At 56.6% G+C, this 55690-nt stretch carries 57 protein-coding genes (2 of these 57 running past the window's edge); 31 read left to right on the top strand and 26 right to left on the bottom strand.

All coding sequences use genetic code 11. The annotated features are described in order from the left end of the window. A protein-coding gene (locus tag FOY96_RS10890; RefSeq protein WP_143347030.1) for a hypothetical protein crosses the window boundary here: on the top strand, positions 1 to 287 show its 3' portion. Its footprint begins 145 nt before the window's first position; only the last 287 of its 432 coding nucleotides appear in the window; the start codon falls outside the window, past its left edge; its stop codon occupies positions 285 to 287. Between the two features lie 403 nt (positions 288 to 690). On the opposite strand, the gene FOY96_RS10885 is transcribed toward FOY96_RS10890, so the two are convergent. Continuing rightward, on the bottom strand, positions 691 to 1314 hold the full coding sequence (locus FOY96_RS10885) for a phospholipase D family nuclease (RefSeq protein ID WP_269473782.1): 624 nt from the start codon (positions 1312 to 1314) through the stop codon (positions 691 to 693). A 229-nt stretch (positions 1315 to 1543) separates the two neighbouring features. Between FOY96_RS10885 and FOY96_RS10880 the strand changes: the two genes are divergently transcribed. The 3 genes from FOY96_RS10880 to FOY96_RS10870 all read left to right on the top strand — a co-directional run bounded on the left by FOY96_RS10880 (position 1544) and on the right by FOY96_RS10870 (position 4821). Beyond that, positions 1544 to 1819 (top strand): metal/formaldehyde-sensitive transcriptional repressor, encoded by a 276-nt coding sequence (locus tag FOY96_RS10880; protein WP_003857256.1) that lies wholly within the window; start codon positions 1544 to 1546, stop codon positions 1817 to 1819. 31 nt (positions 1820 to 1850) lie between these two features. Continuing rightward, the gene (locus FOY96_RS10875) at positions 1851 to 2969 is read left to right on the top strand and encodes an S-(hydroxymethyl)glutathione dehydrogenase/class III alcohol dehydrogenase (RefSeq protein WP_033146534.1); all 1119 of its coding nucleotides are present in this window, start codon (positions 1851 to 1853) and stop codon (positions 2967 to 2969) included. Positions 2970 to 3129: 160 nt separating this feature from the next. After that, a complete protein-coding gene (locus tag FOY96_RS10870; RefSeq protein WP_047647760.1) occupies positions 3130 to 4821 on the top strand; it encodes a methyl-accepting chemotaxis protein in 1692 nt (563 codons plus the stop codon). Between the two features lie 48 nt (positions 4822 to 4869). Here FOY96_RS10870 and FOY96_RS10865 read toward each other — a convergent pair whose 3' ends face one another. From FOY96_RS10865 to FOY96_RS10850, 4 genes are all read right to left on the bottom strand, one after another. Beyond that, entirely contained in the window at positions 4870 to 7251 is a 2382-nt protein-coding gene (locus FOY96_RS10865) for a glucose/quinate/shikimate family membrane-bound PQQ-dependent dehydrogenase (RefSeq protein ID WP_143347029.1), read from the bottom strand. A 712-nt stretch (positions 7252 to 7963) separates the two neighbouring features. Then, the gene (locus FOY96_RS10860; RefSeq protein WP_033145495.1) at positions 7964 to 8887 is read right to left on the bottom strand and encodes a LysR substrate-binding domain-containing protein; all 924 of its coding nucleotides are present in this window, start codon (positions 8885 to 8887) and stop codon (positions 7964 to 7966) included. Positions 8888 to 9068: 181 nt separating this feature from the next. After that, positions 9069 to 9953 (bottom strand): SDR family oxidoreductase, encoded by an 885-nt coding sequence (locus FOY96_RS10855; RefSeq protein WP_033145496.1) that lies wholly within the window; start codon positions 9951 to 9953, stop codon positions 9069 to 9071. Positions 9954 to 10017: 64 nt separating this feature from the next. Continuing rightward, entirely contained in the window at positions 10018 to 10407 is a 390-nt protein-coding gene (locus FOY96_RS10850) for a YdeI family stress tolerance OB fold protein (protein WP_143347028.1), read from the bottom strand. A 138-nt stretch (positions 10408 to 10545) separates the two neighbouring features. On the opposite strand from FOY96_RS10850, the gene FOY96_RS10845 reads away from it, so the two are divergent. Genes FOY96_RS10845 through FOY96_RS10830 form a run of 4 tightly spaced genes read left to right on the top strand, consistent with a single transcriptional unit; the run spans position 10546 to position 13039 of the window. Next, positions 10546 to 11049, top strand: a complete 504-nt coding sequence (locus tag FOY96_RS10845; protein WP_143347027.1) for a hypothetical protein — start codon at positions 10546 to 10548, stop codon at positions 11047 to 11049. Positions 11050 to 11058: 9 nt separating this feature from the next. Next, positions 11059 to 11505, top strand: coding sequence for a DUF421 domain-containing protein (locus tag FOY96_RS10840; protein ID WP_023311671.1), 447 nt, complete (start codon positions 11059 to 11061; stop codon positions 11503 to 11505). A gap of 11 nt (positions 11506 to 11516) precedes the next feature. After that, the gene (locus FOY96_RS10835; RefSeq protein ID WP_032657136.1) at positions 11517 to 12035 is read left to right on the top strand and encodes a 2-oxo-tetronate isomerase; all 519 of its coding nucleotides are present in this window, start codon (positions 11517 to 11519) and stop codon (positions 12033 to 12035) included. A gap of 17 nt (positions 12036 to 12052) precedes the next feature. After that, entirely contained in the window at positions 12053 to 13039 is a 987-nt protein-coding gene (locus FOY96_RS10830) for an SDR family oxidoreductase (RefSeq protein ID WP_048974696.1), read from the top strand. Here FOY96_RS10830 and FOY96_RS10825 read toward each other — a convergent pair whose 3' ends face one another. From FOY96_RS10825 to FOY96_RS10790, 8 genes are all read right to left on the bottom strand, one after another. Further along, on the bottom strand, positions 13040 to 14665 hold the full coding sequence (locus FOY96_RS10825; RefSeq protein ID WP_143347026.1) for an alpha-amylase family protein: 1626 nt from the start codon (positions 14663 to 14665) through the stop codon (positions 13040 to 13042). An 8-nt stretch (positions 14666 to 14673) separates the two neighbouring features. Beyond that, complete coding sequence (gene cydB / locus FOY96_RS10820; protein WP_033145499.1) at positions 14674 to 15684, bottom strand: cytochrome d ubiquinol oxidase subunit II; 1011 nt, start codon at positions 15682 to 15684, stop codon at positions 14674 to 14676. Beyond that, positions 15684 to 17087: a cytochrome ubiquinol oxidase subunit I gene (locus tag FOY96_RS10815; protein WP_033145500.1), complete on the bottom strand. Its 1404-nt coding sequence runs from the start codon at positions 17085 to 17087 to the stop codon at positions 15684 to 15686. The genes cydB and FOY96_RS10815 overlap by 1 nt, the downstream gene beginning before the upstream one ends. A 68-nt stretch (positions 17088 to 17155) precedes the next feature. Next, positions 17156 to 18028, bottom strand: a complete 873-nt coding sequence (locus tag FOY96_RS10810; RefSeq protein WP_064672479.1) for a manganese catalase family protein — start codon at positions 18026 to 18028, stop codon at positions 17156 to 17158. 15 nt (positions 18029 to 18043) lie between these two features. Then, a complete protein-coding gene (locus tag FOY96_RS10805) occupies positions 18044 to 18550 on the bottom strand; it encodes a ferritin-like domain-containing protein (protein WP_014831871.1) in 507 nt (168 codons plus the stop codon). A 25-nt stretch (positions 18551 to 18575) separates the two neighbouring features. Beyond that, positions 18576 to 18779, bottom strand: a complete 204-nt coding sequence (locus tag FOY96_RS10800) for a hypothetical protein (protein WP_008502273.1) — start codon at positions 18777 to 18779, stop codon at positions 18576 to 18578. A 23-nt stretch (positions 18780 to 18802) separates the two neighbouring features. After that, entirely contained in the window at positions 18803 to 19297 is a 495-nt protein-coding gene (locus FOY96_RS10795; RefSeq protein ID WP_008502272.1) for a YciE/YciF ferroxidase family protein, read from the bottom strand. Between the two features lie 94 nt (positions 19298 to 19391). Further along, complete coding sequence (locus FOY96_RS10790; protein WP_143347025.1) at positions 19392 to 19577, bottom strand: con-10 family general stress protein; 186 nt, start codon at positions 19575 to 19577, stop codon at positions 19392 to 19394. 529 nt (positions 19578 to 20106) lie between these two features. Here FOY96_RS10790 and hglS point away from each other — a divergent pair. Together hglS and FOY96_RS10780 are read left to right on the top strand one after the other, a co-directional pair. After that, complete coding sequence (gene hglS, locus FOY96_RS10785) at positions 20107 to 21450, top strand: 2-oxoadipate dioxygenase/decarboxylase HglS (RefSeq protein WP_143347024.1); 1344 nt, start codon at positions 20107 to 20109, stop codon at positions 21448 to 21450. A 43-nt stretch (positions 21451 to 21493) separates the two neighbouring features. After that, positions 21494 to 22999: a carboxylesterase/lipase family protein gene (locus FOY96_RS10780; RefSeq protein ID WP_143347023.1), complete on the top strand. Its 1506-nt coding sequence runs from the start codon at positions 21494 to 21496 to the stop codon at positions 22997 to 22999. Here FOY96_RS10780 and FOY96_RS10775 read toward each other — a convergent pair. After that, positions 22986 to 23828 (bottom strand): LysR family transcriptional regulator, encoded by an 843-nt coding sequence (locus FOY96_RS10775; protein ID WP_039262517.1) that lies wholly within the window; start codon positions 23826 to 23828, stop codon positions 22986 to 22988. The genes FOY96_RS10780 and FOY96_RS10775 overlap by 14 nt on opposite strands. A 115-nt stretch (positions 23829 to 23943) precedes the next feature. On the opposite strand from FOY96_RS10775, the gene FOY96_RS10770 reads away from it, so the two are divergent. From FOY96_RS10770 to rimL, 4 genes are all read left to right on the top strand, one after another. Further along, the gene (locus tag FOY96_RS10770; RefSeq protein WP_143347022.1) at positions 23944 to 25113 is read left to right on the top strand and encodes a pyridoxal phosphate-dependent aminotransferase; all 1170 of its coding nucleotides are present in this window, start codon (positions 23944 to 23946) and stop codon (positions 25111 to 25113) included. 10 nt (positions 25114 to 25123) lie between these two features. Then, a complete protein-coding gene (locus tag FOY96_RS10765; protein ID WP_025756391.1) occupies positions 25124 to 25897 on the top strand; it encodes a transporter substrate-binding domain-containing protein in 774 nt (257 codons plus the stop codon). A 356-nt stretch (positions 25898 to 26253) separates the two neighbouring features. Beyond that, the gene (locus FOY96_RS10760) at positions 26254 to 27909 is read left to right on the top strand and encodes a glucan biosynthesis protein D (protein WP_033145508.1); all 1656 of its coding nucleotides are present in this window, start codon (positions 26254 to 26256) and stop codon (positions 27907 to 27909) included. Positions 27910 to 27954: 45 nt separating this feature from the next. Further along, positions 27955 to 28503 carry a 50S ribosomal protein L7/L12-serine acetyltransferase gene (gene rimL / locus FOY96_RS10755; RefSeq protein ID WP_045888396.1) on the top strand — a complete coding sequence of 183 codons (549 nt, stop codon included), beginning with the start codon at positions 27955 to 27957 and terminating at the stop codon, positions 28501 to 28503. On the opposite strand, the gene ydcK is transcribed toward rimL, so the two are convergent. Beyond that, positions 28498 to 29478, bottom strand: a complete 981-nt coding sequence (gene ydcK, locus FOY96_RS10750; protein ID WP_143347021.1) for a YdcK family protein — start codon at positions 29476 to 29478, stop codon at positions 28498 to 28500. The two genes, rimL and ydcK, sit on opposite strands and share 6 nt — an antisense overlap. 114 nt (positions 29479 to 29592) lie before the next feature. Between ydcK and tehB the strand changes: the two genes are divergently transcribed. Next, positions 29593 to 30207, top strand: a complete 615-nt coding sequence (gene tehB, locus FOY96_RS10745; RefSeq protein WP_269473785.1) for a tellurite resistance methyltransferase TehB — start codon at positions 29593 to 29595, stop codon at positions 30205 to 30207. Here tehB and pepT read toward each other — a convergent pair. Continuing rightward, complete coding sequence (pepT, locus tag FOY96_RS10740; RefSeq protein ID WP_143347019.1) at positions 30204 to 31433, bottom strand: peptidase T; 1230 nt, start codon at positions 31431 to 31433, stop codon at positions 30204 to 30206. The two genes, tehB and pepT, sit on opposite strands and share 4 nt — an antisense overlap. Positions 31434 to 31544: 111 nt before the next feature. Between pepT and FOY96_RS10735 the strand changes: the two genes are divergently transcribed. Next, positions 31545 to 33140: an ABC transporter substrate-binding protein gene (locus FOY96_RS10735; RefSeq protein WP_143347771.1), complete on the top strand. Its 1596-nt coding sequence runs from the start codon at positions 31545 to 31547 to the stop codon at positions 33138 to 33140. A gap of 135 nt (positions 33141 to 33275) precedes the next feature. Continuing rightward, positions 33276 to 33950, top strand: coding sequence for a DUF3313 domain-containing protein (locus tag FOY96_RS10730; protein WP_033145514.1), 675 nt, complete (start codon positions 33276 to 33278; stop codon positions 33948 to 33950). Positions 33951 to 33984: 34 nt separating this feature from the next. Here the strand turns inward: FOY96_RS10730 and FOY96_RS10725 are convergent, their stop codons facing one another. After that, positions 33985 to 34881, bottom strand: coding sequence for a DMT family transporter (locus FOY96_RS10725; RefSeq protein ID WP_143347018.1), 897 nt, complete (start codon positions 34879 to 34881; stop codon positions 33985 to 33987). Between the two features lie 173 nt (positions 34882 to 35054). Between FOY96_RS10725 and FOY96_RS10720 the strand changes: the two genes are divergently transcribed. Next, on the top strand, positions 35055 to 35927 hold the full coding sequence (locus tag FOY96_RS10720) for a helix-turn-helix transcriptional regulator (RefSeq protein ID WP_032657103.1): 873 nt from the start codon (positions 35055 to 35057) through the stop codon (positions 35925 to 35927). Here FOY96_RS10720 and FOY96_RS10715 read toward each other — a convergent pair. Further along, complete coding sequence (locus FOY96_RS10715; protein ID WP_094935476.1) at positions 35907 to 37073, bottom strand: benzoate/H(+) symporter BenE family transporter; 1167 nt, start codon at positions 37071 to 37073, stop codon at positions 35907 to 35909. The genes FOY96_RS10720 and FOY96_RS10715 overlap by 21 nt on opposite strands. A gap of 92 nt (positions 37074 to 37165) precedes the next feature. On the opposite strand from FOY96_RS10715, the gene FOY96_RS10710 reads away from it, so the two are divergent. Together FOY96_RS10710 and FOY96_RS10705 are read left to right on the top strand one after the other, a co-directional pair. Beyond that, positions 37166 to 37693, top strand: a complete 528-nt coding sequence (locus tag FOY96_RS10710) for a helix-turn-helix domain-containing protein (RefSeq protein WP_143347017.1) — start codon at positions 37166 to 37168, stop codon at positions 37691 to 37693. Between the two features lie 80 nt (positions 37694 to 37773). Further along, entirely contained in the window at positions 37774 to 39738 is a 1965-nt protein-coding gene (locus FOY96_RS10705; protein ID WP_039262504.1) for a peptidase U32 family protein, read from the top strand. Here FOY96_RS10705 and FOY96_RS10700 read toward each other — a convergent pair whose 3' ends face one another. Continuing rightward, positions 39739 to 39969 carry a DUF2554 family protein gene (locus tag FOY96_RS10700; RefSeq protein ID WP_039262502.1) on the bottom strand — a complete coding sequence of 77 codons (231 nt, stop codon included), beginning with the start codon at positions 39967 to 39969 and terminating at the stop codon, positions 39739 to 39741. 245 nt (positions 39970 to 40214) lie between these two features. Between FOY96_RS10700 and FOY96_RS10695 the strand changes: the two genes are divergently transcribed. Beyond that, entirely contained in the window at positions 40215 to 40577 is a 363-nt protein-coding gene (locus FOY96_RS10695; RefSeq protein ID WP_039262500.1) for a hypothetical protein, read from the top strand. A gap of 164 nt (positions 40578 to 40741) precedes the next feature. Here the strand turns inward: FOY96_RS10695 and FOY96_RS10690 are convergent, their stop codons facing one another. Next, positions 40742 to 41278: a dihydrofolate reductase family protein gene (locus FOY96_RS10690; RefSeq protein WP_143347016.1), complete on the bottom strand. Its 537-nt coding sequence runs from the start codon at positions 41276 to 41278 to the stop codon at positions 40742 to 40744. A 478-nt stretch (positions 41279 to 41756) separates the two neighbouring features. Beyond that, positions 41757 to 42764, bottom strand: a complete 1008-nt coding sequence (ftrA, locus tag FOY96_RS10685) for a transcriptional regulator FtrA (protein ID WP_143347015.1) — start codon at positions 42762 to 42764, stop codon at positions 41757 to 41759. 73 nt (positions 42765 to 42837) lie between these two features. Between ftrA and FOY96_RS10680 the strand changes: the two genes are divergently transcribed. From FOY96_RS10680 to zinT, 8 genes are all read left to right on the top strand, one after another. Next, positions 42838 to 43251, top strand: a complete 414-nt coding sequence (locus tag FOY96_RS10680) for a rhodanese-like domain-containing protein (RefSeq protein WP_047060853.1) — start codon at positions 42838 to 42840, stop codon at positions 43249 to 43251. A gap of 156 nt (positions 43252 to 43407) precedes the next feature. Further along, positions 43408 to 44511 carry a cobalamin-independent methionine synthase II family protein gene (locus FOY96_RS10675; protein WP_064672492.1) on the top strand — a complete coding sequence of 368 codons (1104 nt, stop codon included), beginning with the start codon at positions 43408 to 43410 and terminating at the stop codon, positions 44509 to 44511. Positions 44512 to 44714: 203 nt separating this feature from the next. Then, complete coding sequence (urtA, locus tag FOY96_RS10670; RefSeq protein ID WP_033145526.1) at positions 44715 to 45986, top strand: urea ABC transporter substrate-binding protein; 1272 nt, start codon at positions 44715 to 44717, stop codon at positions 45984 to 45986. A gap of 22 nt (positions 45987 to 46008) precedes the next feature. After that, entirely contained in the window at positions 46009 to 47583 is a 1575-nt protein-coding gene (gene urtB, locus FOY96_RS10665) for an urea ABC transporter permease subunit UrtB (RefSeq protein WP_096151311.1), read from the top strand. Continuing rightward, complete coding sequence (gene urtC, locus FOY96_RS10660; RefSeq protein ID WP_143347014.1) at positions 47583 to 48656, top strand: urea ABC transporter permease subunit UrtC; 1074 nt, start codon at positions 47583 to 47585, stop codon at positions 48654 to 48656. Before urtB ends, urtC begins: the two co-directional genes overlap by 1 nt. Then, positions 48656 to 49453, top strand: coding sequence for an urea ABC transporter ATP-binding protein UrtD (gene urtD, locus FOY96_RS10655; protein ID WP_143347013.1), 798 nt, complete (start codon positions 48656 to 48658; stop codon positions 49451 to 49453). Before urtC ends, urtD begins: the two co-directional genes overlap by 1 nt. Before the next feature lie 9 nt (positions 49454 to 49462). Further along, positions 49463 to 50161 carry an urea ABC transporter ATP-binding subunit UrtE gene (gene urtE, locus FOY96_RS10650; RefSeq protein ID WP_048981366.1) on the top strand — a complete coding sequence of 233 codons (699 nt, stop codon included), beginning with the start codon at positions 49463 to 49465 and terminating at the stop codon, positions 50159 to 50161. 52 nt (positions 50162 to 50213) lie between these two features. Continuing rightward, a complete protein-coding gene (zinT, locus tag FOY96_RS10645) occupies positions 50214 to 50855 on the top strand; it encodes a metal-binding protein ZinT (RefSeq protein ID WP_087822860.1) in 642 nt (213 codons plus the stop codon). A 46-nt stretch (positions 50856 to 50901) separates the two neighbouring features. On the opposite strand, the gene ydeE is transcribed toward zinT, so the two are convergent. Next, positions 50902 to 52095 (bottom strand): efflux MFS transporter YdeE, encoded by a 1194-nt coding sequence (gene ydeE / locus FOY96_RS10640; protein WP_143347012.1) that lies wholly within the window; start codon positions 52093 to 52095, stop codon positions 50902 to 50904. Between the two features lie 194 nt (positions 52096 to 52289). On the opposite strand from ydeE, the gene eamA reads away from it, so the two are divergent. Then, the gene (gene eamA, locus FOY96_RS10635) at positions 52290 to 53195 is read left to right on the top strand and encodes an O-acetylserine/cysteine exporter (protein WP_033145532.1); all 906 of its coding nucleotides are present in this window, start codon (positions 52290 to 52292) and stop codon (positions 53193 to 53195) included. 32 nt (positions 53196 to 53227) lie between these two features. Here eamA and marB read toward each other — a convergent pair whose 3' ends face one another. From marB to marR, 3 genes are read right to left on the bottom strand one after another with little or no spacing between them, the layout of a single operon-like run. Next, on the bottom strand, positions 53228 to 53446 hold the full coding sequence (marB, locus tag FOY96_RS10630) for a multiple antibiotic resistance protein MarB (RefSeq protein WP_143347011.1): 219 nt from the start codon (positions 53444 to 53446) through the stop codon (positions 53228 to 53230). Between the two features lie 33 nt (positions 53447 to 53479). Beyond that, positions 53480 to 53860: an MDR efflux pump AcrAB transcriptional activator MarA gene (gene marA, locus FOY96_RS10625; RefSeq protein WP_008502237.1), complete on the bottom strand. Its 381-nt coding sequence runs from the start codon at positions 53858 to 53860 to the stop codon at positions 53480 to 53482. A gap of 20 nt (positions 53861 to 53880) precedes the next feature. Further along, positions 53881 to 54315 (bottom strand): multiple antibiotic resistance transcriptional regulator MarR, encoded by a 435-nt coding sequence (marR, locus tag FOY96_RS10620; protein ID WP_008502236.1) that lies wholly within the window; start codon positions 54313 to 54315, stop codon positions 53881 to 53883. A gap of 255 nt (positions 54316 to 54570) precedes the next feature. Between marR and FOY96_RS10615 the strand changes: the two genes are divergently transcribed. Then, positions 54571 to 55236 (top strand): MarC family NAAT transporter, encoded by a 666-nt coding sequence (locus tag FOY96_RS10615; protein WP_143347010.1) that lies wholly within the window; start codon positions 54571 to 54573, stop codon positions 55234 to 55236. Between the two features lie 43 nt (positions 55237 to 55279). Here FOY96_RS10615 and FOY96_RS10610 read toward each other — a convergent pair whose 3' ends face one another. Beyond that, positions 55280 to 55690: the final stretch of a sugar transporter gene (locus FOY96_RS10610; protein ID WP_143347009.1), read on the bottom strand. The gene runs 786 nt beyond the window's last position; 411 of the gene's 1197 nt are visible here — the last part of the coding sequence; the start codon falls outside the window, past its right edge — the gene reads right to left on this strand; the stop codon is at positions 55280 to 55282.

Below are 55690 nucleotides of genomic sequence, written 5' to 3'. Positions count from 1 at the left end.
ATATCGAAAATAACCGCTGCCATCGCCTGGCATACCGTGAGGCTGTCGAGGAGCTTTGTCAGGAGGTAGCAAACCAGATCACTCGCTGCATGCACTCACGCGATACAGGGATGACGTTACGCGATCTGCGCGAACTGGCTGCGGAAACACTGGAAACCATCATTGTGACGGCATCGGAGGAGGGGATTACACGCCAGAATTACAGTGGCCACACTGCCGCTGAAGTGATCGAAATCCTGAAAGGATTGCACCGGCAGGGGATAAAAGCCTGGCTGGAAGTCGGATAAAAAAAAGCCCCGTCCGGAGACGGGGCTTTCAGTAATGTGTTTGTCAATGAGTTACCATAACTATGGTCCATCCAAAAAATGAAATAATGGATAAGGCATATATTGCTAATGTTATGTTTATATTGATTTTATAGGTAACTAATCCAGCTATCCAGATTATCAAATAGATTAATGAAACTATGTAAATGTTAAATCCTGACAGCATTGCCATATAAACACAGGCAATGTGAAAGATTGCTAGCGGAAAGCCAATTTTTGCTATCTGCTTTTTACTGTTAAAATAATATATTGTGCCAATGGTTATTATAATAATGTAAAATACATATCGAATTTCCATTAAAAATCCTTTTTTATATAGACATGAAATTATGCGTCTGAATACTATCACCTTAGTGATAACTGGTTAAGGTTTTATAATATTTTCAGATTCGTTCCAGAGCCTGTTAAATTCCTCCTGGTACGTTGCAGCCAGATCCGGAACCTCCTTGATCAGCAGAATGTTTTCGGCGTTGCGGCTTACGGCGCTGGCCGTGTAGTTAAATGATCCGGTTTGCACCGTGTTGCCATCCACAACCATAAATTTATTGTGCATGATTGCGTACCGGCCATTAAGCCGCACCGGCACGCCCTGGTTTGCAAGGAACGTAACGGCGGTGTATTTGCCGGTGTTACTCTTTTCATCAGCAACTACCCGCACGGCCACTCCGCGTTTTTTGGCGGCGACGAGCGCCGCCGCCTTACTGGTGAAGCTGTAAGCCGCAGCGTCAATGTTGCGCCTGGCGCTGTTAATGGTGCCCAAAACGAGCTGTAACGCGTTCTGAGACGCAGAAAATGTTTCACCTTGCCCTAAAACTCGAAAACCTGCTCGTTCAAGGTTACTGCCATAGTCTTTTGCACTGGGTGCATTTCCAATATCCACGCCACCTGCTCGTATTGCCTTGCGAGTAAATTCACCACAGCGTTTTTGCGATGACATGCCGGCACTCTGGCGTGCATGCAGGGCCGCAGCGTGTTTGTTCCATGCCATGTGTTAACTCCTGTTGTATATGAAATCGTCACTAAACAACAGGATCTTCAATTCGGTTAGGCAAATAATGTTATTAAAAAATTATATATTTCATATGGTTATATATTTTTAGGTTTCATTCTCTTGCTTGATGATATGCGGTAGATACACTGATTTTGCAACGGAAATAGAAGGTTTACATCGCCAGGTAAGTAAAATACCATACCCCCCTATAGTATCAGGAGGGCGTATGCCGCATTCACCCGAAGATAAAAAACGTATTCTTACTCGCGTCCGCCGCATTCGGGGTCAGGTTGATGCCCTTGAACGCGCGCTGGAGTCGGGCGACCCCTGTCTGGCCATTTTGCAGCAAATCGCCGCCGTGCGCGGGGCTGCCAATGGCCTGATGGGCGAAATGGTGGAAATTCACCTCAAAGATGAGCTGGTGACGGGGGAAACCACGCCGGATCAGCGAGCCGTACGCATGGCAGAAGTCGGCCATTTGCTGCGCTCTTATCTAAAATAAACCCACACACCTGACAAAAAGGGAAGACATGATGAAATCTCGCGCTGCAGTTGCATTTGGTCCCGGCCAGCCGCTGAAAATCGTTGAAATCGACGTGGCACCGCCGAAGAAAGGCGAAGTGCTGATCAAAATCACCCATACCGGCGTGTGCCATACCGATGCGTTTACGCTCTCCGGTGACGATCCGGAAGGCGTCTTCCCGGCGGTGCTGGGTCATGAAGGCGGCGGGATTGTGGTGGAAGTGGGCGAGGGCGTGACCAGCCTGAAGCCTGGCGATCACGTTATCCCGCTGTACACCGCGGAGTGCGGCGAGTGTAAGTTCTGTAAATCCGGTAAAACCAACCTCTGCCAGGCGGTTCGCGCCACTCAGGGGAAAGGGCTGATGCCGGACGGTACCACCCGTTTCTCCTATAACGGCGAGCCTGTTTATCACTACATGGGCACCAGCACCTTCAGCGAGTACACCGTTTGCGCGGAAATTTCCCTGGCGAAGGTGAACCCGCAGGCGCCGCTGGATAAAGTCTGCCTGCTGGGCTGCGGCGTGACCACCGGTATTGGTGCGGTGCATAACACGGCAAAAGTCAAAGAGGGCGACACCGTGGCGGTGTTCGGTCTCGGCGGCATTGGTCTGGCGGTGATTCAGGGCGCGGTGCAGGCGAAGGCCGGGCGTATCATCGCGGTCGACACCAACCCGGAGAAATTCAGGCTGGCGGGTGAAATGGGCGCGACCGATTTCGTTAACCCGAAAGATCACGAAAAACCGATTCAGGACGTCATCGTTGAGATGACCGACGGCGGCGTTGACTTCAGCTTCGAATGTATCGGCAACGTGAACGTGATGCGTTCCGCGCTGGAATGCTGCCACAAAGGCTGGGGCGAGAGCATCATCATTGGCGTGGCCGGCGCGGGCCAGGAGATTAAAACCCGTCCGTTCCAGCTGGTCACCGGTCGCGTATGGCGCGGTTCCGCGTTTGGCGGCGTGAAGGGCCGTACCCAGCTTCCGGGTATGGTTGAAGATGCTATGGTCGGCAAGATTCAGCTCGACCCGTTCATTACCCACCGTTTGCCGCTGGAGCAGATCAACGACGCGTTCGATCTGATGCACGAAGGAAAATCCATCCGTACCGTCATTCATTTCGGCGACAAGTAACTCTTCTGCCAGCGGTTTTTCACCGCTGGCGTTTCTTTAATAATCTTCTCTAAAGTGTGACCAGTGCGGCGTTTTTAGCCGTAATCTAAATCCCCACCGTGCCGATGACTATTTAACACGCATGTTTTTACGCATCTTACCTATAAGAGAGTCGACGGTCATGGACAACACTACTTCGATGCAGGCGCAGCGCAAGCTGAGCTTCTTGCATCACATCAGGCTGGTTCCGCTGTTTTCCTCCATTCTCGGTGGCATTATTCTTCTGTTCGCCTTGAGCTCGGGTCTGGCGGGGTATTTCCTGCTGCAGGCCGATAACGATCAGCAGGATGTCACGTCCGAAATTCAGGTGCGTATGGGGCTGTCGAACAGCTCAAACCATCTGCGTACCGCGCGTATCAATCTGATCCACGCCGGTGCGGCAAGCCGTATCGCGGAGATGGATGCGATGAAGCAGAACATCAGCGAGGCGGAAACGCGCATTAAGCAGTCCCAGGAGAGCTTTACCGCCTATATGAATCGTGCCGTGCGTACCGCTGAGGGTGCAGCGCTGGATGAGGATCTCAAGGCGCGGTACGACGCCTATATCGCGGGCATGCAGCCGATGGTGAAATTCGCCAAAAACGGCATGTTCGAAGCGATTATCAACCACGAAAACGAAACGGCGCGGCCGCTGGATGACGCTTATAACGCCGTGCTGCTGAAGGCGATTAAGATCCGCACCGAGCGTGCCAATGCGCTGACGGCGCAGGCGCACAGCCGCACGCAGCTGGGCCTGATGTTTATGGTGGGCGCGTTTGCGCTGGCGCTGGTGCTGACGGCGATGACCTTTGTCGTGCTGCGCCGCACGGTAATCAATCCTTTGCAGCGTGCAGCGAAACGTATCGAGAATATTGCCAAAGGCGACCTGACGATGCCGGACGACGTGGCCGGGCGCAGCGAAATTGGCCGCCTGACGCGCGATCTGCAAACCATGCAGCACTCGCTTGAAAACACGGTGGGCACCGTACGTCAGGGGGCGGAGGAGATCTACCGCGGCACGAGCGAGATTTCTGCCGGTAACACCGATCTCTCTTCGCGCACCGAGCAGCAGGCCGCCGCCATTGAGCAAACCGCCGCAAGCATGGAACAGCTGACCGCGACGGTGAAACAGAACGCCGATAACGCCCATCATGCCAGCAAGCTTGCGGAAGATGCCTCCGGGAAAGCCAGCCGCGGCGGACAGATGGTCTCCGGCGTGGTCAAAACCATGGGCAATATCTCCACCAGTTCGAAAAAAATCTCCGAGATCACCGCCGTCATCAACAGCATTGCGTTCCAGACCAATATCCTGGCGCTTAACGCGGCGGTAGAAGCGGCGCGGGCGGGCGAGCAGGGGCGCGGTTTTGCCGTGGTGGCAAGCGAAGTCCGAACCCTTGCAAGCCGCAGTGCGAATGCCGCAAAAGAGATCGAAAGCCTGATTAACGAATCGGTCTCGCTGATCGACCAGGGCTCCGGCGAGGTCGTGGCTGCCGGTAACACCATGAATGAAATCGTCGAAGCGGTTAAACGCGTGACCGACATCATGCTGGAGATTGCCGCCGCGTCCGATGAGCAGAGCCGCGGTATCGTGCAGGTGAGCCAGGCGATTTCTGAGATGGATAAAGTGACCCAGCAGAACGCCTCGCTGGTGGAAGAAGCCTCTGCGGCCGCCGCGTCTCTGGAAGAACAGGGCGCGCGTCTGACCGAGGCGGTCGGGGCGTTTCGTCTGAGCGGTGCAAAGTCGGGCCGCGTGGTGACGTCTGCGCCAGTGGCGAAGAACGCGCCGTTGCGTCCGGCGGCGACGGTTTCCGGGGATAACTGGGAGACGTTCTGAGTCGCCACCGGGCAAAAAAAAGGGACCTTTCGGTCCCTTTTTCACATCTTATTGCTTATCGGGTAACGCGTACGCGATAACGTAATCCCCGCGATCCGGTGACTGTCGGGCGCCCCCGGCGTTGATGATGATATACTGCTTACCGGTTTTCGGCGACACGTAGGTCATCGGGCCGGACTGGCTGCCGACCGGCAGACGGTCTTTCCAGATCTCTTTCCCGGTGGCGGTATCAAACGCGCGCAGGTAGAAATCCTGCGTGCCGGCGAAGAACAGCAGGCCGGACTGGGTAGAGAGCGATGCGCCCAGCGTCGGCATGCCGATTGGGATTGGCATGTGCATACGAATGCCCAGCGGGCCGGTATCTTCCACCGTGCCGACAGGGACCTGCCACACCAGCTTGCCGGTTTTCAGGTCAACGGCCGACATGGTGCCAAACGGCGGCTTCTGGCACGGAATGCCCAGCGGCGACAGGAAGCGTTCGCGCATCGCGCCGAACGGCGTCCCGTCCATCGGTACGATGCCCATCTCGATGCCGCTGGCGTTTTTCGCCACGTTAGCGCGCGGCACCATGTAGTTTGCCAGGCCCAGGCGCATATCGTTGACGAACATCAGGCTGTTGTTCGGGTCAACGGAGACGCTGCCCCAGTTCATCCCGCCGAGTGAGCCAGGGAACTGCAGGGAACGGTCGAGACCCGGCGGAGTGAAGACGCCCTGATGACGCATCTCTTTAAACTGAATGCGGCACAGCAGCAGGTCGACAGGCGTCGCCCCCCACATGTCGGATTCGGTCAGCGTCTGGTTGCCAATCATCGGCATGCCCACGGAATACGGCTGGGTCGGAGAGTAGCGTTCACCCTCAACGTTACCCGCCGGAACGGGACGTTCTTCTACCTTCGCCACCGGCTTGCCGGTTTCGCGGTTAAGCATGAAGATCATGCCCTGCTTGCTGGTCTGCACCAGCACGGGCGTGGTGCCGCCCTTACCGTCGGGCAGATCGTACAGCAGCGGCTGGGAAGGCAGGTCAAAGTCCCACAGGTCGTGGTGGGTCGTCTGGAAATGCCAGCGCACCTGACCGGTGGTCGCGTCGACGGCGACGATGGAGGAACTGTACTTATCGTCCAGCGCGGTACGTTCGCCCGCCCAGAAGTCCGGGGTGGCGTTGCCGGTTGGCAGGTAGATCAGGTTCAGCTTAGCGTCGTAAGACATTGCTGACCAGACGTTCGGCGTGCCGCGGGTGTAGGTCTGGCCTTCCGGCGGCAGGCCGGTCAGTTTTGGATTACCCGGATCCCACGCCCACGCCAGTTTACCGGTGTGAACGTCGTAGGCGCGCACCACGCCCGGCGGTTCGCCGGTGGAGTAGTTATCCGCGACGCGACCGCCGACGACAACAACATTGCCTGCGACCAGCGGCGTGGAGGTCTGCTGATAATACCCGGGCTTGATCTCGCCCATGCCGACGCTCAGATCCACGGTGCCATGGTCACCGAAGTCTTCGCAGACCTTGCCGTCATCCGCGTTGATGGCAATCAGGCGGGCGTCGGTGGTCGGCAGGAACAGGCGGCGAGGGCATGCCGCAGGCTGTGTCTCTGCCTGTGACGTTGTCACGCTGGAATGGTCTTCAAAATAGCCCAGACCGCGGCAGCGCTGCCAGTTAGGCGCCGTGGCTTTGGAATCGTAGCGCCATTTTTCTTTGCCGGAATCCACGTCCAGCGCCAGCACTTTACTGTACGGGGTACAGACGTACAGCGTGTCGCCAATCTGCAATGGCGTGTTCTGATCTTCCGCGCCGGAGCCGTTGCTCTGCGGAATATCGCCGGTGTGCGCAACCCACGCGACTTTCAGATCGCGGACGTTTTGCTTGTTAATCTGGTCCAGCGCGGCAAAACGGTCGCCGTGGGTGGTATTGCCCCAGTGCGCCCAGTTCTTTTGCTGCTCGCCGGGGGCGACGGGTTTCACCGGAACGGGCTCGTTCGCTGCCACGAGGGTCTGCGGCTTAAACATCCAGCCCAGGCTGACCAGCAGCGCCACCGCGAGCACGGCCGCGACGCCAAAAGCGGGAGCCTTGTTCGCGGCGCTGTGGTTTGCCGCGCGCAGGAAAGGCCAGACGATGGCGCAGAGGAAGGCCAGTACGGCAAAGGTAAACAGGCGAGAGAAGAGCGGCCAGAAATCCCAGCCCGCATCGCCTACCGCCCAGAACAGCGAGGCAATAAAGGCGATGGCGTAAAGTACGATCCCGCTGCTGCGATTGAGGAAAATCAGGATCGCGGCAATCACCATCACCACGCCCATTATCAGGAAGTATCCACTTCCGCCTACGGTGACGAGCTTAAAGCCCAGCCCGCCGACTGCCAGACCGATGAGCAACATCAGTCCGGCAAGGAGCCACTGCAGGATACGCGGTATCCCACGTGGCGCGCTGCCAAATGCCATTTCTGTCTCCTTAAGATCCCCCCGTCGTGCTGGGTGTGTACCAGTTGGGTAATAAATGCGGAGGGAAGAATGATTAATACGGGTGAATTCGGAGTTGTAAAATTATTTACGAACCATTTGGTGAATTCGTCGCTATGATAAAACTGTTAAATTGTTTTACGCAATTGTTAATGAATGATTTCGCATTAATTGATTAGCGCGCAAGACGGCCCCTCTCCCTTGAGGGAGAGGGCTGGGGTGAGGGGGAACATACGGCTGTGGTGGTCATTCCGTTCACTTTATGTTTCTTGCTACTCTGTAACGACATGGCCTGTGAACGTGCCAGGGCGGCTCAATCGCCACCGCCCTGGCAACCCGGGCTCCCGGCGGTAAATCGCCGCTTCGCGGATTGCTCGCCCCATCCCTGGGGCTCACCCTTTCAGGGCCAGCGCAGGCGCTGTCCAAAATTGCTCCCGGCAATTTTGTCCTCAGCTTATTCCTTCAGGCTATCGGGTCGGGCATGAGCCTGCATCCCTGCAGGCCACGCCCTCTCGGCGCATCCCTGCGCCTCGCCCCGGCCTTGCGGAAACGCTTCGGCGATTTACAGCCGGACCAGAGCGTCGCTGTAAGTTCTTCATTTTCCTGAGGCAATATTTATCGCTTCGGGTGGGAAAATGGCTGGTGAACCCTCGCCCCGTTGGGGAGAGGGTTAGGATGAGGAGGGCGAAAGTTGTCAGACCGGCATTGATTTACGGATAGCGCTCAGCAGCGTCTGCGCGCCCGTTGAAAGCGGCGTGTCTACGCGGGTCAAAATGCCGATAGGTTCACCGGGGCCGGGGGAGGTAATCGGCAGGGCGATCAGCGTTCCCTGACGTAAATCATCTTTCACCGCACCGGAGGGGACGAACCAGACGTAGTCATAATCCAGCGTAAGCTGCCGTGAAAGCGAGGCCGATAGCGTTTCGATACACCCTGAGGGCAGCGTACACCCCTGCATTTGCAGCAAGGTTTCGGCGGTCTGGCGGGGAACGGTCCCTTTTGGGCAGACCACTACCGGCCACTCCATCACGCGGCTTAATGTTACCGTGTCCTGCAGCAGGGGGTGATCGGGACGAACCACCAGCTTCAGAGACTCCAGGAACAGCAGTTCATAGTTGAGACCGCCCATCAGCTCAGGGTCGGACATGCGGCCGATTCCGAGATCCAGTTCGCCGGATTTCAGCCCCGCGAGCAGCATGGTGTTATTCATGGTGGCGACCTGAATCGTGGTATGCCGCTGCTGCTTGTGGAACTGGCCGATAACGGGCGGAAGAATGCCCAGCGCCGCGGTAGGCAGAGCGCCCACGCGCACCACCTCACTGGATTGCTCTTCTTTTCGGTGCAGGGACTGGCCTGCGGTATTGAGCGCATCCAGCACTTTCACGGCGTGCGTGAGGAATTGTTCGCCCACAATGGTAAGCTGCGCCCCCAGCCGGCCGCGGTCAAAAAGACGGGCACCGGTCAGCTGTTCCAGCTCGTTGAGGGTTTTTGAGAGCGCAGGCTGGCTCAGGTTGAGAGTTTCAGCCGCACGCCCCAGCGTTCCCTGTTGAGCGACGGCCACAAATGTATGCAAATGGCGCAAGCGTATGCGCTGACTGAACAGACCATTTTTTTCCATAGGCGATGTTAAAAACAGAGCGATGCGGGTGACAAGTTAAGTTGTTTAATTTTGATAACCTGATAGCAAAATATTTTTAACATTTGATCTGTTTGAGTTACAACATGTTTTTTGGCGGGGGAATAAAAGCGAACATCCTTGTTCGTTTATTGCTCACTGCGGAGGGGTATCGTCTACCGGTTTAGATCACGCCGTCGCCGCCATCGGAGCACCACACCTGGCCGGACGTAAATGAACATTCATCCGAGGCCAGCGTGACGTACAGCGGGGCAATCTCGACGGGCTGGCCCGGACGTCCCAGCGGGGTGTCGCCACCGAACTCCTTCACTTTTTCCATCGGCTGCCCGCCGCTGGACTGCAGAACCGTCCAGTAAGGGCCAGGAGCAACCGCGTTGACGCGAATGCCTTTCGGACCCAGCTGCTTGGCTAAGGATTTGGTAAACACCGCCAGACAGGCTTTCGTCTGGGCGTAGTCCAGCAGCACGGGGCTGGGCTTCACCGCCTGAACGGAGGAGGTATTAATGATAACGGACGACGCTTTCAGGTGGCGCAGGGCCGCCTTGGTGATCCAGAACGGAGCGTAAACGTTGGTTTTAAACGTTGCGTCAAAATCTTCCGTGGTCAGTTCCTCAAGCGATTCACGGAACTGCTGACGGCCGGCGTTGTTGACCAGAATGTCCAGCCCGCCCAGTTTCGACACGGCTTCTTCGACCAGATTCTGACAGAAGGTTTCGTCCCGGACGTCACCCGGCAACGCGATGGCCTTGCGGCCTTCCGCTTCGATCAGCTCGATGACCTCAGCGGCGTCTTTTTCCTCTTCGGGCAGGTAGTTAATGGCAACGTCAGCGCCTTCACGCGCATAGGCGATAGCGACCGCGCGACCAATGCCGGAGTCACCGCCGGTAATCAGCGCTTTTTTGCCGGCAAGGCGGCCATGCCCTTTATAGCTTTGTTCCCCGTGGTCGGGTACGGGCTGCATTTCGGATGCCAGTCCCGGCGGCGTTTGCGGCTGTTCCGGGAACGGGGGCTGCGGGTAAGCGTTCGTACGTTGTTTAGTATCACTCATAGCTGACTCCTTAAGCCAAGGGGTGAGATTTGATGGATAACTGCAGCGTTAACGCTTCGCTGAATTATTTCTGCAAACGATCTACACGGACGACGGCAGGAGATGATTTTTTATCAAGCGAACCGTTGATACTGATCATCTGGTCGGGTTTTACCGTTCTGCCGTCGAAGACTGCCTGGGGAATAATAACGTCGATTTTTCCGGTTTTATCCTGAAATACAAACTTATCGCCGCTACCGTCAATAAGATTACCGCGTAATGAAATTGTCGCACCATCGTGCAATTCTTTTGCCTGCTTGATGGTCATAATACGCGCGTCGTCGGTTCCGCGATATCCGCTATCAAGCGCGTGGGGAGGCGGTGGTGCTTCGCCTTTTTGTAAACCCCCGTTATTATCTGCCCATGCGGCCGGAGCCAGAAATATCAATAAAGCGGAAATAAGTGATAATTTCATCCGATATCCTTCATTTTGCGTGTCTTGACTTATTAAGTATTGTTGCTATTCCTTTATGTGGCAAATGTGATAAGTCCTAAAAACATTCGCGTTAGAAATCAAAATTATCGGATAATAAGCGAAACGGTGACGATGACCATGAAGCGTGAAAATGAAAAGTTACCCGGGATAGATGAGAGTTACCGTTTGCTGACGTTTGAATACGCGTTTCGTCAGGTGGGTTTTATTGTTCTGCTGGGTATTATCGTCGCGGCGATTGCCGGTCTGTTTTCCAGCGGAATGGTCAGCGACACGGTCAAAACGAATTCCTCTAAATCATTGACCATAGACTATGAACGCTTTGGACGACGGGAGACAGAGACCCCGATGGCGCTCGCGTTTCCGGTGCAGAGCGAGGGGAAGTATGTCCTCAGCATGACCAGCGAGAGCAGCGATGCGTATGAGCCCGGCAGCGTCTGGCCGCAGCCGGACGCTATGTTCAGCCGCGGGAAGACTCTCTATTTTGTCTATAACAACCTGAAAAAAACAGACAGCTTCTCCGTGTTACTCTTCACGACACCTTCCAGAGCCGGTAAATGGAAAACCGTCATCCGCGTCAACAGCGAGCCGGAAATTAACATCTGGCAATTTATTTATCCGTAGGAGGCTGATATGGATATGGTCTTTCGCGCGCTGGCTATTTATCTGTTTCTGGTGGTGGTATTTAAAGTGGCCGGGCGTCGCGCGCTGCTGCAGATGACCAGCTTCGATCTCATTCTGCTCCTGATAATTAGTGAAGCCACACAGCAGGCGCTTCTCGGACAGGATTTTTCCGTCACCGGCGCGATGATTACCATTACCACGCTGGTGGTAGTAGATATTATTTTCGGGCTAATGAAGAAGTATTTTTCTCCGGTGGAGAATATTCTGGATGGCACGCCTGTTATTCTGGTGGAGAACGGCGTGCCGTTAGCCGATAAACTGAAAAAAGTTGACGTGTCCTGTGATGATATTCTGGTGTCAGCGCGCCAAAATAATGGCATTACGGAAATAAGCGACATTAAATATGCCATACTTGAGCGCAATGGGCATATTTCAATCATTCCTTTCGAGAAATAAGAGGCGGCAAGATGAGCAATCTTTTTCACGACAGCAATAATACCGTGGGTGAACTGACGAAAAAGCTGGCGAGCAAATTAACCGATCTCGGGCTTCGCTTAACCACCGCGGAGTCCTGCACGGGCGGAAAACTCTCGGTGGCGCTTTGCGCAGAGGAAAACACCGCCGAATTTTATGATGTTGGGCTGGTCGTGTTCAGCGATGAAGCTAAAGCGCGGATCCTCGGCGTGCGTCCCGAGACGCTTGAGCGGTTTACGGCCGTGAGCGAGCAGACGGTAACCGAAATGGCCGCCAGTATCCGCGACATCGCCCAGGCCGATATCAGCATCGCCATCAGCGGCTACGCGGGTCCGGAAGGGGGCGACGACGGCACGGCGGCGGGGACGGTCTGCTTCGCGTGGAACATACGCGGCGAGACGAAGACCCGCACCGTGCTTTTCTCCGGTGACTGTCAGGATGTGGTCGAAAAAGCGGTGCATTACTCGCTGGCTGAACTGGTGACAACCTTGTCGGACGGGAATAACGGATAAACTCAGGTGGAGGTTCTATGGCTGTCATAGTGATTACCGGCGGGACGGCGGGCGTGGGAAAAGCCACGGCGCTGCACTTTGCAAAGGCGGGTTACGACGTGGGGCTCATCGCCCGCGATGAGGCCAGCCTGCACTCTACCCAGGAGGAGCTACGGCGCTTTGGCGTTAATGCCCACGCCGTGCAGGCGGACGTCGCCGACAGCCAGGCGGTGGTGGATGCCGCTAACGAAATTGAGTATCGCCTCGGCGCGATTGATGTCTGGGTGAACAACGCGATGGGGGCCATTCTGGCGCCGTTTCGTACCCTCACGCCGGACGAGTTTCGGCGCGTGACTGAGGTGACGTACCTCGGCTACGTGAACGGCACTCGCGCCGCGCTCGAGCTAATGGTTCCGCGCGACAGGGGGGTGATTATCCAGGTGGGCTCCGCGCTGGCCTACCGTTCCATTCCGCTGCAGTCAGCCTACTGCGGGGCAAAAGCGGCGATCCGTGGGTTCACCGATGCGGTGCGTACCGAGCTGATGCATGAGAACAGCCGGGTTCAGCTTTCGATGGTCCAGATGCCGGGGCTCAATACCCCGCAGTTCGAATGGGCGAGGAATAAGTTCGCCTGGGCGATGCGCCCGGTGCCGCCGGTCTTTGAGCCTGAGGTGGCCGCCAGCGCCATCTTCAGGGTGGCGCAAAAGCCGGTGCGCGAGCTGTGGGTTGGCAGCAGCACCATCCAGTCCATCGTCGGGCAATTTTTCTTCCCCGGTTTTCTTGACCGGCTGATGGTGAAAAAGGCCTGGGAAGGCCAGATGACCGACGATCTCAACGCGCCGGATCGCCGGGACTACCTCGACCAGCCGGTTAACGATCTGCATAAAATCCATGGCCGCTTTACTGACGAGGCGAAAACCCGCGCGCCGTCCGTCACCTCCGGCATGCCGGGGAAAGTGGCCCTTGGCGCCCTCGCGGTGGCGGGAATAGTGCTGACGCGTCTGATAACTCGCCGGAAACCGTAGTCAGCGCAGCGCGCTACGGTGCGTCCAGAACCAGCGATAGCCGTAGCCGCCAAGGCTGAGCTGAACGGTTTTACCGCAAATCAGCGCGTCATCGTAGCGCTTGTCCTCGAGACAGGCGGTCCAGGTGGCGTTGCGGATCCCTTTGGCGGTGAACTGCACCGGCTGGTCGCTGAAGTTGACGAAGGTCAGGATGCTGCGCTCGTCGGTCTCGTAATAAAGCCCCAGCACCGCGTCATCATCGATTGTGATAATGCGAAAGGGCGCAACGGCAATTTCGGGGAACTCCGAGCGGGTAGTGGCAATATCGATGATCCGGTGCAGGAGCGAGTTGTGGTGAAGCAGCGAATCGGCGACGTTGACTTTCTGATAGCGGTAAGGGCCATGGTCGATAATCGGCGCGATAAACTTTTCCGGGTCAGCTGCAGAGAAACCACCTCCTTGCGATCCTGCCCACTGCATCGGGGTGCGGACGGCGTAGCGCTCCTCCAGATCCAGGTCGTCACCCATGCCTATCTCGTCGCCGTAGCGCATCACCGGGACACCCGGCAGGGAAAACAGCACCGCGTGGCAGAACGCCAGCCGCTTCCGATCGCCGTTGAGCATCGGCGCCAGGCGGCGGCGGATCCCGCGCTGATAGACGTTCATCTCCTCATCAGGGGCGAAGGTATCGAGGACAAACTGTTTGTCTTTCTGACTGATGCCTTCCAGATCCAGCTCGTCGTGATTGCGCAGCCAGTTGGCAAAACAGCAGGAGTCAGGCGGGACGATCATCTTCTTCACCGCATTGCGCAGCGGGCGGGCGCTTTTGCGGGCCAGGCTGACGTAGAAATACTTGTTGAGCCAGAAATTGAGCACCAGATTCAGACGGTCGTTATTGCCGAAGTAGTCTTTATAGGCCTCAACGTCTACGTCAACTTCGCCCAGCAGGATCGCGTCCGGATTGCGCTCTTCGATAAGACGCCGCATATGTTCGAGGATCCACAGACCCTTTTTTTCATCACCATTTCCTGCCTGGGTGGTGAGGTGGGACGCGGCATCGAGGCGAAATCCCGACACGCCCAGCTTGAGCCAGAAGAGGATGATGTTTTCAATCTCTTTAAGCACCGCGGGCGAGGTGAGGTTCAGATCCGGCTCGTGGCGATAAAACATGTGCCGGTAGTATTGTCCCGCCTCGTCGTCCCAGCTCCAGATGCTCTTTTCCACGCCGGGAAACATGGGGGGCGTATCGTCCTCGTCGTTATCCGACCAGAGGTAGTAATCACGATAGGGTGACGCCGGGTTGCGGCGGGCCTGCTGGAACCAGGGATGCGCGTCCGACGTGTGCTGGATCAGCAGCTCGATAATGACCTGCATGCCCAGCTCGCGGGCCTGCTCGATAAAGGCGATGATATCGGCCAGCTTTCCGAAGCGGGGATCCACCTGAAGGTGGTCGCTGACGTCGTAGCCTTCATCGAGAAAGGGCGTGAGGTAAAACGGGGTGATCCAGATGACCGTCGCCCCCATGCGGCGTATATAGCGCAGCTTGGCCGCGATCCCGGCGATGTCCCCGCAGCCATCGCCGTTCAAATCATAAAATAGCGCGGTATCAATCTGATAAATAATGGCTCGTGTATGCCAGTCGGTCATAGCGTTCCTCAGTGATAGCCTTCAGTATCCGACACTTTGCCCCGGAAGACGTAGTAGCTCCAGGCGGTGTACACCAGGATCACCGGAATAATCAGCAACGTGCCTACCAGCATAAACAGCTGGCTGGCAGGCGGGGCCGCGGCTTCCCACAGGGTGATGCGCGGCGGAATAATGTTCGGCCAGAGGCTGATGCCGAGCCCGCTAAACCCGAGGAAAATAAGCCCCAGCGTCAGCAGGAAGGGGCGAGCGTGGCTGGCCGGGTTGCGGGTCAGGCGCCAGATCAGCACGCTGAAAAGCGCAACCAGCAGAGGCACCGGCAGGAACCAGAAGAAGTTGGGCAGGGTAAACCAGCGGTCGGCCACGTACTGCCAGCCGAGCGGCGTCCAGATGCTCACTACCGCAATCACCACGACCAGCGCCAGCAGCACGTGGCGGGTCAGCTCGCGCATGCGGGCCTGCAGCGCGCCTTCGCTTTTCATGATGAGCCAGGTGGTGCCCAGCAGCGTGTAGGCCACAACCAGCCCGATGCCGCAGAAGAGGTTAAAGGGGGTGAGCCAGTCAAGCGCGGAGCCGACGAAACGCCGCCCCTCAACGTCGAAGCCGTTAATCACGGCGCCCACCACCACGCCCTGGCTGAAGGTGGCGAGCAGAGAGCCGCCGGCAAAGGAGTAGTCCCAGAATTTGCGGTGCGACGGCGTGGCTTTGAAGCGGAACTCAAAGGCGACGCCGCGGAAGATGAGGCCGATCAGCATCGCGGTGAGAGGAATGGTGAGCGCATCAATAATCACCGCATAGGCCAGCGGAAACGCGCCGAACAGGCCTGCGCCACCGAGCACCAGCCAGGTCTCGTTGCCGTCCCAGACCGGCGCCACGCTGTTGACCATCACATCGCGCTCCTTCGCATCGCCCACGAAGTTAAACAGCAGGCCGATGCCCAAATCAAAGCCATCCATGATGATGTACATCAGCGTGGCAAAGACGATGATGGCAAACCAGATAACTGAGATATCGACGCCCATCAGTTTCTCTCCTGTTCAGGAACAGACTCAGCGGCAGACAGCGGACGGGCGGGTGTGCCCGAGGTGTTTGACGTCAGCGTATCGACAGGCTGCGGTCCTTTCTTAATCAGCCGGATGAGGTAAACATAGCCCACCCCAAACACCGACGAGTAGACGACGAAGAACGCCAGCAGGCTGATGCTCATCTGCAGGGTGCTGTGCAGCGATACCGCGTCGATGGTGCGCAGATAGCCGTAGACCACCCACGGCTGACGGCCCACCTCGGTGGTGACCCAGCCGGCGAGCAGCGCCAGCAGCCCGGCAGGCCCCATGCAGAGGGCAAACCAGTGGAACGGGCGAGAGTGGAAAAGTCGATGACGATAGCGCAGCCAGACGCTAATCAGCCCGAGGGTAATCATCAGCAGCCCCATCCCCACCATGACGCGGAACGACCAGAAGACGATGGTCGAATTAGGGCGATCTTCTTTCGGAAAATCCTTCAGCGCCGGGACCTGCTTATCCAGACTGTGGGTCAGGATAAGGCTGCCAAGCGCGGGGATCTCCAGACCGTATTTGGTGCGCTCCTCCTCCATATCCGGCAGGCCAAACAGCAGCAGCGGGGTGGCCTCGCCCGGCGGATTTTCCCAGTGTCCCTCAATGGCGGCAATTTTGGCCGGCTGATGCTCTAGCGTGTTCAGGCCGTGCATATCGCCCACGACCGCCTGGATGGGAGCGACCAGCAGCGCCATCCACATCGCCATGGAAAACATGGTGCGGACGGCGGGGGTATCGTTACCGCGCAGCAGGTGCCATGCGCCCGACGCGCCGACAAACAGCGCGCTGCTCAGAAACGCGGCGATAGCCATATGAATCAGGCGGTAAGGGAAGGAGGGATTAAAGACGATCGCCAGCCAGTCCTGCGGAATAACCTGTCCGTTCTCGATAGTGAAGCCCTGCGGCGTATGCATCCAGCTGTTGGACGCGAGGATCCAGAAGGTCGACATCAGCGTGCCGAGCGCCACCATGCAGGTTGAAAAGAAGTGCAGGCCCGGGCCGACCTTATTCCAGCCGAACATCATGACGCCAAGGAAACCGGCTTCAAGGAAGAAGGCGGTTAAGACTTCATAGGTCAGAAGAGGGCCGGTAATACTGCCCGCGAACTGTGAGAACCCGCTCCAGTTGGTGCCAAACTGGTACGCCATGACCAGGCCGGAAACGACACCCATCCCGAAGTTAACGGCAAATATCTTGAGCCAGAAATGGTACAACGATCGCCAGACGTCGTTTTTTGTACGCAGCCACATGCCCTCCAGCACCACCAGATAGCTGGCGAGGCCGATGGTGATCGCAGGAAAAAGGATATGAAACGAGACGGTAAAAGCGAACTGAATTCTGGCCAGATGGAACGCGTCGAGTTCGAACATGGTCCGTACCTCTGAAACGATGGGGCACGAGAATTGCCGGGCAGTTTATGGCTGCCCGGCAAAACCGATTACGGTTTAGTCTTACCGGCACCCAGCTCGGCACCGGTCAGCGGGTCAGAATGTGGATCGGACTTCGTGCGGGCAGACATCGCCTTGAGCAGGGTTGCCTGTTCGGTCGTGAGCGTGACGCTTGCGCTGCCATCGCCGCCGTCAACCGCAGGCTGGGGGGACTCAACGTAATCGAAATGTTTATCGCTGTTCCAGCTTCCGCGAACCTCTCCACCTTCAGACATATTGTAGTACTTGTTGGTGAATTCCTCGATTGGCGGCAATTTTCCCGGTGGGAAATTATTACGGATGGACTGCAGCGCCTTCTCAAAGGAGAGCTGGTGCGCCGCCTCGCGCGTCATCAGAAACGCCAGCGCATCCTTTACGCCGGGATCGTCGGTCACGTTGATCAGCCGTTCATAGATGATTTTCGCTCTGGCCTCTGCTGCCACGTTTGAGCGCAGGTCCGCCGTCGGTTCGCCGATGGTGTCGACGTAGGCCGCCGTCCAGGGCACGCCCGCCGAGTTAGTGAGCGGGGTGCCGCCACCGTAGAGCAGGGAGGTGATGTGGCTGTCATTGCCGTTTTCGGTCATGGAGCGATACAGCTCGGCCTCGTTTTCCACCCCTTCCGCCAGCGCGCCTTTGGCACCTTTATTCAGCATGCCGACTAGGGTACCGATGATTTCGAGGTGGCTTAGCTCCTCGGTCGCGATATCCATCAGCATATCTTTACGGCCCGGATCGTCATCGCTCAATCCTTGCGTAAAGTACCGGCAGGCGGCAGCCAGTTCGCCCTGAGGCCCACCGAACTGTTCCAGTAAAAGGTTGGCGAGGCCTGGGTTCGGTTCGGCAACGCGAACCGTGTATTGCAGCTGTTTGACGTGTCGGAACATGGCGATTCTCCCTGATTATTTTTTTGCTTCGACGCCCGATGCGTCTGAACGCAGCAGGAACTGTTCCGTGGTCTGCGGAATATGGCGAATCAGCCAGTCGGCCATTTCTCGTTCTTCCGCCAGAATCGTCTCGATGGCAGGTACCGAGGCCGTGTCGCCTGCTTTCTTCGCCGCCGCGAGCAGGGAGGTATAACAGGCTATTTCAAACTGTTCGAAAACATAGCCGCTGATCGAACCCTTCACGATCTCATCAGACGGGAACATGCCGCCGATGGACTGGCCGAGCGCCGCCATTTTGCTCATCGAATCTTTTAAAACCGAACGAGAAATATCATTACGGTCGAGGATTTCTTCCAGCAATGTAATTTGCCGTTTTGTCTCATTAATATGCTGCTCAATTCGGGCGCGAACATCAGGATAATTATCGATACGGCTGGCCATGGATTCCAGCATAGATTCGGCTTGCTTTTCCATCGCATGGGCATCGCGTAGCCAGTCATGGTAGTGTTCTACGTGATTCATCATTGTATCCTCATTAGGGGTTCGCTTATTTGGTCTCACTTTCAGCAGCCTGATCGGCACGCGCGGCACTGTAGCCAGATAAATGGCCGACAATATTGGCGTAAATGCTGATGATAATGACCCATAGCACGCTGTTCTTCCACCATATTACGGAAGGGATGGCGAGAATGAACCATATTATGGCTGCCGCTAAATGGCACCGTTTAATTGTCCTGGGACTGATGCTCATTTTATTTAACCTGTATTATTGCGTCATTTCTGCGCTTTTTGGTTAATATTTCCTACGGCCAGGTCGGTGAGTTTAAGGTCGGTCTCTTTTTCTTCTTCCAGCGTTTCGGCAAGAAGCTTAACGGCTTTTTTATAGCCCAGTTGTTCAGCTAGTGTTGCAAGGGTACCGTAGCTGGCAATTTCGTAATGTTCGACTTTTTGCGCGGCGGCAATAAGTGCGGCATCACGTACTTCATTTTTTTCCGTGCTTTCGATGACTTCGTTGGCTTCTTCAATTAAGCCTTCCATCGCCACGCACTTCATGCGCTTAAGCTTGATACCGTCTTCCTGCTCGACGATCTGGTCGATACGTTCGATCTGACCCTGCGTCTCCTCAAGGTGTGCGGTAAAAGCGGCGCTCAGCTTCTCGCTGGAGGCGGCGCGGGCAAGTTTGCTTAACGCACGGGTAAGCTGCTTTTCTGCGCTGTAGGTATCCGAGAGAAGATGAATAAAGACATCCTCGACGCTTTTCATATTCATAATAATTACGCTCCGGTAAAATAAGGAAAGGGTACTGCGAGCTTTTCAGCCCGCAGCATGCTCTCTGGTTTTATTAAAAGAGTATTAAATAAGATCAGGAGTTATCAGATTTACGGCCTCCGCCGTGACTGTTCTGTCCTCCTTTCTTACCCGCTTCAGAAGCGCGTTGCGGATCGTTTTTAAAGTTCCCACCGCTATGCTGGCCACCTTTACGTCCAGCTTCTGATGCTTTTTCACGGTCTTCAGCGAAATTACCGGAACAACCACGATGCTCTGCCATATTAAACCTCATAGTCATATATTGGTTATGTCAGTACGATACGAAAATATTCCGTATCACTCGTCGTTCGAGTAATAACTCTAGTCGCTGTGCGTCATCCGTCAAATGCGTTTTGCTATTTGCGGTTGCGTTATTTTTAAATATTTGTAAATTTGCGCTTCGCTTAAAATGGAAATATGGATAGACAGGAAGGACTTGTAAACAACCATTCAGATTAATCCTAACTTCGAGCTAAAAATTTGAAAGAAGAGGATAAAAATAATGGCGTACTCGAATTGGTTAATTTGCACTCAGAAGAGAGCCAAAAAATACTCCTTTATAGATAGAAAGCGGAACCCTAAATAATTATAAGGAAAATCCTGGATAAAAGCGTTCAGGTTGAAAGGGCGGTTCCGTTCGGCGCTGTTCAGGGGCCTGATAGCACACGGTTTGACCACTGTCGTCTTAAGATCACAATTCAGAAATTCTTCCCCCCGGAAGGAACGGGTTTCTCTACACTCCAGGTAATATTCACTGGAGGCATGACATCATGGCGAACACCATCACGGCTGATGACATTCGGGAACACTTTTCGCAGGCTATGTCGGCGATGTACCAGCAGGAAGTTCCGCAGTACGGCACCTTGCTTGAACTGGTTGCGGACGTAAACCTGGCGGTTCTGGAAAATAATCCACTATTACATGAACAACTGGCTAACGCCGATGAGCTTGCGCGCCTGAACGTGGAGCGTCACGGGGCGATCCGCGTGGGCACGGCACAGGAACTTTCAACCCTGCGCCGTATGTTTGCCATTATGGGTATGTACCCGGTCAGCTATTACGATCTCTCTCAGGCGGGGGTGCCCGTCCACTCAACGGCGTTTCGTCCGATAGAGGATGCGGCGCTGTGCCGAAATCCGTTTCGTATTTTTACCTCGCTGCTGCGTCTTGAGCTGATTGAAAACGTCGCGCTGCGCGAGCGGGCCGCGGAGATCCTGTCTCACCGCAACATCTTCACCCCGCGCTGCCTGGAACTGATCGACCTCCACGAGTCGGAAGGGCAGTTTACTGACGCACAGGCGCACAAATTTGTGCAGGAAGCGTTAGAAACCTTCCGCTGGCACCGCCATGCGACGGTCGATCAGGAAACCTATCTGGCGCTGCACAACGAGCACCGTCTGATTGCCGACGTGGTCTGCTTCCCGGGCTGCCACATTAACCACCTCACGCCGCGCACGCTGGACATTGACCGGGTGCAGGAGCTGATGCCGAAGTACGGCATCGAGCCAAAAATTCTGATCGAAGGTCCGCCGCGTCGCGAGGTGCCCGTCTTATTGCGTCAAACCAGCTTCAAGGCGCTGGAAGAGCCGGTGCTGTTTGCCGGTGAACATAAAGGCACCCACACCGCGCGCTTCGGTGAGATTGAACAGCGCGGCGTGGCGCTGACCCCGAAAGGCCGTGAACTGTACGATAGCCTCCTCGCCCAGGCCGGTACCGGTAAAGATAACCTGACCCATCAGCTGCATCTGCGGGAGATCTTTAGCGCCTTCCCGGACAGCGAAATGCTCATGCGCCGTCAGGAGCTGGCTTATTTCCGCTACCGCCTGACGCCAGCCGGGGATGCGCATCGTCATGCGTTTCGTCCCGGAGACGATCCGCAGCCGCTGATCGAGCGCGGATGGGTGGTTGCCCAGCCGATCACCTACGAAGATTTCCTCCCGGTCAGCGCCGCGGGGATTTTCCAGTCCAACCTCGGGAACGAAACCCAGGCCCGCAGCCACGGTAACGCCAGCCGCGATGCGTTTGAAGACGCGCTGGGATGCCCGGTGTATGACGAGTTTACGCTCTACCAGGAGGCTGAAACGCGCAGTAAACAGCGTTGCGGTTTGCTCTGAAATCGTTACTCTGCTGGGGTGTGATGGAAAAATTAAGGTCGTTATGCAAAATCCTTCCGCCCCTGTGGTTGAAACGCGCCAGGGCGCACTGTCTGGTTTAACCGATGAAAACGTCCACGTCTGGTGCGGTATTCCCTACGCCGCGCCGCCCGTGGGGGAGTGGCGCTGGCGCTCGCCCCGGCCGCCTGAACGCTGGGATGGGCTGCGCGAGGCCACGGCATTCTCGCCCTCAAGCTGGCAAAGCAGCGAGTATTGTCAGGAGCTCGGCGGCGGCGATCCGGGCCAGTTTTCCGAAGATTGCCTCTACCTTAACGTCTGGTCTCCCGCAGAGCGGGCCGAGCCGCTTCCGGTTATGGTCTGGCTGCACGGAGGCGGGTTTACGATTGGTGCCGGAGGCCTGCCGCCGTATAACGGCAAAGCGCTGGCCATGCGTGGCGCGGTTGTGGTCACGATCAACTACCGTCTCGGCCATCTTGGCTTTTTCGCCCATCCCGCGCTGGAAGGCGAGGAAGGGCGCGTAGTGCATAATTTTGCCCTGCTGGATCAGATCGCCGCGCTCGAATGGGTGCGGGATAACATCGCCGGGTTTGGCGGCGATCCCGCCAATGTGACCCTGTTTGGCGAATCCGCTGGCGCGCGCAGCGTGCTCTCGCTGCTGGCCTCTCCGCTGGCAGCAGGATTATTCCACAAGGCGATTGTGCAAAGCGGATACACCTTACCGGACACGCCGCGCGAGCAGGCGCTGCAAAAAGGGGAAGCGCTGGCCGCCCATTTCGGGCTGGAAAATGCGACCGCCGGGCAGCTGCGCGCCATTCCGCCCGAGGCGTTCTGGCCGCTCACCGCGCCGCTGAACGTCGCTCCGGCGCCTATCGCAGGAGACTGTGTTCTGCCGGAAGCCATGCTTGACGTCTTTTTCGCCGCGCGTCAGCATCCGGTGCCGGTGATGATTGGCTCCAACAGCGATGAAGCCAGCGTGATGGCGGTGTTTGGCATCGATCTCGCCGGACAAATTCAGAAGCTTCGCAGGGAGCGCCGCTTCGGGCTGGGGCTGATTAAGCTGCTCTACCCGGGCGTGAAGGGCGATGAAGAGCTGGGCAGGCAGGTGTGTCGCGACATGGCGTTTACCACGATGGGCTACGTGGTGATGCAGGCCCAGCAGCGCGTCGGCGGATTGTGCTGGCGTTACTGGTTTGACTATGTCGCAGAGGCTGAACATGCCACGTACATCAACGGTGCCTGGCACGGCAACGAAGTTCCCTACGTCTTCGATACGCTCGGTCAGGTGGAGCCTTCACGTCAGTACGTCAATGAGCGAGATCTGCAGTTTGCTGCCCAGGTGGCGGATTACTGGGTGAGCTTTGCGCGTGACGCGGGTCGTCGCGACATCCTGCCCGGGCCGACGCACTGGCCCGCGTGCCGTAAAGGGCGGGACGTTCTGTTACGCATTGGTGTGAATAAACATGCAGCTTTCAGGCTTGAAAACCGCTTTATGCGCGCCCGCATGAGCCTCTTCAAACGGGTGATGAAGCACCACGTCAGCCTCGATTAAGCAAACAGGCGCGAAACGCCGCCAGTCCATTTTCCTCGCCTGGCGTTTCGCGCAGCACCAGCCGGTAGCTTGCGCCGGTTTTTATGCTTGTCTCATAGGGCCGTACCAGCCTTCCAGCGTGAATATCTTCTGCCACCAGCGTTTCGTCGGCGATGGCGACGCCGAGCCCCTGAATGGCGGCCGTAATGGCGAGATCCATCGTATCGAAGTGTTGATTTTTATGCATGGCAAAGCCCGGACCTTCCTGTTTCGTCAGCCACAGCGACCAGTCTGTCTTGTCCCTTGTCGGGTGCAGAAACGTCAGCGAACCCAGCGCTGCACCCGCCCGCACCGGGCTTATCACCGGGGTGAGCGCCTCTTCGAACAGCAGATCGCCTGCGCTCATGTGCGTGCCGAACACGATGGCCGCGTCGTAAGACTCAGTTTTGAAATTGACGTTGTGATCGGTAGTGGTGGTCAGCGCGATCTGCAGATCCGGATGCTCGCGCTCCACCTCCAGCAGGCGCGGCACCAGCCAGCGCATGGCGCAGGTGGGGGCCTTCAGCCGGATCACGGTGTGCTGGCTGCGGGCCTGGTCGGCCACGGACAGCAGCTGCTCGAAAGCGGACTGCAGCTCCGGAAGCAGGGCGCTACCCTGCGGTGAGAGGCGCAGCCCGCGCGCGTGGCGTTCAAAAAGCGGAAAGCCAAACCACGCCTCAAGGGAGGCAATCTTACGGCTCACGGCCCCCTGCGTCAGACACAGTTCCGCCGCGGCATGGGTAAGATTGAGGTGACGCGCGGTGACTAAAAATGCGTCGATGGCATTAAGGGGGAGCGAACGGCGTGACATAGAAAACACCTCAGCTATGCATTTTTCTCATGGCTATTATGACAACAATTCGATTGTCCCGACAGCACAGATGTTGTTTGAATAGTTATGCAATGTCCATGAGAAGGGAAAGAGGATGACTTTACGAACGCCTGTGCAAACGCGATCCAAACTGCCGGATGTGGGAACCACTATTTTTACCGTTATCGGCCAGCTCTCGGCGCAGCATAACGCGATTAACCTTTCTCAGGGCGCACCGAATTTTTCCTGCGACCCGAAGCTGATTGCGGGCGTCACCCGCGCAATGGAGGCGGGGCATAACCAGTACGCGTCGATGACCGGTCTGCAGCCGCTCAAGGAACGTATTGCCGATAAAATTGCCACGCTCTACGGCACGCAGTACGACCCTGCCAGCGAGGTGCTGGTGACCGCCAGCGCCAGCGAAGGGCTCTATTCGGCGATTAGCGGGCTGGTGCACCCTGGCGATGAGGTGATCTACTTTGAGCCGTCCTTTGACAGCTATGCGCCGATTGTCCGTCTTCAGGGGGCAACCCCGATTGCCATCAAGCTCACCGTGCCGGATTTTGCCGTCAACTGGGATGAGGTTCGCGCGGCGATCACCCCGCGCACGCGCATGATCATCATCAATACGCCGCATAACCCGAGCGGTCAGGTCTTCTCCGCCAGTGACCTGCAGCAGCTGGTGGCGCTGACGCGCAATACCGACATCATTATTTTGTCTGACGAAGTGTACGAACACGTCGTTTTTGACGGCGAGCCGCATCACGGGATGGCCACGCACCCGCAGCTGGCGGAGCGCAGCGTGATTATTTCCTCTTTCGGAAAAACCTATCACGTCACCGGGTGGCGCGTGGGTTACTGTGTTGCACCGGCGGTACTGATGGACGAGATTTGTAAAGTGCATCAATTTTTAATGTTTTCTGCCGATACGCCAATGCAGCACGCGTTTGCTGAGCATATGGTCGACCCGCAAACCTGGCTGTCGCTGTCGGCGTTTTACCAGCGCAAGCGCGATCTCCTGCACAGCCTGCTGGCCGATTCGCCGTTTACGCTGCTGCCGAGCGCCGGATCGTTCTTCATGCTGGCGGACTACAGCCAGTTCAGCGACGAGCGCGACAGCGAGCTGGTGAAACGGCTGATCGTTGAGTACGGCGTTGCCACCATTCCGCTGTCGGCGTTTTATGCGGACGGTACGGATAATAAATTGATTCGTCTCTCTTTTGCGAAAGATGAGGCGACGTTACGGGCAGGTGCCCAGGCCCTGTGTCGGGTTAAACCACGCTGAGGAGTATGAGATGAAATTACGCGCGTTAGTTGTCGGCATGGGATTGCTGTGTACTTTTTCTTCCTTCGCGGCCACCGAGCTGCGTTACGGTCTGGAAGCGGAATATCCGCCGTTTGAGAGCCGCAATGCGGCGGGCGAACTGGAAGGGTTTGACGTTGAGCTGGGGAATGCCATCTGCAAAGCGGCAGCGCTGAAGTGCAGCTGGGTTGAAACCTCCTTTGATGCGCTGATCCCGGGCCTGGTGGCGAAGAAATTTGACGCCATCAACTCGGCGATGAACATCACCGAGCAGCGCCGCAAGAGCATTGATTTTACCCAACCGATCTACCGTATTCCGTCGCAGCTGGTCGGCAAGGCAGGTACGGCGGTTGAGGCAACCCCAGAAGGGCTGAAGGGGAAAACCATCGGCGTGCTGCAGGGATCCATCCAGGAAACCTATGCCAAAGAGCACTGGGAAAAGCAGGGTGTCACCGTGGTGTCTTATAAAGATCAGAATATGGCCTGGGGCGATCTGCTGAATGGCCGTATCGACGCCTCGCTGGTCATGTCCGCGGCCGGGCAGGCAGGTTTCCTCAGCAAGCCGCAGGGGAAAGGGTTTGGCTTCATCGGCAAACCGGTGTCTGACGACACTATCCTCGGCAGTGGGATCGGTTTTGGGTTGCGTAAGGGTGACGAGGCCACCAAAAAGCAGCTTGATGCCGCGATTGATAAAGTACGTGCCGACGGCACGATCGCTAAACTCGCTGATAAGTACTTCCCGGGTATCGATGTCAGCGTAAAATAACCGCCTCATTAGCCCCGGCGAACGATGTCGCGCCGGGGCATTTTTAATACACTTCATCCTTCACGCTGCCTCTGCGTTGGCTACGTCTGTTCACCCCAGTCACTTACTTAAGTAAGCTCCTGGGGATTCTCAGACTTGCCGCCTTGATCCAGCATGAATGATTTTGTGTATTTACTGTTTTTTACACCACTTTCGGGCCGTTCTGGTCGACAGAAAATATTTCTCACTTTGTTCATATAATCACCGGCCAACAATTGGATTCTTAACCATTTTTGTTTAGGCTGTGCGTTCTTTCTTGCCGTCATTTCGCCGAGCGCGAAACACATTCACACGACCATAAGGACGTTTTTCCAGGCATGAATCGCAGACGTTTTCTAAAAGGCTCGCTGGCAGTGGCAGCCCTGAGCGGCACATCTGGCCTTGCTTCCCTGTTTTCCAAAGCGGCATACGCTGCCGACTCTGACATTGCTGACGGCCAGAGCCGTCGTTTCGACTTCTCCGTACTGCAATCCATGGCGCATGACCTGGCGAAAACCCCGTGGGGTGGCGCGCCGCGTCCGCTGCCGGACACGCTGGCAACCATGACGCCGCAGGCGTACAACGCCATCCGCTACGATGAAAAACAGTCACTGTGGAACAACATTGAAGGGCGTCAGCTGGACGTGCAGTTCTTCCATATGGGGATGGGGTTCCGTCGCCGCGTGCGGATGTTCTCGCTGGACCAGTCAACCTCTATGGCGCGCGAGATCCACTTCCGTCCGGAGCTGTTCAGCTACGGTGAAACGGGTGTGGATACCAAACAGCTGGAAGGGCAAAGCGATCTCGGCTTTGCGGGCTTCCGCGCCTTTAAGGCGCCTGAGCTGGCGCGTCGCGATATTGTCTCTTTCCTGGGCGCGAGCTATTTCCGCGCGGTGGATGACACCTACCAGTACGGCCTTTCCGCGCGCGGTCTGGCGGTAGACACCTTTACCGACACGCCGGAAGAGTTCCCGGACTTTACCGCCTTCTGGTTTGAAACCGTCAAGCCCGGCGACACGACTTTTACCGTCTACACGCTGCTGGACAGCCCGAGCATCACCGGTGCCTATAAATTCGTGATCCACTGCGAGAAGAGCCAGGTGATTATGGAGGTGGAAAACCATCTCTATGCGCGGAAGGACATCAAGCAGCTCGGCATCGCGCCGATGACCAGCATGTTCAGCTGCGGCAATAACGAACGCCGCATGTGTGACACCATTCACCCGCAAATTCATGACTCCGACCGCCTGGCAATGTGGCGCGGCAACGGGGAGTGGATCTGTCGTCCGCTGAACAACCCGCAGAAGCTGCAGTTTAACGCCTATATGGACAAAAACCCGAAAGGGTTCGGCCTGCTGCAGCTCGACCGCGATTTCTCGCACTATCAGGACGTGATGGGCTGGTATAACAAACGCCCGAGCCTGTGGGTTGAACCGCGTAACGACTGGGGTAAAGGCGCGGTTGGCCTGATGGAGATCCCGACCACCGGCGAAACGCTGGATAACGTGGTCTGCTTCTGGCAGCCGGAAAAAGCGGTGAAGGCGGGCGACGAGCTGGACTTTAAATATCGTCTGTACTGGAGCGCCATGCCGCCGGTGCGTTCTCCGCTGGCCAACGTCTTCGCCACCCGTACCGGCATGGGCGGCTTCCCGGAAGGCTGGGCACCGGGCGAAAATTACCCGAAAGTGTGGGCCCGTCGCTTTGCTATCGACTTCGTCGGTGGCGACCTCAAGGCCGCTGCGCCAAAAGGCATCGAGCCGGTGATTACGCTCTCCAGCGGTGAAGCGAAGCAGGTTGAGATCCTCTACGTTGAGCCGTTTGACGGCTATCGAATCCTGTTTGACTGGTACCCAACCTCGGATTCGACGGAGCCGGTGGATATGCGCCTGTTCCTGCGCTGCCAGGGCGATGCCATCAGTGAAACCTGGCTGTACCAGTATTTCCCGCCAGCGCCGGATAAACGTAACTACGTTGACGACCGGATAATGCGTTAACGATCGATTCCCTCTCCCTTTGGGAGAGGGTTAGGGTGAGGGGCAATGACCGCAGCAAAATCCGAAATTATCCCGGTATCTGACGCTCTCGAGCTTCGCGCCGTCGAAGAGCGCTACGCCGCCGATCTGCATAATCTCGTCGTCCAAAACAAAACCTTTCTGCAAACCGCCTTTGACTGGGCGCAGCACGTGGGCAGCGAGGACGATACCCGCCGCAACGTGCAAAGTAACCAGATGCTGCACCAGCGCGGCTACGCCAAAATGTTTTTGATATTCAAGAGTGATGAACTGGTCGGCGTGCTGTCGTTCAACACGATTGAACCGACCAACAAAACCGGCTATATCGGCTACTGGCTGGATGAAAGCCATCAGGGGCAGGGCATTCTCTCCCGGTCACTGCAGGCGTTTATGCGCTACTACGTCGAACGTGGGGAGATCCGCCGTTTTGTGATCAAGTGTCGGGTGGCGAATCAGCACAGCAACAGCGTTGCCGTACGCAACGGTTTTACGCTGGAAGGGTGCCTGCGGGAAGCGGAATACCTGAACGGTCGCTTTGACGATGTGAATATCTACGGGAAGATCTACGCCCTATAACGCTCCCAGCAGCGGGGTGCGGGTGATGCGCTGGTCGCCGTTAATCACCTTTTCGCCGCGCAGGTGAATGCTCTCCCCGGCAAAGGCTTCAATGACCGCATCATCTGTGATTTCAACCCGGTGCTCAATGAGCACATCTCCGCTGATCCGCGCGCGTCCCTGGATCACCACCTTATCGTCCAGCATGATCGGCCCGCCGCGCAGCCATGCCTGACCGCCAATCAGAACGTGGTGCTTGATGACGCAGTTTCCTTCCACCACGGCATTCTCCGCAATCTGAGAGCTGTAGCGCACCGTCGGAATAGCATCGTCGTCATAACCGGCAATCACGCGGGCGTTGCCATAGACCTTTGCGCAGTCGCAGACCCAGACGTTATTTAAGTCGTTACCTTCGAGGATAGCGTTGTCGAATATTTCGGCGCGGTGCTCAACAAAGGCAAAATTCACCATCGCCTCGCCGTAGATTTGCGCCTGATGCACAATGCGCGACTGGCTGACGGTCGCCTTATCGTAGATTTGCAGGATCTGGTCATGGTCCGGCGTCAGACCTTTGGCGGCGATGATAACGCTGTTGTGCAGAATGCGGGCATCGCCGTAGAGATGGCATTCGCCCCGCACGCAGGAGTGCTGAATGGTGACGTTGTCACTTATGCGCGCCCCGTGGCTGACCTCCGCGCCGTCCAGCCAGCAGCTGCCGCTGATATGCGCATCGTGACTAACGATGCACGGCAGGGTAAGGCGCGCGTTGCCGGACACGACGGCACCGGCGAACACCACGCTGTTTTCGTCGTAGATCCAACAGTCGCCGTCCTGCGCGAGGGCGCGCTCATCGTCAACCCAGCCGCCTTTCGTACCAACCGTCACGTCGTTAAAATCCACTGTCGCGATAATCTGCCGCAGCGTGACAGAGCGGGTAGTGTCACCGTTTTTCCATTGCCAGAGGCGGGTTTCGTCGCTAAGGCGATATTTGTTCATCTTTAGGTCTCTGATAAGCGTCTTAACTAAACGTAGCAAATTTTTCGGTTTTCGAACGGCTGGCAACCAGACGGTAAACGCCTTAAAATGGCATTCAGGATGCACTTTAAACTTATGCAGGCTCAGGAAAAAATAATGACCGTTGATGAGAATTACTTCACAGAGAAATATGGCTTAACCCGCACCCATTCAGAGGTGCTGTTCAGTGCGGCAAAGATTAAACCGGGTAAAACGCTGGATCTGGGCTGCGGCAACGGCCGCAACAGCCTTTATCTGGCGGCCAACGGTTACGAGGTGACCGCGTGGGATAAGAACCCGATGAGCATCGAGAATATCGAGCGCATCAAGGCGGAAGAAGGGATCGATAACCTCCACACGGCGATTAAAGATCTCAACAACCTGAGTTTTGACGGCGAGTACGATTTCATTCTCTCCACCGTGGTGCTGATGTTCCTGGAGTCAAAAACCATCCCGGGACTTATCGCCAACATGCAGCGCTGCACCAGGCCCGGCGGCTACAACCTGATTGTTGCCGCGATGGACACGGCGGATTACCCGTGCACCGTCGGCTTCCCGTTTGCGTTCAAAAGCGGTGAGCTGAGCAACTACTACAAAGGCTGGGAGTTGCTCAAATACAACGAAGACGTTGGCGAACTGCACCGCACCGACGAAAACGGCAACCGCATCAAGCTGCGCTTTGCCACGATGCTGGCGCGCAAGCCCGCTTAGCGGGCAGCAAGCAGGCAGATCTGCAGGGCGGTGTTGTAAGACGCCTCGAACGACGACAGCGGCAGGAATTCAAACTTGGAGTGGAAGTTATGCGCGCCGGTGAAGAAGTTCGGCGTGAGCAGCCCTTTTGCCGAGAGCGCCGCGCCGTCGGTACCGCCGCGCATGGGCGTCGGCTTCGGCGTGATGCCGAGCGATTCCATCGCCTCGAACATCAGATCGATGGCGCGTCTGTCCTCACCAATCGCATTGCTGATATTGCTGTAGGTATCTTCAATGCGATAGTCCACCCTGGCCGTAGGATACTGGGCGGCAATCAGCGCGGCTACGTCGGCAATCTGCTGCTTGCGGGCGGCAAAGTTGTCCTTGTCAAAGTCGCGGATATTGGCCTTAAGAATGGCCTCGTTCTGGCCGGCCTGAATGCCGTTAAACCAGATATAGCCCTCACGCCCCTCGGTGCACTCCGGCGTTTGCTGGCGGTCAAAATGGTTGATGTAGTCAGTCGCCATCAGCAGGGGATTCACCAGCACGCCTTTGGCGGACATCGGGTGCGCCGTTACGCCGGTAAAGCGGATTTCAGCGGCTGCCGCATTAAAGTTCTCGTAGACAATTTCCCCCAGCTCGCAGCAGTCGATGGTCCAGGCGAAGTCGACGTCAAAGCGCTTAAGGTCCAGCGCTTTTGCACCGTTCAGGCCGATCTCTTCGTCAGGCACAAACGCCACGACGATATCCCCGTGCTGATGTTCCGCCGTCAGGTTTTCCAGCACCGTCATGATCACCGTGACCGCCGATTTATTATCCGCGCCCAATACGCTGGTTCCGTCGCTGAAAATAATCTCCTCATTCGGATACGCCAGAATTTCAGGATGCTCGTTAACCCGCAGCCAGATGTCTTTCTCTTTATTCAGACAGAGATCTTCACCGGTAAAGGTTAATATTTGTGGATGAATATCCGGTGATAATCCCACGTCCACGGTATCAATATGGGTAATAAAGCCGATGCGCGGCGCACCGGCCACGTTGCCTTTTTTGACCGCCGTTACCGTGGCGAATTCATCAATCACAATATCGTCTAACCCCAGCTGTGCCAGCTCCTGCGCCAGCTCCCGGGCCATGTCGTGCTGGCCCGGCGTTGAGGGCAGGGTTTTGACCTTTGGGTCGCTCTGGCTGGTGATCGCGAGATAGCGGAAAAAACGGTGCGTTAATTGTCTGGAAAGCGGCGAGCCCATAGTGTTTTATTCCTTATTTATTTTTCAGGTGTTTGCCACATCACTTTAATGTTATTTATGAAATGGCAAAAGAATTAATTAGCCGTCGAATTAAAAAGACAGGAATAAATGATGAAAAGCAAACTCACAACTATAACGCTGGCGCTTGCTGTACTCACGGTCAGTTCCTCCGTCGCCGCGAAAACGCTGGTGTATTGCTCCGAGGGATCGCCGGAAAACTTTAATCCTCAGCTATACACCTCGGGAACCAGCGTGGACGCCAGCGCCGTGCCGGTCTATAACCGGCTGGTTGATTTCAAACCCGGCACCACGGAGCTGGTGCCAAGCCTGGCGGAGCGCTGGGAGGTGAGCGACGACGGCAAGGTTTACACCTTCCATCTGCGTAAGGGCGTCAAGTTCCAGAGCAATAAATCCTTCACGCCGACCCGCGACTTTAACGCCGACGACGTGATTTTCTCGTTTATGCGCCAGAAAGACGTGAATCATCCGTATCACAACGTCTCTAACGGTAGCTACTCCAACTTCGAAAGTCTGGAGTTTGGCAGCCTGATTACCGGCATTGATAAGGTTGATGACCACACCGTGCGCTTTACCCTGGCGCACCCGGAAGCGCCGTTTGTCGCCGATCTGGCATGGTATTTTGCCTCGATCCTGTCCGCGGAATATGCCGACGCGATGCTCAAAGCGGGCACGCCGGAAAAGGTGGATATGGAGCCTATAGGTACCGGGCCGTTTAAGCTTGCGCAGTATCAGAAGGATTCGCGGATCCTGTTTACGGCGTTCGACGAATACTGGCAGGGGAAATCGAAGCTGGATCGGCTGGTGTTTAGCATCACCCCGGATGCCTCCGTGCGGTTTGCCAAAATTGAGAAGAACGAGTGTCAGGTGATGCCGTTCCCGAACCCGGCGGACCTGCCGCGCATGAAGGCGAACAAAGACATCAACCTGATGAGCAAAGCCGGACTGAATACCGGCTTTCTGGCGTTCAATACCCAAAAGCCGCCGCTGGATAACGTAAAAGTCCGTCAGGCGCTGGCGATGGCCATCAATAAACCGGCCATTATTGATGCGGTTTTCCACGGCACCGGCACTGCGGCAAAGAACCTGCTGCCGCCGGGCGTCTGGAGCGCAGACAGCGAGCTTAAGGATTACGATTACGATCCTCAAAAGGCGAAAGCGCTGCTGAAAGAGGCCGGTTTTGCCAACGGCGTGAGCGTCGACCTGTGGGCGATGCCGGTGCAGCGTCCGTACAATCCGAATGCGAAACGCATGGCGGAGATGATTCAGTCCGACTGGGCGAAAATCGGCGTACAGACCAAAATCGTCACCTACGAGTGGGGCGAATACCTTAAGCGCGTGAAGGGCGGGGAACATCAGGCCGCGCTGATGGGCTGGACGACCGCAACGGGCGATCCCGACAACTTCTTTGGTCCGCTATTTACCTGTACCTCGGCAAACGGTGGCTCAAATTCGGCGAAATGGTGCTATAAGCCCTTCGATAACATTATTGCGGAAGCAAAATCAACGACCGATCGCGATAAACGCGTGGCGCTGTATAAAGAGGCTCAGCAAATGATGCATGATCAAATGCCGGCGGTGATGATTGCGCATTCAACCATTTTCGAACCGGTGCGCAAGGAGGTGACGGGCTATGAAATTGACCCGTTTGGCAAACATCTGTTCTGGCAACTGGATATAAATCAGTAATTTTTCACTGCCCGGCACGCTTGCGGGCAGTCTTTTCGCAATTTGTGCTCTCCGCATCATTTTTTGTCACAACAAACCCGCTGGTCTTTTGCTATAACTTCAAATGCATACTTGCAGATAACATGGAAAACTATCATGCGTACTCAAACTTTTTTTAAAGTTGCAGTGCTTACTGGTCTGTTGGCGTTGGCGGGCTGTTCTTCAAAAGTCGCGGCTCCCGAACAATATTCTGGCTTTTTAAAAGACTATTCAGGCTTGCAGCAGACGACGTCTGCGACGGGTAAACCAACGCTGCGTTGGGTGGATCCTTCTTATAACGAAGCTAATTACGACAGTATTCTCTGGACGCCGATTACTTATTATCCTGCGCCTAAACCGACCACTCAAATTGGTCAAAAAACGCTTGATGAGCTGTTGAATTACACCAATAACAAAATGAAAACCGCTATTGGTACCCGTAAGCCAGTTGTGACCACGCCTGGTAAACACAGCCTGATTTTCCGCGGTGCAATTACCGGGGTGAGTTCGCAGAAAGAAGGTCTGCAGTTCTATGAAGTGGTGCCGGTCGCGCTGGTGGTAGCCGGTACGCAGATGGCAACCGGGCATCGCACCATGGATACGCATCTCTTCTTTGAAGGCGAACTGATCGATGCGGCCACCAACAAACCGGTCATGAAGGTGGTGCGTAAAGGCGAAGGTAAAGATCTGAACAACGAAAGTACGCCGATGACCTTTGCGACGCTGAAGCAGGTTGTTGATGACATGGCGACGGACGCCACCATGTTTGATGTGAAAAAGACCGCGAAATAAAATAAAACGGCCTGCGTAATGCAGGCCTTTTTATTTACGCCATTCGTAAGCGTCTGCACCAGGTTTCTGGTTTGGTAAACATCACCATATTTCCCCCCAGAATCAGCACTAATCCCACGATACCGTTGATATGCCAGACGTAGCCTTCATACACCGTGGAGATGGTCAGCGCCACCAGCGGGAAGAGCAGCGTACTGTAGGCCGCTTTGCCCGGACCGATACGTCCCACCAGCGTGAAGTAGGCGCCAAAGGCAATCACCGAACCAAACACGGCCAGATAGAGCAGCGCGCCAATGTAGCTGACGGTCCACTCTGGCGCGAAGCTGTCGCCTCTGAACAGGGCAATGCAGCCCATCACCAGCGTGCCGTAGAGCATCGCCCAGGCGTTGGTGGTCATGGTTTCAAGGCCTTTGCGCTGGTGACGCATGCTGATCATATTGCCCAGCGAGAAGCCGTAGGTGCCGAGCGCGGAGAGACCAATCCCGGTCAGGAGCGACGCGCTCCAGCCGCTGGCCAGCAGATCGTCCCAGAAGAGGGTTACGATCCCAGTCAGGCCCAGTGCCGCCGCCGTCCAGAAACGCGCGGGCGGGCGCTGCCCGAAGAAAATAAAGCTGTTAATGGCGTTATAGAGTACGGCCATGGAAAAGATCACCGATTCCAGCCCGGTGTTGATGTGCGAGGCTGCGGCGTAAAAACACCAGAAGTTAAAGCAGAAAACGCAGCATCCCTGGAGCATACAAAAGAGGTGATCCCGCAGCGCCAGCTTGCGCAGGCGGCGCAGGGCGATTAACACCACCATCATCGTGAGGCTGGCGACGGCGAAACGCCAGAAAATAGAGACCGGCGCCGCTACGGGACCCTGCTGCAGGAAAATCGCAATCCAGGTGGTTCCCCAGATGACCACCACCAGTCCGTATAATAATGCGTTCATATTTTTCTCTTCTCAAACCACGGAAGCCCGCAGTATGCCGCTGAGATCGGTCAGGGGCTTTCACCGGCTTGCGGTCGACTTGCAAAATCTTGCGCTTTTTTCTTTCCCGGGGGCTGGCAACGGGAGACAACTCTTCTTAGACTGATATTCCAGTCAATCACGCGCTTACGGTCATGTCTCACGCTTACGATACCTTTGAAACGCTTTGCCAACAGAATGCGGTCCTGCGGGAAACCGTCTCGCTGAATTCGGGCATTCAGCTGGCAGCGTGGTACAACAAGCACGATACGATAACGGTAAAAAGTAACCACCATACCCTGAGCCTGTACGTGGCGGACGGCTACGAAAGCTACCAAAAAACGCCGGGCGGCTGGAAGAACGGCGGGGGGCCGGACCGTTTCTGCTTGATGCCAAAAGAGAGCGAATCGACGTGGGATATCCGTGATGACCTGTCGTTTGTGCATCTCTACTGCACCGATGAACACCTGCGCGACGTGGGGGAAAAGATCTGGGACAAGCGCCCGCTTTCGCTGACGCTCGACGAGCGCATTTTTGGTAGCGATCCGAAAATCACCGCGCTGTATCGCCAGTTTTTGCTCGGCTGCGACTGGCAGCAGCACGCTAACCAGCTCACCCTGAGCACGGCCTCTACGCTGCTCCTGACCCATCTGCTGCAAAACTACTCTAACGTTCAGTGGAAGCTGCCGGTCGTCACCGGCGGGCTATCGCCATTCGTACTGCGTAACGTGCTGGCCTTTATCGAAGAGAACCTCGGGCAACCCCTGACGCTGGCTGAACTGGCGGCGCAGGCCGCCCTCAGCGAATACCATTTTGCCCGCATGTTCCGCCAGTCGACGGGGCTGGCGCCGCATCAGTACGTGATGCAGAGGCGAATGGAAAAAGCGAAGGCCCTTGTGCAGAACACGGCGACGCCGCTAACGGACATCGCCCTTGCCTGCGGGTTTAACTCCGCCAGCCACTTCAGCAACCGCTTTCGCAGCGCGACGGGCATGACGCCTTCGCAGCTACGCGCGGCGAGCGCGTGAAAACAGGGCATAGCACACGCCGCCCAGCACCAGCCCCCAGAATGCCGAACCGATGCCCAGGATTGTCACGCCGCTTGCGGTCATCAGAAATGTGACGATGGCCGCGTCGCGCTCCGCCTCGTGGCTCAGTGCCTGATATAAACTCCCGCTGATAGTTCCCAGCAGCGCCAGACCTGCGAGCGTCTGGATCCAGCTGAGCGGCAGAGCGGCCATCAGCCCGGTAATCGAGCCGCCGAAAATCCCCGCCAGCAGATAAAATCCTCCGGCTGCGGTGGCCGCCAGCCAGCGTTTACCGGCATCCGGATGCGCATCCGGGCTTTGACAAATGGCGGCAGTAATGGCCGCGATACAGATAGAAAAGACACCAAAAGGGGAAAACAGCAGCGCCAGCGCTCCCGTAAAGATGATAAGCGGCGAGACCGCCAGCGGGTAACCGGAGGCTTTCATCGTGGCGAACCCCGGCGCGTTTTGTGAGGCCATGGTTACCAGGAAGAAGGGCACGCCAATACTCACCAGGCTGGTGAAGGTGAACGTGGGGGCGATAAATTCAGGCATCACAAGCGAGAGCGTAAGCTTATCAGTGACAACGTCACCGCCCGCCCATGCCACGATACCGCCGACCAGCAGCGTGACCACGATGGCGTAGCGCGGTGCCAGCGCTTTTGCGATCAGCCACGCCGCAATCATGCTGCCGCACAGCAGAAAGTGACCCTCAAGATGCGCAAATGCGTGCAGGCCAAACTGCAGCAACACGCCTGCCAGCATGGCGGCAGCAAGCGAATGGGGGATCAGCCTCATCAGACGGGCGAAGAGCCCGGTGATGCCGCAAAGTAAAATGAGCGCGTTAGCAAAGATGAACACGCCGATCGTTTCCGGCAGCGTTACGCCGTGCAGGCTGGTGGCGAGCAGCGCCGCGCCGGGCGTTGACCAGGCGGTCAGCACCGGCGCTTTGTACCACCAGGAAAGCGCCAGCGTGCTGACGCCCATCCCAATCCCCAGCGCGGTCATCCAGCCTGCGATCTGCTGTGCGCTGGCACCAGCCGCCGCGGCGGCCTGCCAGATGATGGCGGCCGAGCTGGCGTAACCGACCAGCACGGCGACAAAACCAGCCAGGGCGACTGGAACAAGGTGAGAGGAAGGGCGCATGAAAACTCCGTTGTGCGTTATAACGTCCGATATAAGGTAACACTGTGCGCTATAGCGTACAAGTGGTATGCTGATCGCCATCAGGAGGGACTATGGACATCACACTACACCTTGCAACAACGCTGAAAACGCTGCGCCAGGCGCGCGGCTGGAGTTTATCGAAGCTCGCGGACGAGACCGGCGTGTCAAAAGCGATGCTGGGGCAAATCGAGCGCAATGAATCCAGCCCGACGGTGTCGACGCTGTGGAAAATTGCCACCGGGCTGAACGTGCCGTTTTCCGCGTTCATCACGGCAGAGGCGGACCGGCATGCGGTGTTTGACCCGCAGCAGCAGGCGATGGTGGTCAAACCGCTTTTTCCGTGGGACGAGACGCTCGGGTTTGATTATTTCTCCATCACGCTGGCACCCGGCGCGCTGAGTGAATCCACGCCGCATGAGGCCGGGGTGATTGAACATGTGGTGGTGGTCAGCGGCGAGCTGGATATGAAGATTGAGGGCACGTGGCAGACGATTTCTGCCGATTCGGGCGTCCGTTTCGCCGGCGATAAACCGCACGCCTACCGCAACAGCAGCGACCGGACGGTGCATTTTCACTCTCTGATTCATTATCCCCGCTGACGCTACGCAAAACTGTTTCGCTGACGCATACTTCTGACTACAATAGCCGCCATTTTGACCATAACGGATAACGACGAAGTATGCGCCTGCAATCCCATCATCTTGAACTTTTAAGCCCGGCCCGCGACGCCGCCATTGCCCGTGAAGCGATCCTTCACGGCGCTGATGCCGTCTACATTGGCGGCCCGGGCTTCGGTGCCCGCCATAACGCCAGCAACAGCCTGAGCGATATTGCTGAACTGGTGCCGTTCGCCCACCGCTTCGGGGCGAAAGTGTTCGTGACCCTGAACACCATTCTTCATGATGATGAGCTGGAGCCTGCGCAACGTCTGATTACCGATCTCTACCAGGCCGGCATTGATGCCCTGATCGTCCAGGATATGGGCGTGCTTGAGCTGGATATTCCGCCCATTGAACTGCATGCCAGTACCCAGTGCGATATCCGCACGGTCGAGAAGGCGAAGTTTCTCTCCGACGTCGGCTTTTCGCAGATCGTTCTGGCGCGCGAGCTGAACCTGAATCAGATCCGCGATATTCACCAGGCGACAGACGCGACGATCGAATTCTTTATCCACGGCGCGCTGTGCGTGGCTTACTCCGGTCAGTGCAATATTTCCCACGCGCAGACGGGCCGCAGCGCCAACCGCGGCGACTGTTCTCAGGCCTGCCGCCTGCCATATACCCTGAAAGACGATCGGGGCCGCGTCGTGGCGTTCGAAAAACACCTGCTCTCCATGAAGGATAACGATCAGACGGCCAACCTGGGCGCGCTGATCGACGCGGGCGTGCGTTCCTTCAAGATTGAAGGGCGCTACAAAGATATGAGCTACGTGAAGAACATCACCGCGCACTATCGCCAGATGCTGGACGCCATCATCGAAGATCGCGGCGACCTGGCGCGCGCGTCGGCCGGGCGCACCGAACATTTCTTTATTCCGTCGACGGACAAAACGTTCCACCGCGGCAGCACGGACTATTTTGTGAATGCCCGTAAAGGGGATATCGGCGCGTTTGACTCACCGAAGTTTATCGGTTTACCGGTGGGCGAAGTGCTGAAAGTGGCGAAGGATCACCTTGATGTTGAAGTGACGGAACCGCTGGCGAACGGAGATGGCCTTAACGTGATGATTAAGCGTGAGGTCGTAGGCTTCCGTGCCAATACGGTCGAGAAAACCGGCGAGAACCGCTACCGCGTCTGGCCGAATGAAATGCCCGCCGATCTCTACAAGGCGCGGCCGAACGCGGCGCTTAACCGTAATCTCGATCATAACTGGCAGCAGGCGCTGCTGAAAACCTCCAGCGAACGCCGTATCGCCGTGGATATTGAGCTGGGCGGCTGGGAAGAGCAGCTGATTCTGACCATGACCTGCGAAGACGGCATCAGCGTGACGCATACGCTCGATGGTCATTTCGAGGTGGCAAACAATGCCGAAAAAGCGCTTAACAGCCTGAAGGATGGCGTGGCGAAGCTGGGCCAGACGATCTACTACGCGCGCGCGATCGACGTGGCTCTGCCGGACGCGCTGTTCGTGCCGAACAGCCTGCTTAACCAGTTCCGCCGCGAAACGGCAGAGATGCTGGATGCCGCGCGCCTGGCGCAGTATCCGCGCGGAAGCCGTAAAGCGGAAACCGTACCTGCGCCAGTCTACCCGGACACCCATTTATCCTTCCTCGCCAACGTCTACAACCATAAAGCGCGTGAATTCTATCATCGCCACGGCGTGCAGCTGATCGACGCAGCCTATGAAGCGCATGAAGAGAAGGGCGATGTGCCGGTGATGATCACCAAGCACTGCCTGCGCTTTGCGTTTAACCTGTGTCCTAAGCAGGCGAAAGGGAACATTAAGAGCTGGAAGGCCACCCCCATGCAGCTGGTAAACGGCGATGAGGTTCTGACCCTCAAGTTCGACTGCCGTCCTTGTGAAATGCATGTGATTGGTAAGATGAAAAACCACATCTTCAAAATGCCGCAGCCCGGCAGTATCGTGGCGTCCGTCAGTCCGGACGATCTGATGAAAACGCTGCCGAAACGCAAGGGCAGCTAATTACCGAACGTGCGTGTCCGGTTTGCGCGACTTCTGCCACAGGTGATGCTCGCGCAAACCCTCCGCCGACTCTTCCGCAGCGCTTCGCAACTCATCGCTGTCGGCTTCATGACGAAGCTGATGCGCCACATTCTTGACCCACAAATACTCGTGTCCTTTGTGCCCGGCCATAAGCTGGCCGGAAAACAGCGCACAGATAAGCATGACGAAAGATAACCCTTTTTTAATCATGGATTCACCGCTGAAAAAGAATGCGGGATAATCATGTCGATTATTTTTTAGGGTTATTATTCAAAAATTAAAATTAGCGAAAAGGAAATGTCAAATAATGTGGGTTCGGAATTACGGTTAAGATATTTCCTAAAAAAACCATGACGCTTTGTAAAGTACCATTTCTGGACCTCAATTAGATATTTGCATTAAGGATAAACCTTATATAATAGTAAGTCTCTGGCTAAGGAACAGGTCATTTCTAAATGAAAAAAATAATAGCGCTTGCGCTTCTGGCGGTTGCTGTTGTGGCCGCTGCAGGGATTCGTTATGCAGCTAATGATGAACCAGAATATATTCGTTCTGCGGAAATTCGCGTGGGTTCCTATTTAACCAGCGATTATGGTGGCGTTGCCTGCTCAAGCAAAAAAATAAACGATCGGCGCTGGGAATTAGATTGTACTCATCAGGCAAGAGGAAAAACATTCCAGTTTGCGGTGTATCCCTCTGAAAAAGCACCTTATGGTGTCGCTCGCTCCTTTTATCTTGAAGCCCTTAATGACGACGCAAAACAGAGCGCTGAGCAGGGGCTTATGCGTTATTTGCAGATCAATACCCATGCAGGTTAATAAGGTTGTTTAGCGTTCGTTAAGACAACAGGTGTTAGGTTGTAAGGGATCCGCAGCCCGGCCACGGAGTGTCGGGACGTAGAGACCAAAACACAAATCTATCCATGCAAGCATTTACCGCCAGTTATTGGCGGTTTTTTTTTGCGCAGGCCGTCGCGATAGGGTTATGGCCTCAGTCGATAATGTGACTGCACCAGACCCGAAGGGAAACTGCGGCTGGATACCAGAATTAAATCGATATCCTGAGGAAGGGTTCCGAAAAGCGGTTTTCCCGCTCCGAGCAGGACAGGAACGGTCGTGATCACCATATCGGCCACCAGCCCTTCGCGCAGGAATGACTGGATCACCTGTCCGCCATCGAGATAGACCCGATGAACGTTCTGCGCAGCGAGATCGTCCAGCACCTCCTTTGGCGTCCGGGATGAAAACTGCACTTTTCCCTTCAGCGCCTCCGGCACGGTCGTACCGCCCAGCTGTCGGGAGAGTACCAGCACGGGCCGTTCATAAGGCCATGCGTCAAAGGTCAGTACCTTCTCATAGCTACCCCGGCCCATCACGATCCACTCTTTGTCCGCGATGAACGCCTCATAGCCATGATCTTCTGTGGGATCGTCGCGCTGCAGCAGCCAGTCGATATCGTCATTCTGTCGGGCGATGTAGCCATCAAGACTAACCGCGATAAAAACGTGTGTGGTGACCATCAGGTGCTCCGTATTACGAAAATTAAAAAATGAATCTTCCTCTTAGCGGAGAGGGGCCCCTTTGTAAACGTGTATTCTGAAGCAATAAGACTGTCTTCAGAATAATGACAGACTTACAGCGATGCCCTGGTCCGGCTGTAAATCGCCGAAGCGTTTCCATAAGGCCGGGGCGAGGCGCAGGGATGCGCCGAGAGGGCGTGGCCTGCAGGGATGCAGGCTCATGCCCGACCCGATAGCCTGAAGGAATAAGCTGAGGGCACCGCGAAGCGGCGATTTACCGCCGGGAGCCCGGGTCGCCAGGGTGGTGGCGATTGAGCCACCCTGGCACGTTCACAGGTTATGTCGTTAAAGAATAGCAAGGAACATAAAGTGAACGGAATGACCACCAGAGCCGTATGTTCCCCCTCACCCCAGCCCTCTCCCTCAAGGGAGAGGGGGGCGTCCGTGCAGGCATTATTTTGTGGGGAACCCTCAACCGTTAGCGGGCAGTACCCGGACGTGAAAATTGTTTGCGATACTGAGCCGGGGAAAGCGCGAACTGCTGGCGAAAATGATGACGCAGTGTTGATGCCTGACCAAACCCGGTCTGTTCAGCGATGCTGTCGATGCTTAACCGACTGCTTTCCAGATAATCTTTTGCCCTGAGCAGGCGTTCATTGATTAACCAGCGTGCGGGCGTCGTCCCCGTTGCCGCCTCGAAGCGACGAAGGAAGGTGCGCTGGCTCATTCCGACCCGACGCGCCAGGGAGTCGACGCTGTGCGCCTCGATAAGATGCGTGTGCAGAAAGTCAAACAGCTGGCCGAGACGCTGGCTTTCCCGCAGCTGGGCTACCGGGCGGCTCAGCTGTTGTGGCTGTGAACCATCCCGGTGAGGGGGAATGACCAGCCGACGCGCCACGCTGTTGGCGGTTTCCATGCCATAATCCCGCCGCACAACGTGCAGACAGAGATCGATTCCCGCCGCGCTGCCGGCGGACGTCAGAATATCGCCTTCGTCCTGGTAGAGCACATCCTCAACCACGTCGATGTCAGGGTAGCGGGCTTTAAGCGCGTCAATGTAGCGCCAGTGGGTTGTGGCTTTGCGGCCGTTCAGCAGCCCCGTAGCGGCCAGCACAAACACCCCCGAACAGATGGAGAGCAGCCGGCATCCTCGCGCGCTGGCCTGGCGTAGTGCCTCGCAGAGCGCGTCCGGAACCGGTGAATCCAGCCCCCGCCAGCCGGGAACCACAATCAGGTCCGCAGACGCAAGCAGGCTTAAATCACCATCGGCAACGATGCGGATCCCGCCAGTTGCCCGAAGTTCACCGCTGTCCACGCTCGCCACCGCAAAACGATACCATTCATCGCCAAGCTCGGGACGCGGCAGGCCGAAGATCTCCACCGCTACGCCAAACTCAAAGGTACACAGACCGTCATACGCCAGCACGACTACCTGCGGGCGGGCAATTTGTCTTAAGTTTGTCATCTTTTTGCTGTTTTCTGGCATAAGCGAACGCATTCACGGGCTGAATTTGTGGATAGAGTAGTGTTAACACAAACGCCAAAGATGAGGAAGGATCATGAGCTATGTTACTGAATTTCCGGCTGCCGAGCCGCAGGAAGCCGTTACCCATTTTCTGCGCCGCCTGAGTGTTGAAACCGACTGCGCGGATGTGCATCACGCCATCGCCAATAATGAGCAGGACTTTGTGTTGCTGCACGTGGTGGGCAGCCCGGAGCAGTTTGCCCGCCGTCACGTGCCCGGCGCACTGCACCTGCCGCGGAGCCAGATGACCGCCGAGCGCATGGCCCAATGGCCTGAAGGCACGCTGTTCGTCGTTTACTGCGCAGGGCCGCACTGTAACGGCGCGGACAGAGCCGCGCTGAAGCTGGCGCGCCTCGGGCTGCCGGTCAAAATCATGCTCGGGGGGATCACCGGCTGGGAGGATGAAAAGTTCGCCTTTGCCAGCAGCGAAACCGCCGTCGCGCTGTGAAGATGAATTTTTTTCAACACCCGTGAAATTTTCTCGTTTGCCGGAGCAGGACAGGTATGACATCTTTTTTGGACATTTAGACATCCAGAAGTCTAAAGCTTCAAATGATGAATTATCACTGCTGGCAATTATCGCCGGCAGACTGAGGAGATTTCCATGCAACGACAGCACGCCCCGTACCGCGCCGATGTAGTCGGCAGTTTTTTACGCCCGGATGCCATCAAAGAGGCTCGCCTGAAGTTCGCCAGCGGCGAAATTGACGCCGGACAGCTTCGCGCGGTAGAGGATGATGCCATTCGCCACGTCGTTGAGCAGCAGTGTGCGTGCGGCCTGCATGTGGTCACCGACGGTGAATTTCGCCGTGCCTGGTGGCACTTCGACTTCTTTGACGGTCTGCAGGGCGTTGAGCGTTACGATTCGCAGCAGGGCATTCAGTTCAACGGGGTACAAACCAAAGCCCACGGCGTGCGCGTCACCGGCAAGCTGGGCTTTGGCGACCACCCGATGCTCGAAGATTTCCGTTACCTGAAAAGCATCAGCGGCAATGCTCAGCCGAAGATGACCATTCCCAGCCCGAGCGTGCTCCATTTCCGCGGCGGCCGTAAAGACATCGATGCGACGGTCTACCCGGATCTGAATGACTATTTCGACGATCTGGCGACCACCTGGCGCGACGCCATCCGCGCATTTTACGACGCGGGCTGCCGTTACCTGCAGCTGGACGATACCGTCTGGGCCTATCTCTGTTCGGACGATCAGCGCCGTCAGATCCGCGAGCGCGGTGACGATGCCGATGAGCTGGCACGCATCTATGCCCGCGTTCTGAACAAGGCTCTGGAAGGCAAGCCGGACGATCTGACCATCGGGCTGCACGTCTGCCGCGGTAACTTCCGTTCAACCTGGATTTCCGAAGGCGGCTATGAGCCGGTGGCGGAAGTGCTGTTCGGGACGGTCAACGTTGACGCGTTCTTCCTGGAATACGACAACGACCGCAGCGGGGATTTCGCGCCATTGCGCTTCGTTCGCCCGGGCAAGCAGCAGGTGGTGCTGGGCCTGATCACCACGAAAAACGGCGAGCTGGAGAACCCGGAGGGGATTAAAGCTCGTCTGGAAGAGGCGGCGAAATACGTGGCAAAAGAGCAAATTTGCCTCAGCCCGCAGTGCGGCTTTGCCTCTACCGAAGAGGGCAACAGCCTGAGCGAATCCCAGCAGTGGGACAAAGTCCGTCTGGTTACGCAGATCGCCAGCGAAGTCTGGTAAAGCCTCATCCACAGCGCTGCATTATAAAAGTGCAGCGCTGTGCCATTCTGAGACGTTCTCTTTACATCCTGCGTTCCCCTTCCTGAAATAGCGCTTCCTCCATTCTGGCATCCTTTTTGCTCCTGCTTCGCTGACACATTTTTTTTCCGCGTCCACGCCGTAACGGACGTTTTCGCACAGCGTTCTTTTTCAGGAGTGAAAATATGCAGCGTCGTACCTTATTAAAAGCCTTTGCGTTATCCGCATCCGTCGTGACGATGGGAATGAGTTTTGGCGTGCAGGCGGCCGATACCATCAAAGTGGGGATCATGCATTCTCTTTCCGGCACCATGGCCATCTCCGAAACGCCGCTGAAAGACGTCGCGCTGATGACCATCGACGAGATCAACGCGAAAGGCGGCGTGCTGGGTAAAAAACTGGAGCCGGTGGTGGTGGATCCCGCCTCAAACTGGCCGCTGTTTGCCGAGAAGGCGCGCCAGCTGTTAAGTCAGGATAAAGTGGCGGTGGTATTCGGCTGCTGGACGTCGGTATCGCGCAAATCCGTGCTGCCGGTCTTCGAGGAGCTGAACGGTCTGCTGTTCTATCCGGTGCAGTATGAAGGCGAAGAGATGTCGCCAAACGTCTTCTATACCGGCGCCGCGCCGAACCAGCAGGCCATCCCCGCGGTGGAATACCTGATGAGCGAAGACGGCGGCGCGGCGAAGCGCTTCTTCCTGCTGGGCACGGACTATGTTTACCCGCGCACCACCAACAAGATCCTGCGCGCGTTCCTGCATTCGAAAGGGGTGGAGGATAAGGACATCGAGGAGGTTTATACCCCGTTCGGTCACAGCGACTACCAGACCATCGTCGCCAACATCAAGAAATTCTCCGCGGGCGGCAAAACCGCCGTGGTGTCGACCATCAACGGCGATTCCAACGTTCCGTTCTACAAAGAGCTGGCTAACCAGGGTCTGAAGGCAACCGACGTGCCGGTGGTGGCGTTCTCCGTGGGTGAAGAAGAGCTGCGCGGGATCGACACCAAACCGCTGGTCGGCAACCTCGCGGCGTGGAACTACTTTGAATCCGTGGATAACCCGACCAACCAGGCCTTCGTGGCGGATTACAAAGCCTATGCGAAGGCGCACAAGCTGCCGAATGCCGATACCGTGGTGACCAACGACCCGATGGAAGCGACTTACGTGGGGATCCATATGTGGGCGCAGGCGGTGGAAAAAGCGGGCACAACCGACGTGGATAAAGTGCGTGCGGCGATGGCCGGTCAGTCCTTTAAGGCGCCGTCAGGCTTTACGCTCACCATGGATGCCACCAACCACCATCTGCATAAGCCGGTCATGATCGGTGAAATCGAAGGCAACGGTCAGTTCAACGTGGTGTGGCAGACAGAACAGCCGGTACGCGCCCAGCCGTGGAGCCCGTTCATCGCCGGTAACGATAAAAAGCCCGACCAGCCGATGAAAACCGCCAGCAACTAAGCCATCACCAGGGAGAAACGTCATGAACGCCATGCGCATGTTCATCGCTCTTGTATGGCTTTCCGGACTGCTGCCAGGGATGGCGCAGGCATCGGATGCCGATCGTTTTGTTGCCGCCAGCCGCAGCCAGCAGGCGGAGTTGCTGACGCAGTGGGCCGCCGCGCCGGACGCCGCGAGGCTGCCGCTGCTGCAGGCACTGCAAAAAGAAAACCTGTATACCGACAGTCAAAAGCACGCCTTTGCGCAGCGCAACGGTCAAATGGTTTCGCTCGGTGACGCTAAGTCGACCGAAGGGGCAGCCAAAGCCGTTCGTCTGACCAACCGGCTGCGCGTGCTGGCCGCCACGGCCATCGCTACGCATCAGCTGGTGAGTGACAGTGTCACAGAAAGGCGGGCGGCGGCCCGTCAGCTTCAGCGGGATGCCCAGCCTGGAATGCTCGCTTTTCTGGAAAAGCGGGTAAACGATGAAACGGACGCGGTGGCACGTCAGGCGCTTTTACTGGCGGTAGCGAATCTCCAGCTAGCCAGCCCGCAGGCAGAGGTGCGCCGCAAGGCCGTCGAGTTATTAGGGCAGTCCGACGATCCTGACGTGGAGTCCAGACTTACCCCGTTTACCCAGGCACAGACAGAGCCGGATGCCGGGGTGCGCGCCGCCGCGCAGGAGAGCCTGAGCCAGATCCAGCATCGACTGATGTGGGGCGATCTGCTGGGCCAGGCGTTTATGGGGCTCTCTCTGGGGTCGGTGCTGCTGCTGGCGGCGCTGGGGCTTGCCATCACCTACGGCCTGCTGGGCGTCATCAATATGGCGCACGGTGAGATGCTGATGCTGGGAGCGTATGCCACCTGGATGGTGCAGCAGGCAATGGCCGGGCTTGCGCCCCAGTGGCTGGCGCTCTATCCCGTTATCGCGCTTCCAGTCGCGTTCTGCCTGACGGCGGGCATCGGGATGGTGCTGGAGCGCACCGTGATCCGCCATCTGTACGGTCGTCCGCTGGAAACGCTGCTGGCAACGTGGGGGATTAGCCTGATGCTCATCCAGCTGGTGCGCATGACGTTTGGCGCCCAGAACCTGGAGGTGGCCAACCCGGCATGGCTGTCCGGCGGGGTGCAGGTTTTTGCCAACCTGACGCTGCCGTGGAACCGCATCGTGGTGCTGGGCTTCGTGCTGCTGGTGCTGTTCTTTACCTGGCTCATTCTGAATAAAACCCGTCTGGGGCTCAACGTGCGTGCGGTGACGCAGAACCGCAGCATGGCCGCCTGCTGCGGGGTACCGACAGGCCGCGTCGATATGCTGGCGTTTGGGCTTGGCTCAGGAATTGCGGGGTTAGGCGGCGTGGCGCTATCGCAGCTCGGTAACGTCGGGCCGGAGCTGGGTCAGGGCTACATCATCGACTCTTTCCTCGTGGTCGTTCTCGGTGGCGTAGGCCAGCTGGCAGGCAGCGTGGCCGCGGCGTTTGGTCTGGGTATTTTCAATAAAATTCTTGAACCGCAGATGGGGGCGGTGCTGGGCAAGATCGTGATTCTGGTGGCGATCGTGCTGTTTATTCAAAAACGCCCTCAGGGGCTGTTTGCGCTGAAAGGGAGGGTGATTGACTGATGAGCCAGCCGCTGACCTTAACGCTGGCGCGCAAAGCGCCGCGCACAACGCAACTTGCAGGTAGCCTGATGGTGGTGTGTCTGCTGATATTACCGTTTTTCGCCTTACTGCCTGCGACGCATCCGCTGGCGCTGTCGACCTGGATGCTGACGTTGATTGGCAAGATCCTCTGCTATGCCATCGTTGCGGTGGCGCTGGATCTGGTGTGGGGCTACGCCGGGATGCTCTCTCTTGGGCACGGCATCTTCTTCGCCCTGGGCGGCTACGCGATGGGCATGTACCTGATGCGTCAGGCTGCGGGTGACGGTCTTCCTGCGTTTATGTCGTTTCTCTCCTGGAGCGAGCTGCCGTGGTTCTGGTGGGGAACCCAGCATTTTGCCTGGGCGCTGGTGCTGATTGTGATGGTGCCGGGCCTGCTGGCACTGGTGTTCGGCTGGTTCGCCTTCCGTTCAAAGATCAAAGGGGTCTATTTCTCGATTATGACCCAGGCGCTGACCTATGCCGGGATGCTGCTGTTCTTTCGCAACGAAACCGGTTTTGGCGGCAATAACGGCTTTACCGGCTTCACCACGCTGCTCGGGTTTTCGGTAACGGAAACGACCACCCGTATCGCGCTGTTTCTGGCGACCGTGCTGTTGCTGCTTCTGGCGTTAGGCACCGGATTTGCCCTGGCGAAGAGCAAGTTTGGCCGCATCCTGACCGCCGTTCGCGACGCCGAAAACCGCCTGACGTTTTGCGGCTACGATCCGCGCGGGTTCAAGCTGCTGGTATGGACGCTTTCCGCCGTGCTGTGCGGCCTGGCGGGGGCGCTGTACGTCCCGCAGGTGGGCATAATTAACCCCGGCGAAATGTCGCCGACCAACTCGATTGAAGCCGCGATCTGGGTGGCGCTGGGCGGGCGCGGCACGCTGGTCGGGCCAGTGATTGGCGCGGCGCTGGTGAACGGCGCCAAGAGCTTCTTCACCGTCGCGATGCCGGAATACTGGCAGCTGTTCCTGGGGCTGATTTTCATCGCCGTCACGCTGTTTTTACCGCGCGGCGTCTACGGTCTGTTTCGAAAGGGAGATAAATAATGCAGCCAGCCGAAGGGTTATTTACCCGCCAGTTGCCGGGCGATCGTTACCGTGAACAGACCGACCCGGTGCTGCAGCTTGAGGCCATTAACGTCAATTTTGACGGATTTCAGGCCCTGACCGATCTGTCGCTGAATATCGGCGTGGGCGAGCTGCGCTGCGTGATTGGCCCTAACGGCGCCGGTAAAACCACGCTGATGGACGTCATCACCGGCAAAACGCGGCCAAATAGCGGCAGGGCGATTTACGATCAGTCTATCGACCTGACCGCGCTGGAGCCCGCGGCCATTGCCCGCCAGGGGATCGGCCGTAAATTCCAGAAGCCCACGGTTTTTGAAGCGCTGACGGTGTGGGAAAACCTGGAGATCGCCATGAAAACCGATAAATCCGTCTGGGCGAGCCTGCGGGCAAAACTCAACGGTGAACAGCGCGACCGCATCGATGAGATGCTGGTTTTGCTGCGCCTTAGCTGCGAGCGCGACCGACGCGCCGGGCTGCTTTCTCACGGGCAAAAACAGTTTCTGGAAATCGGTATGCTTCTGGTGCAGGACCCGCACCTGCTGCTGCTGGATGAACCGGCCGCCGGGATGACCGACGCGGAAACCGAATACACCGCCGAGCTGTTCAAAACGCTGGCGGGTAAGCACTCCCTGATGGTGGTGGAGCACGATATGGGCTTTGTTGAGACTATCGCCGACCACGTCACGGTGCTGCATCAGGGCCGCGTGCTGGCGGAAGGTTCGCTTCGCGAGGTGCAGGCTAACGAGCAGGTGATTGAGGTCTATCTGGGGCGCTAAGGAGCGATGATGTTACAGGTTAACGAACTGAATCAGTATTACGGCGGCAGCCATATCCTGCGCGGCGTGAGTTTTGAGGCCGTCACCGGAGAGGTCACCTGCCTGCTGGGGCGCAACGGCGTCGGGAAAACCACGCTGCTGAAGTGTCTGATGGGGCTGATCCCGGCGAAAACCGGGGAGGTTATCTGGCAGGGTAAAAAAATCACCCACAGCAAGCCGCACCAGCGGGTGCACTCTGGCGTGGCGTACGTCCCGCAGGGCCGCGAGATTTTCCCGCGCCTGACCGTGGAAGAGAATCTTCTGCTCGGGCTGTCGCGTTTTTCCGCCCGCGAGGCGAAGCAGGTTCCGGATGAGATCTGGCAGCTGTTTCCGGTGCTTAAAGAGATGAGGCATCGTCGCGGGGGCGATCTTTCCGGTGGACAGCAGCAGCAGCTGGCGATTGGTCGCGCGCTGGCGAGCCGTCCGCAGCTGTTGATTCTCGATGAGCCGACCGAAGGCATACAGCCATCGGTGATTAAAGAGATTGGACAGGTGATCCGCACCCTGGCGAACCGAGGCGACATGGCGATCCTGCTGGTCGAACAGTTTTACGACTTTGCCGCCGAGCTGGCCGACAGCTATCTGCTGATGTCGCGCGGCACCATTATCCAGCGCGGCCGGGGTGAAAACATGGAGCAGGAGGGCGTTCGCGGATTGGTTGCGATTTGAAATGTTATAATATAACATCCGCATTCTTATAAAACGGAATGAGGGTGTTATGTTGGCTGCACATTTTGGGAAATTTGCCATGACTCTGGGGGCGCTGCTGGTCAGCGGCCAGCTGTTTGCTCACTCGCACGGCCATCAGATGACCGAAGCGGAACAGAGGGCGGCGAACGGCGTGTTTGAGGATAAGGACGTGAAGGACAGAGCGCTGTCTGACTGGGACGGGACCTGGCAGTCGGTCTATCCGTTCCTGATGGACGGCTCGCTGGATCCGGTTTTTAAACAGAAAGCGCAGAAAGACAAAAGCAAAACCTTTGACGAGGTGAAAGCATACTACCGCAAGGGCTATGCGACGGACGTGGATGCTATCGGCATCGAAAACAACGTGATGGAATTTCATAAGGGCAAAGCGGTCAGCCGCTGTCAGTATGATTACAGCGGCTACAAAATACTGACCTACGCATCGGGCAAAAAAGGCGTTCGCTACCTGTTTGAGTGTAAGGATGCCGGCAGCAAGGCACCGAAGTTTGTTCAGTTCAGCGACCACACCATCGCCCCGAAGGCCTCTTCGCACTTCCACATTTTCATGGGCAACACCTCCCACGAGGCGCTGCTGAAAGAGATGGATAACTGGCCGACCTATTATCCGAATGAGATGTACAAAGAGCAGGTGGTAGAGGAAATGCTGCACCACTGATGCTTTATTGCCGGGTGGCGGCTACGCCTCACCCGGCCTGGAAGCGCTACGCCACGTTGGGCGTTTCACACCACGCCTTCACGCTCATCCCACGCAAAACCATCAGCCACGCCATGACGATGGCAACCATCATGATGACAAATAGCGACCAGTGCGGCAGGTTGGTCAGGATAATACCGGTGATCATCGGGTTTGCCGCCGCGCCGAGCCAGCCCAGCGCCTGCGCAGAGAAATAGCTTGCCTTCATCCCCGGCGGGGCAATGTTGTCGATCAGCATGTATTCGCCCGGTGCATAGATAATCTCACCCAGGGTAAAGATGGCGGCAGCGATGCCCCAGTAAACCAGGTTTTCCCCGGAGAGCATAAAGCCACCCAGCCCCACGATAAAAAACAGGGTGGCGAGGGTCATCAGCGGGCGAATATTGCTGGCAGAGATCTTGCGGCCCAGCGCATATTGCAACGTCACCACCACGGCGGCGTTGACGGGCAATACCACGGCGACCACCTTTTCGGCGAAATTACTGTCTGCATGCGCGGCCAGAACGTATTGCGAAATACAGGTCGCGAACGATCCTCCGACGTATGACGCCAGCAGGCCAGAGAGCGTGTACCAGAACAGCGCGCGGTCTTTCAGCAATACCGACGGCTGCCAGGGCATCTTCTCCTCGGCGGTATCCAGCGCAACGCTTTTCTGCACGAAGAAATGGATGAATCCGAGCGGCAGCGCGGCGCAGAAGGCTGCCAGCCAGAACGGCAGCTGCAGGCTGTACATCACCAGCAGGGTGCCAATCGGCGGCCCGATCGTCCAGCCAATGTTCAGAAAGCTGTAGTTAAGCGAGAAAACGCGCGCTTTCTGGCTTGCGGTGAGCACGTCGGAGAACCAGGCCTTCAGCACCGTCGAAAAGACGGAATAGGCGCAGTTGATCAGCGCAAAGAACAGCACCACCAGCGTGACGTTATCGACCAGCGGGATCGCGACAAACCCCGCGATAAAGGCCACGATCGCAATCAGCATGTAGCGCTTTTTATCAAACTTATCGGCCAGAATGCCAAATCCCAGGCTGAACACCACGCCGATAGTCAGCGCAATCGTCAGGGCATAACCAATATTCTCGACGCTCATGCTGTAGACGCGCGTGAGATAAATGGTCATGAACGGCAGCGTTGCCCCCCGACCGATGGTTAATAACAATGACGACGCCAGCAGCGCTGCGGTTGAGCGCCTGAGAGATGGTTTCATATTCCTGCCCGACAGTTGCTTATGCTTTTTTTAGACGTGTGTTAACAGGATTACCATGACATAAGGGGCTTGTATAGCACCTAATTTATCCGTAAGTGCTTCGCCTGACTGCCATAATTAATGATCTTCTCGCCGCGCGCTTTTTTCTGTTACCTTGAACTGTTAACAAATAATTAATAATTCAGGGGCAGGGTATGACGCGTAAAGACGGGCTGCTGGCGTTGCTGGTGGTCGTAGTATGGGGGCTCAATTTTGTGGTCATCAAGCTGGGGTTGCACAACATGCCGCCGCTGATGCTGGCCGGTTTACGTTTTTTGCTGGTCGCGTTCCCGGCGCTCTTTTTCGTCGCCCGTCCGAAGATCCCGTTAAAGCTGCTGCTGGGCTATGGCCTGACCATCAGCTTTGGCCAGTTCGCGTTTCTCTTCTGCGCCATCAAGTTCGGGATGCCGGCCGGTCTGGCCTCGCTGGTGCTGCAGGCGCAGGCGTTCTTTACCATTATTCTCGGCGCCTTCGTGTTTGGCGAACGTTTACAGGGAAAACAGCTGGCGGGGATCACGCTGGCGGTGTTTGGCGTGCTGGTGCTTATTGAAGCCAGCCTGAACGGCCAGGATGTGGCGCTGCTCGGCTTTATGCTGACGCTGGCGGCGGGGCTGAGCTGGGCCTGCGGGAATATCTTCAACAAGCTGATTATGCAGCACGAGGCGCGCCCGGCGGTGATGTCCCTGGTTGTCTGGAGCGCGCTGATCCCGATAATCCCGTTTCTGGCGGCGTCGTTTATTCTGGATGGTCCGGATGTAATGCTGAACAGTCTGGTCGAAATCGATCTGACCACAATCCTGTCTCTTGTCTATCTGGCCTTTGTCGCCACCATTGTGGGCTACGGGATTTGGGGATCGCTGCTGGGGCGTTATGAAACCTGGCGCGTGGCGCCGTTATCCCTGCTGGTGCCGGTGGTGGGGCTTGCCAGTGCGGCACTCTTGCTGGATGAAACGCTGAGCGCGCTGCAGCTGTTTGGCGCCGTGCTGATCATGGCCGGGCTGTACATTAACGTGTTTGGTCTGCGGGTTCGTCGGGCGACGCGGGTAAGCGAAAAGGCATAAAAAAAGCCCCGCGTCTGCGGGGCAAAAACGAATCAGAGGCCGTGCTGATTATAATAAGGCACGCCTAATTCGTCGGATTTGTCGCTACCAGCACCCATATGGTTGAAATCATAATGCGACTGGTCATGTGCTGACGGCAAAATCATCGTATCAGGATTATTTTGCTGCGTTGCACGAGGGGTTTGCTCCGCGAAGGTCTGGCTGGAGAACAGCACCAGCAAGGCGAGGGCGGCGGAGGCGGTAACTTTCATGATTTCCTCGGTTACGTCTGTTACAGGCGATGATTAACTACAGTGTTTTAACGGATACAGGTATCGGGATTCGCCCGGCACGCTGGTGATTCGATACTTATGAGGCGGCACGTCAAAATAGTTCTTGAACGTACGCGTCAGGGTCTGTTGCGATTCAAATCCGTAACGCTCCGCCAGATAAAGGATCGGCTCATTGCTTTCTTTCAGTTTCTGGGCAATTTCCGTCAGCTTGCGGCTGCGAATGTATTGACCTAATGAATGACCGGTCTCTTTTTTGAACATCCGTTGCAGGTGCCATTTGGAGTAACCTGAACGCTCTGACACTTTTTCAAGGGAGAGCGGCGATTCCAGGTTATCTTCGATCCAGTCCAAAATGCTATGAATGGTGATAGCGTCAGTATTGCGTCTGGACATCGTCATACCTCTTTTTCTGTTTACGGCAGTATTTTTTTGAGCAGAAGCTCAAGGGTTGCCACTTCATCTGCCGTTAAGTTTTTTGTTAGTTCCTGATGCAGTGTTTGTCCTACTAATTGATGACATTGCTCGCACATGGCCGCGCCATCGCTGGTCAGCTTCACCAGTACGCCGCGTTTGTCATTCGGGTTAGGGCTTCGTTCTATCCATCCTTTGCAGACGAGACGATCCAGCATGCGGGTTAACGCGCCCAGATCGACAGAGAGCACCTTTTTAAGCTCAACCGGTGTAATACACACTTCGCAGCGAATGGAACACAGCACTTTGAACTGTGTTGCGGTGATATCCAGCGGTGACAGATAGTCATTGAGCAGGCGATCTTTTTTCTGATTTACCATATGAATAAGACGACCCAGCGGAACAACGTCGTTAAAGATATCACTGGTGCTTTTCACAATGGTTGCCCTGGCAAGTAGTTAGTCACGGCAGATATTATTGCTCAGGCAAGTATAAGTCAACTGAATGAGTCAGCCGATGCCACGAATTGCTAAAACGTTTCATGAACTTTTTTTGAGGTCTTTCAAATCATATAGATAACTGTCAGCTATCTTTCCAGGACGGAAATAATCGTTGCGTTGCACCCATGGCTCAATGTCACACTTTCACCCTATAATTGCTGTGTTAAATATGGATAAGGACAACAACGCACTATGTTGGATTTAATAAAAGCAATCAGCCTTGGGCTGGTGGTCTTGCTGCCGTTGGCTAACCCGTTAACGACGGTGGCGCTGTTCCTCGGGCTGGCAGGGAACATGAACAGCGCCGAGCGCAACCATCAGTCGATGATGGCCTCGGTGTATGTGTTTGCCATCATGATGGTGGCTTACTATGCCGGACAGGTGGTGATGAACACCTTCGGGATTTCCATCCCCGGCCTGCGTATCGCCGGGGGGCTGATTGTGGCCTTTATCGGTTTCCGCATGCTGTTCCCGGCGCAAAAAGCGCATGAGTCGCCGGAAGCGACCAGTAAATCGGAAGAGCTGGAAACCGAGCCGAGTGCGAATATCGCCTTTGTGCCGATTGCCATGCCGAGCACGGCGGGGCCGGGTACCATCGCGATGATCATCAGCTCCGCATCAACGGTGCGTGACAGCGCAACCTTCCCGGACTGGGTGCTGACGCTTGCGCCACCGCTGATTTTTGCGATTATCGGGGTTATCGTGTGGGCGTCGCTGCGCAGTTCTGGGGCCATTATGCGCTGGGTAGGCAAGGGCGGTATCGAGGCGATTTCCCGTCTGATGGGCTTCTTACTGGTCTGTATGGGCGTGCAGTTTATTATTAACGGCGTGCTGGAAATTATTAAGACCTATCATTGATGTGATTGCCGGGTAAGGCGAAGCCGCCACCCGGCAAGAAGGCTTACCCGTGCTGACCCTGTTCCTCCAGCGCCACCGGCCATTTACGGAAGATGAGCACTGACCAGACCAGCGCCACCAGGGCCGGAATGGCGCCCAGATAGCCAATCGCCGACATCGATACGTGCAGTATTACCTGATTTCCCACCAGCGCGCCCGCGCCAATCCCCAGATTGAAAATCCCTGAGAACAGCGACATGGCGACGTCCGTTGCATCCGGCGCCAGGGCCAGGACCTTCACCTGCATGCCCAGACCAATAATCATGATCGCCACGCCCCAGCACAGGCTGAGGATCGCCAGATGGCTTTCACTGCCTGCGGCAGGCATCAGCAGCAGCAGGCAGGCCAGCAGCAGACCGATAGCGCAGCTCACCAGCGTTGACGCATGCCGGTTACCCAGCTTACCGAACAGCAC

It is taken from the genome of Enterobacter asburiae, assembly GCF_007035645.1.
In the GTDB taxonomy this organism is placed as follows: Bacteria; Pseudomonadota; Gammaproteobacteria; order Enterobacterales; family Enterobacteriaceae; genus Enterobacter; species Enterobacter asburiae_B.
Note: the sequence above shows the minus strand (reverse complement) of the source record. Positions and strands in the feature narration are given on the sequence as shown.

Excerpts from the sequence above, each read along its gene's own strand:
- FOY96_RS10885 (WP_269473782.1), bottom strand. The coding sequence starts at position 1,314 with ATGGCATGGAACAAACACGCTGCGGCCCTGCATGCACGCCAGAGTGCC.
- FOY96_RS10880 (WP_003857256.1), top strand. The coding sequence starts at position 1,544 with ATGCCGCATTCACCCGAAGATAAAAAACGTATTCTTACTCGCGTCCGC.
- FOY96_RS10875 (WP_033146534.1), top strand. The coding sequence starts at position 1,851 with ATGAAATCTCGCGCTGCAGTTGCATTTGGTCCCGGCCAGCCGCTGAAA.
- FOY96_RS10870 (WP_047647760.1), top strand. The coding sequence starts at position 3,130 with ATGGACAACACTACTTCGATGCAGGCGCAGCGCAAGCTGAGCTTCTTG.
- FOY96_RS10865 (WP_143347029.1), bottom strand. The coding sequence starts at position 7,251 with ATGGCATTTGGCAGCGCGCCACGTGGGATACCGCGTATCCTGCAGTGG.
- FOY96_RS10860 (WP_033145495.1), bottom strand. The coding sequence starts at position 8,887 with ATGGAAAAAAATGGTCTGTTCAGTCAGCGCATACGCTTGCGCCATTTG.
- FOY96_RS10855 (WP_033145496.1), bottom strand. The coding sequence starts at position 9,953 with ATGAGTGATACTAAACAACGTACGAACGCTTACCCGCAGCCCCCGTTC.
- FOY96_RS10850 (WP_143347028.1), bottom strand. The coding sequence starts at position 10,407 with ATGAAATTATCACTTATTTCCGCTTTATTGATATTTCTGGCTCCGGCC.
- FOY96_RS10845 (WP_143347027.1), top strand. The coding sequence starts at position 10,546 with ATGAAGCGTGAAAATGAAAAGTTACCCGGGATAGATGAGAGTTACCGT.
- FOY96_RS10840 (WP_023311671.1), top strand. The coding sequence starts at position 11,059 with ATGGATATGGTCTTTCGCGCGCTGGCTATTTATCTGTTTCTGGTGGTG.
- FOY96_RS10835 (WP_032657136.1), top strand. The coding sequence starts at position 11,517 with ATGAGCAATCTTTTTCACGACAGCAATAATACCGTGGGTGAACTGACG.
- FOY96_RS10830 (WP_048974696.1), top strand. The coding sequence starts at position 12,053 with ATGGCTGTCATAGTGATTACCGGCGGGACGGCGGGCGTGGGAAAAGCC.
- FOY96_RS10825 (WP_143347026.1), bottom strand. The coding sequence starts at position 14,665 with ATGACCGACTGGCATACACGAGCCATTATTTATCAGATTGATACCGCG.
- cydB (WP_033145499.1), bottom strand. The coding sequence starts at position 15,684 with ATGGGCGTCGATATCTCAGTTATCTGGTTTGCCATCATCGTCTTTGCC.
- FOY96_RS10815 (WP_033145500.1), bottom strand. The coding sequence starts at position 17,087 with ATGTTCGAACTCGACGCGTTCCATCTGGCCAGAATTCAGTTCGCTTTT.
- FOY96_RS10810 (WP_064672479.1), bottom strand. The coding sequence starts at position 18,028 with ATGTTCCGACACGTCAAACAGCTGCAATACACGGTTCGCGTTGCCGAA.
- FOY96_RS10805 (WP_014831871.1), bottom strand. The coding sequence starts at position 18,550 with ATGAATCACGTAGAACACTACCATGACTGGCTACGCGATGCCCATGCG.
- FOY96_RS10800 (WP_008502273.1), bottom strand. The coding sequence starts at position 18,779 with ATGAGCATCAGTCCCAGGACAATTAAACGGTGCCATTTAGCGGCAGCC.
- FOY96_RS10795 (WP_008502272.1), bottom strand. The coding sequence starts at position 19,297 with ATGAATATGAAAAGCGTCGAGGATGTCTTTATTCATCTTCTCTCGGAT.
- FOY96_RS10790 (WP_143347025.1), bottom strand. The coding sequence starts at position 19,577 with ATGGCAGAGCATCGTGGTTGTTCCGGTAATTTCGCTGAAGACCGTGAA.
- hglS (WP_143347024.1), top strand. The coding sequence starts at position 20,107 with ATGGCGAACACCATCACGGCTGATGACATTCGGGAACACTTTTCGCAG.
- FOY96_RS10780 (WP_143347023.1), top strand. The coding sequence starts at position 21,494 with ATGCAAAATCCTTCCGCCCCTGTGGTTGAAACGCGCCAGGGCGCACTG.
- FOY96_RS10775 (WP_039262517.1), bottom strand. The coding sequence starts at position 23,828 with ATGTCACGCCGTTCGCTCCCCCTTAATGCCATCGACGCATTTTTAGTC.
- FOY96_RS10770 (WP_143347022.1), top strand. The coding sequence starts at position 23,944 with ATGACTTTACGAACGCCTGTGCAAACGCGATCCAAACTGCCGGATGTG.
- FOY96_RS10765 (WP_025756391.1), top strand. The coding sequence starts at position 25,124 with ATGAAATTACGCGCGTTAGTTGTCGGCATGGGATTGCTGTGTACTTTT.
- FOY96_RS10760 (WP_033145508.1), top strand. The coding sequence starts at position 26,254 with ATGAATCGCAGACGTTTTCTAAAAGGCTCGCTGGCAGTGGCAGCCCTG.
- rimL (WP_045888396.1), top strand. The coding sequence starts at position 27,955 with ATGACCGCAGCAAAATCCGAAATTATCCCGGTATCTGACGCTCTCGAG.
- ydcK (WP_143347021.1), bottom strand. The coding sequence starts at position 29,478 with ATGAACAAATATCGCCTTAGCGACGAAACCCGCCTCTGGCAATGGAAA.
- tehB (WP_269473785.1), top strand. The coding sequence starts at position 29,593 with ATGCAGGCTCAGGAAAAAATAATGACCGTTGATGAGAATTACTTCACA.
- pepT (WP_143347019.1), bottom strand. The coding sequence starts at position 31,433 with ATGGGCTCGCCGCTTTCCAGACAATTAACGCACCGTTTTTTCCGCTAT.
- FOY96_RS10735 (WP_143347771.1), top strand. The coding sequence starts at position 31,545 with ATGAAAAGCAAACTCACAACTATAACGCTGGCGCTTGCTGTACTCACG.
- FOY96_RS10730 (WP_033145514.1), top strand. The coding sequence starts at position 33,276 with ATGCGTACTCAAACTTTTTTTAAAGTTGCAGTGCTTACTGGTCTGTTG.
- FOY96_RS10725 (WP_143347018.1), bottom strand. The coding sequence starts at position 34,881 with ATGAACGCATTATTATACGGACTGGTGGTGGTCATCTGGGGAACCACC.
- FOY96_RS10720 (WP_032657103.1), top strand. The coding sequence starts at position 35,055 with ATGTCTCACGCTTACGATACCTTTGAAACGCTTTGCCAACAGAATGCG.
- FOY96_RS10715 (WP_094935476.1), bottom strand. The coding sequence starts at position 37,073 with ATGCGCCCTTCCTCTCACCTTGTTCCAGTCGCCCTGGCTGGTTTTGTC.
- FOY96_RS10710 (WP_143347017.1), top strand. The coding sequence starts at position 37,166 with ATGGACATCACACTACACCTTGCAACAACGCTGAAAACGCTGCGCCAG.
- FOY96_RS10705 (WP_039262504.1), top strand. The coding sequence starts at position 37,774 with ATGCGCCTGCAATCCCATCATCTTGAACTTTTAAGCCCGGCCCGCGAC.
- FOY96_RS10700 (WP_039262502.1), bottom strand. The coding sequence starts at position 39,969 with ATGATTAAAAAAGGGTTATCTTTCGTCATGCTTATCTGTGCGCTGTTT.
- FOY96_RS10695 (WP_039262500.1), top strand. The coding sequence starts at position 40,215 with ATGAAAAAAATAATAGCGCTTGCGCTTCTGGCGGTTGCTGTTGTGGCC.
- FOY96_RS10690 (WP_143347016.1), bottom strand. The coding sequence starts at position 41,278 with ATGGTCACCACACACGTTTTTATCGCGGTTAGTCTTGATGGCTACATC.
- ftrA (WP_143347015.1), bottom strand. The coding sequence starts at position 42,764 with ATGCCAGAAAACAGCAAAAAGATGACAAACTTAAGACAAATTGCCCGC.
- FOY96_RS10680 (WP_047060853.1), top strand. The coding sequence starts at position 42,838 with ATGAGCTATGTTACTGAATTTCCGGCTGCCGAGCCGCAGGAAGCCGTT.
- FOY96_RS10675 (WP_064672492.1), top strand. The coding sequence starts at position 43,408 with ATGCAACGACAGCACGCCCCGTACCGCGCCGATGTAGTCGGCAGTTTT.
- urtA (WP_033145526.1), top strand. The coding sequence starts at position 44,715 with ATGCAGCGTCGTACCTTATTAAAAGCCTTTGCGTTATCCGCATCCGTC.
- urtB (WP_096151311.1), top strand. The coding sequence starts at position 46,009 with ATGAACGCCATGCGCATGTTCATCGCTCTTGTATGGCTTTCCGGACTG.
- urtC (WP_143347014.1), top strand. The coding sequence starts at position 47,583 with ATGAGCCAGCCGCTGACCTTAACGCTGGCGCGCAAAGCGCCGCGCACA.
- urtD (WP_143347013.1), top strand. The coding sequence starts at position 48,656 with ATGCAGCCAGCCGAAGGGTTATTTACCCGCCAGTTGCCGGGCGATCGT.
- urtE (WP_048981366.1), top strand. The coding sequence starts at position 49,463 with ATGTTACAGGTTAACGAACTGAATCAGTATTACGGCGGCAGCCATATC.
- ydeE (WP_143347012.1), bottom strand. The coding sequence starts at position 52,095 with ATGAAACCATCTCTCAGGCGCTCAACCGCAGCGCTGCTGGCGTCGTCA.
- eamA (WP_033145532.1), top strand. The coding sequence starts at position 52,290 with ATGACGCGTAAAGACGGGCTGCTGGCGTTGCTGGTGGTCGTAGTATGG.
- marB (WP_143347011.1), bottom strand. The coding sequence starts at position 53,446 with ATGAAAGTTACCGCCTCCGCCGCCCTCGCCTTGCTGGTGCTGTTCTCC.
- marA (WP_008502237.1), bottom strand. The coding sequence starts at position 53,860 with ATGTCCAGACGCAATACTGACGCTATCACCATTCATAGCATTTTGGAC.
- FOY96_RS10615 (WP_143347010.1), top strand. The coding sequence starts at position 54,571 with ATGTTGGATTTAATAAAAGCAATCAGCCTTGGGCTGGTGGTCTTGCTG.